Source organism: Pseudomonas sp. 05N36 (assembly GCF_056397385.1).
Genome location: NZ_JBFTNH010000029.1, coordinates 1 through 44,380 on the forward strand (window position 1 = coordinate 1; position 44,380 = coordinate 44,380).

Genomic DNA, 44,380 nt, shown 5'->3' on the forward strand with positions numbered 1-44,380 from the left:
CCTGAGCTTGGGTCGGATCAGTGAGAGATCACTGTCCAAGTGCTCGTGGAATCAGTGTCCAAGTGGCCGTGGAATGAGTGTCCAAGTGAGCGTGGAATCGCTGTCCAAGTGTTCGTGGACTGGGTGTCCAAGTGCGCATGGAATCCCCAATAAACCTGTAAAGCTTCAAATACCGAGCTGATCCTAGTGCCAATCTCCGCTGGCAATGTGTGATAGTGAAATCCAGGGCGAGGCTTTTCCGTCTGGTTCCATTGAGGAAACAGAGGTGCTTGCAATGGAGAGAGGGAGAATTTACTGTCACTTTCAAATCGTTTACGAACGCTGCTCGCGTAGCCTATGAGCAACTTCCCGATACTCGGGGTGATCAATCGTTCCTTGAATTGCTCCCGCCGCGCCTCGGCACTCGCTTGCTTAGCCCTAGGCACTCGAAGCACGTACTCGTGGCCCCCATCACCTTTTTTGATCTCTTTGACATCGCATACCTTCAGCATCGCGAACTGGATGTTCCTCTGCCCTAGGAGCAAGCAAAGCCAAGCCAAAAGATAGTCGTCCAAAGCAACCTTCCTGGCGGCAAAGGCATCGTTCAATGACGCTTGTATGGCCGAGCGCTCAATGTCCGTAAGTGGCCCTTTTAGCGGGTCCATCGTCAGGACCGCGGTGCCCTTGCGATTCCCTTTGAGACGAATGCTTGTCAGAAAGTGCACAGCAGCACTCGTCACGCATGGCACACCTAGACTATTCCACTTTTTGAGAAACGCGCTTAAGGCGCCCAGCTTCCACTCGGCATCTAACGCGAGGGAAGCTCGAAAGCTCGCGAGCAGCGGCGCATCAATAGCTCCAACAGGTTGGGCCTGTGCAATCGATACTGATTCCAGAAATCGCCTCAAATGGTCAAAAAGTGAGACAACAGTTGTTGCTTCAGCGTTTTCGGCATACCAAATCAAGGGAAACTTCGCTGCCGCGATTAACTCATCCGTGGCACATCTACTCAATCTTTCAAAATTCACACTGATTGTGTGAAGACCATCATGAAACGCCCAGCGCCTGGCACTTGGATCGAACACTGCTCCGCTGCGCGTCCTGACAGTAGGCGGCAGAGTCAGACCGCCCAACGATTGACAGGTCATCGCTCGTTTTTCAGTCATCAATCGACACACCTTCTACTTGCTTAGCTTGCATCTCCAAGGACACTTGCTGAGCTTTCAGTCGGACGTGCCGACGAGTGTAGTTTACGGAGGTCTTCGAGGTCGGTGACCATCCCATCAAGAACGAACGCATGCCCTCTTCTTCGGCTTCAGATACCTTCGCATTGTCCATTACGTCCGAGAAGCGGTCATTCCACGTGTGGCGAAGAACATGCGGAGTCACAGCATCGAACTCGCCACTAAAGGCATTCCGAAGTTTGGCGAAAACAGCATTCACGGCACTGAGTGACAGGGGCGCCCCTGTGCCCATGGCGATGAACAGGAATGGGTGAAGCCTTGCGCCTTCAGTGCTTCGGCGTGTACTCGTTATATATTCGTGCGTCAGCCTGCAAAGGCCTGGGGATAGGGGAATCTTTCGGTCACGCGTCTTGACCAATGGCTGGTCCTTTCGGGGGTCCTCAGGATCGTCTGCTCGTCTAACAACAATTAGTTCTTCCGACTGGAAGTTAATGTCGGGAATTTTTACGTTCAAAAGTTCGCCACGACGTAGACCAAGCTCGTAGAACCAGCGGACCAGGAGAGCATTTCGAATGGATGTGCCTTCCCCCTTCCAGGGGTTCTCAGGCGATGTCGGCGACGTAACGCTGAGGAGTCTCTCGGCCACTTCTGGCTGAAGCCCTTCCCGCTGCCCAATGGTATTCCGGCCCTTGTGGCGCGGCAGTCGCGCGTCCAGTGCATCCTTGCAAGACGCCCACTCACTCCAAAGTCGCTCGCCCTCAGCTGCACGCGAGTGATGCCGAGCCATGCGGTATCTCACGAGCCAATCAAGATAGTCTCTGATGACCCGAATACGGTTAGCTGCGGTATGACCCGCCACCTCAGTTGGTGCAAATTGCCGCTGAACAAGGCGCATACTTTCAGCGGCGCCTCTACGAACGGATTTATGGGGAGGAGTAATAGAATTGCACTTCAGTTGATCAGCGACAGGCCGCCTACAGTGCCGGACTAGCTCGTCAAGCTCGCTCAAACGAAAAACACTTCCCTCTCGAAACCGCTGCTCAATATCAATTTGGCTCGAGTCGAGGAATAGCTGCAATACCATGATTGACCTCAAGACTTGGTCAATCGTATTGCTCGCCCTGTTAGTAGCCCGAATCTCACTGACCACGTAAACAGACGGCTCGAATAAGGGGGCACCAGTGGCAAGTGCCATCAGCACAGGCAAGCGCTCCCCGGAGCTCAGGACAATCGTCTTTACCGCATACGGGTTCGGAGTCATTTGTTTACACCTTCGAGAGGTAAACGCTTAACAAATGTAGCTCTTACTCCGTAAAAATCTGTAACCAATAAAAAAGCGAAGCCAAATCAATGGCTTCGCTTTTAATGTTTACGGTTCTGAAAAAGTTGCGGTTCAGAACGGAATATCGTCATCAAAGCTGTCGAAATCCGGAGCTGGCTGCGGTGCGGCCTGCTGTGGCGCCGGAGCCGAACGCTGTTGCGGAGCCGACTGCTGCGGACGCGGAGCTTGCTGACGCGGAGCGGATTGCTGGTAGTTGTTACCGCCGCCCTGGCCTTGTTGGTCGCCCTGTGGACGGCCGCCCAGCAGCTGCATGGTGCCCTGCATGTCGACCACGATTTCAGTGGTATAACGCTTGATACCGTCTTTTTCCCACTCGCGGGTTTGCAGCTTGCCTTCGATGTAGACCTGCGAACCTTTACGCAGGTATTCGCCGGCGATTTCCGCAACCTTGCCGAACATCGATACACGGTGCCATTCGGTCTTTTCGACTTTCTGGCCGGTTTGCTTGTCGGTCCATTGTTCGCTGGTCGCCAGACTCAGGTTGGTCACGGCGTTACCGTTAGGCAAGTAGCGAACTTCGGGATCCTGGCCGCAAGTGCCGACCAATATGACTTTGTTAACCCCACGGGCCATAACGTTCTCCTAGGCTTCGCACGCGGTCGGGGCCGGGTTGTTGACCAGGCTCTCGAGGGTCGTGCGATCCAATAGTTCGGTGTCCAATTTGATGTAAATGGCCGCTTCATCAGCAACCACCACTGCATCTGTTACCCCAACGACGGCCAGCAGGCGCTCGACCAAACCAGCTTCGCGGATCGCTTCAGGCGATAACGGCAAGCGCAGGCTCGTCACATAGGGAGGTTCACGCATGGTAACAGCAAAGGCCAACCAGAGGGCAGCCAGTCCTGCGCATCCAAGGAACACAGCCGACAGACCGCCATGCTGGAACATCCAGCCACCCATGATCCCGCCCAGTGCCGAACCGAGGAACTGACTGGTGGAATAAACCCCCATGGCCGTACCCTTGCCGCCTGCCGGTGAAACCTTGCTGATCAGCGACGGCAACGAAGCTTCGAGCAGATTGAATGCGGTGAAGAACACCACCGTACCAATCACCAGAGCCCGCAAGCTGTCGCCGAACTGCCAGAAGAATAGCTCAGTGAGCATCAGCGTACTGACCGCACCGAGTAAAACTCGTTTCATTTTGCGTTTCTTCTCGCCGTAGATAATGAACGGGATCATGGCGAAGAACGAAATCAGCAGCGCGGTCAGGTACACCCACCAGTGCTGCTCCTTGGGCAATCCGGCTTTTTCGACCAGCGCCAATGGCAACGCGACGAAGCTCGACATCAACATCGCGTGCAACACAAAAATTCCCAGGTCCAGGCGCAGCAGGTCCGGATGCTTGAGCGTCGGGATCAGCGCCTGACGGGCAACGCCGGATTCGCGGTGATGCAACGGACTGGTGGCACGCGGCACCATGAACATCACGATCACGATGCCAAACAGCGCCATGCCGCCCGTCGCCAGAAACAGGCCGGACAAACCAAAGGCGCGGGTCAGCAGCGGCCCGACCACCATGGCCACGGCGAACGACAGCCCGATGGTCATGCCGATCATGGCCATGGCTTTGGTGCGGTGCTGTTCGCGGGTCAGGTCCGACAGCAAGGCCATGACCGCCGCGGAAATCGCCCCGGCGCCTTGCAGGATTCGTCCGGCAATCACGCCCCAGATCGAATCGGCACTGGCGGCCAAAACGCTACCGAGGGCGAAGACGATCAGCCCCAGGTAAATCACCGGGCGACGACCGATACGGTCGGAAATGATCCCGAACGGAATCTGAAAAATCGCCTGAGTCAGTCCGTAAGCACCAATCGCCAGACCAATGAGGGCCGGGGTCGCTCCTGCGAGATCCATTCCATAGGTCGCCAACACCGGCAACACCATAAACATGCCAAGCATACGGAAGGCGAACACCAGGGCCAGACCGCTTGCTGCGCGGGTCTCGCCACCACTCATGCGTTCGCTGTGGGGATCGTGCATGGAATAACCTCATGTGAACCGGCGGCGATTCTACCAGTCCCATCGGTTGACGGGGTATAGGGCGACGCTTTGTCGCGAGCCTGCCTCGTGCCGTTGTCAGGTGCCGTTCAGCAAGCCTCATTTGATAGTGTGCATCCATCCAGTATTTGCCCGTATACTCCTACGTTTTCGACGCCCGCCAAGCGAGGCCACCTTGGACAAGATCCTGATTCGTGGGGCTCGAACCCACAACCTGAAGAACATCGACCTGACCCTGCCACGGGACAAACTGATCGTCATCACCGGTTTGTCCGGGTCCGGCAAGTCTTCCCTGGCATTCGACACGCTATATGCCGAGGGTCAGCGACGCTATGTCGAGTCGCTGTCAGCCTATGCCCGGCAGTTCCTGTCGATGATGGAAAAGCCCGACGTCGACACCATCGAAGGTCTGTCGCCGGCCATTTCCATCGAACAGAAGTCGACCTCGCATAACCCGCGCTCGACGGTCGGCACCATCACCGAAATCTACGACTACCTGCGCCTGCTTTATGCTCGCGTAGGTATTCCGCGCTGCCCGGATCACGACATTCCGCTGGAAGCGCAGACCGTCAGCCAGATGGTCGACCTGGTCCTCGCCGAGCCCGAAGGCAGCAAGTTGATGCTGCTGGCACCAGTGATCCGCGAGCGCAAGGGCGAACACCTTTCGGTCTTCGAAGAACTGCGCGCCCAGGGCTTTGTCCGGGCCCGGGTCAACGGCAAGCTCTTCGAACTCGACGAATTGCCGAAGCTGGATAAACAGAAGAAGCACTCGATCGATGTCGTGGTCGACCGTTTCAAGGTCCGCGCCGATCTGCAACAACGGCTGGCCGAGTCGTTCGAGACGGCGCTGAAGCTGGCAGACGGGATTGCGCTCGTCGCGCCAATGGACGACGAGCCGGGCGAAGAAATGATCTTCTCCGCGCGCTTCGCCTGCCCGATCTGCGGCCACGCCATCAGCGAACTGGAACCCAAGCTGTTCTCCTTCAACAACCCGGCCGGCGCCTGCCCGACCTGCGACGGTTTGGGAGTTAAGCAGTTCTTCGACATCAAGCGCCTGGTCAATGGCGAGCTGACCCTGGCTGAAGGGGCGATTCGCGGCTGGGACAGGCGCAACGTCTACTACTTCCAGATGCTCGGCTCACTGGCCTCGCATTACGGCTTCAGCCTGGAAGTACCGTTCAACCAGCTCCCGGCCGATCAGCAGAAGATCATCCTGCATGGCAGCGGCACGCAGAACGTCGACTTCAAATATTTGAACGACCGCGGCGACATCGTCAAACGCTCGCACCCGTTCGAAGGCATCGTGCCGAACCTGGACCGTCGCTACCGCGAAACCGAGTCCGCGTCGGTGCGCGAAGAACTGGCCAAGTTCCTCAGCACCCAGCCTTGCCCTGATTGCCGCGGCACTCGCCTGCGCCGTGAAGCGCGGCATGTGTGGGTCGGCGAGAAGACACTGCCGGCGGTGACCAACCTGCCGATTGGCGACGCGTCCGATTACTTCGGCACGCTGAAACTGACCGGTCGACGCGGCGAAATTGCCGACAAGATCCTCAAGGAAATCCGCGAGCGCTTACAGTTCCTGGTCAACGTCGGTCTCGACTATCTGTCGCTGGACCGCAGTGCCGACACCCTGTCTGGCGGTGAAGCGCAACGTATTCGCCTGGCCAGCCAGATCGGCGCCGGCCTGGTGGGCGTGCTGTACATTCTCGACGAACCGTCGATTGGCTTGCACCAGCGCGACAACGATCGACTGCTGGGGACGCTCAAGCATCTGCGCGATATCGGCAACACAGTAATCGTGGTCGAGCACGACGAAGATGCGATTCGTCTGGCCGACTATGTGGTGGATATCGGCCCGGGGGCTGGCGTGCACGGCGGACATATCGTCGCTGAAGGCACACCGGCCGAAGTCATGGCGCACCCTGATTCGCTGACCGGCAAATACCTGTCCGGCCGCGTGAAGATCGAAGTCCCGGCCAAGCGCACGGCTCGCAACAAGAAGCTCTCGTTGTCGCTCAAGGGCGCCCGGGGCAACAACTTGCGCGACGTCGACCTGGAGATTCCAATTGGCTTGCTGACTTGCGTGACCGGCGTGTCCGGCTCAGGCAAGTCGACGCTGATCAACAACACCCTGTTCCCGCTCAGCGCGACTGCACTGAATGGTGCAACCACCCTGGAAGCCGCAGCCCACGACAGCATCAAGGGCCTTGAGCATCTGGACAAAGTCGTCGACATCGACCAAAGCCCGATCGGCCGTACGCCACGCTCCAACCCGGCGACCTACACCGGGCTGTTCACACCGATTCGTGAATTGTTTGCCGGCGTGCCGGAATCCCGCTCACGTGGCTATGGTCCGGGACGTTTCTCCTTCAACGTGAAGGGCGGGCGCTGCGAGGCCTGTCAGGGCGACGGCCTGATCAAGGTGGAAATGCACTTTCTGCCGGACATCTATGTCCCGTGCGACGTCTGCAAGAGCAAGCGCTACAACCGCGAAACCCTGGAGATCAAGTAYAAGGGCAAGAGCATCCACGAAACCCTGGAAATGACCATCGAAGAAGCCCGGGTGTTTTTCGATGCGGTTCCAGCGCTGGCGCGCAAGCTTCAGACGTTGATGGATGTGGGCCTGTCGTACATCAAGCTGGGGCAATCGGCGACCACCCTGTCGGGCGGTGAAGCCCAGCGGGTCAAGCTGTCCCGCGAGCTGTCCAAGCGTGATACCGGCAAAACCCTGTACATCCTCGATGAGCCGACCACTGGCCTGCACTTCGCGGATATCCAGCAGTTGCTTGATGTACTCCATCGCCTGCGCGATCACGGCAACACCGTGGTGGTGATCGAGCACAACCTGGATGTGATCAAGACCGCCGACTGGCTGGTGGACCTTGGGCCGGAAGGCGGTTCCAAGGGCGGGCAGATCATTGCAGTGGGTACGCCGGAGGAAGTCGCCGAGATGAAGCAGTCGCATACCGGTTACTACCTCAAGCCGTTGCTGGAACGCGATCGAGCTTAACGTCCGCGCATGAAAAAGCCCCGATCACTTCATCAGTGACCGGGGCTTTTTTGTAGCCGGCAGAATCAGAACTGCGATTGCAGGTAGTTTTCCAGGCCGACCAATTTGATCAGACCCAACTGCTTCTCCAGCCAGTACGTGTGATCTTCTTCAGTGTCAGCCAATTGAATCCGCAGGATCTCGCGACTGACGTAATCCTTGTGCAGCTCGCAGAGCTCGATGCCCTTGCAGAGCGCGGCACGGACTTTATATTCCAGGCGCAAGTCGGCAGCGAGCATCTCGGGCACCGTGGTGCCGACGTCCAGATCGTCCGGACGCATGCGTGGCGTGCCTTCAAGCATGAGGATTCGGCGCATCAGCGCATCGGCGTGCTGGGCCTCTTCTTCCATCTCATGATTGATGCGCTCGTAGAGCTCGGTAAAGCCCCAGTCCTCATACATCCGCGAATGGATGAAATATTGATCACGTGCTGCCAGTTCGCCTGTGAGCAACGTGTTGAGGTAATCGATTACGTCCGGGTGGCCTTGCATCGCCCTACATCTCCCTGCTTGAAAGGCTGTAGTTTGAACCAAGCGGATTGATAGGTCACTCCAATAGCGCGATAAAAGCGAAGATACTCCGAGAAAACTAGCTTAAATAACGCAAAAACCGCCAAAATGAGGGCGGTTCTGCTTATCGTTTAGACTTAGTTCAGCTGTACACCCAAGGCCTTTGCGATACCTTCTCCGTAAGCGGCATCCGCTTTGTAGAAGTGCTGCAGTTGACGCTGAACCACATCACTGGAAACGCCCGACATAGCACCGGCAATGTTGTTGATCAGCAGGGTTTTCTGCTCATCGCTCATCAAGCGGAACAACGCACCGGCGTGGCTGTAGTAATCCGTATCTTCACGGTGATCATAACGATCGGCCGCGCCGTTCAGGGCCAGTGCTGGCTCTGCGTATTGTGGAGCTTGCTTCGGTGCACCGGCGTAGCTGTTAGGCTCGTAGTTCGGTGYACTGCCACCGTTGCTGCCAAATGCCATGGAGCCGTCGCGCTGATAGCTGTTGACCGGGCTGCGCGGCGCATTCACCGGTAACTGCTGGTGATTGGTACCAACACGGTAGCGGTGAGCATCGGCATAGGCGAATACCCGACCTTGCAGCATACGGTCTGGCGATAAGCCCACACCCGGCACCATGTTGCTAGGACCAAACGCCGCCTGCTCGACTTCAGCGAAGTAATTTTGCGGATTGCGATTAAGCTCAAGCTCGCCGACTTCGATCAGCGGGAATTCCTTCTGCGACCAGGTTTTGGTCACGTCGAACGGGTTCTCGTAATGTGCCGTTGCCTGGGCCTCGGTCATGATCTGAATGCATACCCGCCATTTCGGGAAGTCACCGCGTTCGATTGCACCGAACAGGTCGCGTTGAGCGTAATCCGGATCAGTACCCGCCAGGCGTGCAGCTTCTGCCGGCGCCAGGTTCTTGATGCCCTGTTTGGTCTTGTAGTGCCATTTAACCCAATGACGCTCGCCTTTGTCGTTGATCAGGCTGTAGGTGTGACTGCCAAAGCCGTGCATGTGACGGTAGCCGTCAGGGATGCCGCGGTCCGAAAACAGGATGGTGACCTGGTGCAGCGCCTCAGGCGAATGCGACCAGAAGTCCCACATCATCTGTGCGCTTTTCAGATTGCTTTGCGGCAAACGTTTTTGGGTGTGGATAAAGTCCGGGAACTTCAACGGATCACGGATGAAGAACACTGGCGTGTTGTTGCCAACGATGTCCCAGTTGCCTTCCTCGGTGTAGAACTTCAGCGCAAAACCACGCGGGTCGCGTTCGGTATCTGCCGAGCCGCGCTCGCCGCCCACGGTGGAGAAACGCAGGAAGGTCGGGGTTTGCTTGCCAACCGACTCAAACAGCTTGGCACTGGTGAATTGGGTAATGTCGCGAGTAACAGTGAACGTACCGTAAGCACCCGAGCCTTTCGCGTGTACGCGGCGCTCCGGGATGTTTTCACGGTTGAAGTGGGCAAGCTTCTCGATCAGGTGAAAGTCGTCGAGCAGAAGCGGGCCACGAGGGCCAGCGGAACGGGAATTCTGGTTGTCGGCGACGGGCGCGCCACTGGCGGTGGTAAGCGTTTTATTCTGGCTCATGCGATCTCTTCCTGTGTCAGTCTTGGAACTGCCGGCTAATCGGCTCGGAGGGGAGTATTAATCATCAATATGACAGTCACAAATTCATTAATCTGCAGACATCGATAGAAAAATACTAACGAACACCCCACGCATATAGTGCAGACAGGAAAAGGTTTGAAGCTTGTATGTAGAGCGCATTTCTTACAGGCACAAAAAACCGGGCACTAGGCCCGGTTCTTCGTTTCAGACTGACGTCTTACTCAGCGGATACAGCTTCACCGCCGACAGCACGATCAACCAACTCGACGTACGCCATAGGCGCGTTGTCGCCAGCGCGGAAACCGCACTTGAGGATGCGCAGGTAGCCACCCTCACGGGTAGCGTAACGCTTGCCCAGGTCGTTGAAGAGCTTACCAACGATAGCTTTCGAACGAGTACGGTCGAAAGCCAGACGGCGGTTAGCCAGGCTGTCTGTCTTGGCCAAAGTGATCAGCGGCTCAGCAACGCGACGCAGTTCTTTAGCTTTTGGCAGTGTAGTTTTGATCAGCTCGTGCTCGAACAGCGACACCGCCATGTTTTGAAACATGGCCTTGCGGTGCGAGCTGGTGCGGCTCAGGTGACGACCACTTTTACGATGACGCATGGTTCATTCCTTACCAAACACAACGTTCGGTGATTACGACGATCAGGCAGTCGCCTTGTCGTCCTTCTTAAGACTTGCAGGCGGCCAGTTGTCGAGGCGCATGCCGAGGGACAGACCGCGGGAGGCCAGAACGTCCTTGATTTCAGTCAAGGATTTCTTGCCAAGGTTCGGAGTCTTCAACAGTTCTACTTCGGTACGCTGAATCAGGTCGCCGATGTAGTAAATGTTTTCCGCCTTAAGGCAGTTAGCCGAACGTACAGTCAGTTCCAGATCGTCAACCGGGCGAAGCAGGATCGGATCGATCTCGTCTTCTTGCTCGATTACCACTGGTTCGCTGTCACCTTTGAGGTCGACGAACGCAGCCAACTGCTGTTGCAGAATGGTTGCAGCGCGGCGGATAGCCTCTTCAGGATCCAGAGTACCGTTGGTTTCCAGATCAATAACCAGCTTGTCCAGGTTAGTACGCTGCTCGACACGGGCGTTTTCCACCACGTATGCGATACGGCGAACCGGGCTGAACGAAGAGTCAAGCTGCAAGCGACCGATGCTGCGGCTTTCGTCTTCATCGCTCTGACGCGAGTCGGCCGGTTCATAACCACGACCACGAGCTACTACTAGCTTCATGTTCAGGGCGCCGTTAGACGCCAGGTTAGCGATTACGTGATCGGGATTAACGATCTCGACATCATGATCCAGCTGAATATCGGCAGCGGTAACCACCCCCGAACCCTTCTTCGACAAGGTCAGCGTAACTTCGTCACGGCCGTGCAGCTTGATAGCCAGACCTTTAAGGTTCAACAGGATTTCAATTACGTCTTCCTGTACACCTTCGATGGCGCTGTACTCGTGGAGCACACCGTCAATCTCGGCCTCGACTACTGCACAGCCGGGCATTGAGGACAACAGGATGCGGCGCAGCGCGTTGCCCAGGGTGTGGCCAAAACCACGCTCGAGAGGCTCGAGAGTGATCTTGGCGCGGGTTGGACTGACAACCTGCACATCAATATGGCGGGGTGTCAGGAACTCATTTACCGAAATCTGCATGGATGCACCTATTTTCTAGCCCTTACTTGGAGTAGAGCTCGACAATCAGGCTTTCGTTGATGTCGGCGGACAGATCACTGCGAGCTGGAACGTTCTTGAAAACGCCCGACTTCTTCTCAGTGTCTACTTCTACCCATTCTAYGCGGCCACGTTGGGCACACAGATCGAGAGCTTGGACAATGCGAAGTTGGTTCTTTGCTTTCTCGCGAATCGCGACCACGTCACCAGCACGAACCTGGTAGGACGGAACGTTTACGGTCTGACCGTTAACGCTGACGGATTTGTGCGATACCAGCTGACGGGATTCGGCACGAGTCGAACCGAAGCCCATACGGTATACAACGTTGTCCAGACGGCATTCGAGCAGCTGCAACAGGTTTTCGCCAGTTGCGCCTTTCTTGCCAGCAGCTTCTTTGTAGTAGCCGCTGAATTGACGCTCGAGAACGCCGTAGATACGACGGACCTTCTGCTTTTCACGCAGTTGGGTGCCGTAATCGGACTGGCGACCGCGGCGTTGGCCGTGGATACCAGGTGCTGCTTCAATGTTGCACTTCGATTCGATCGCGCGCACGCCGCTCTTCAGGAAGAGATCGGTGCCTTCGCGACGAGCGAGTTTGCATTTTGGACCAATGTAACGAGCCATTCTTTACAATCTCCTGGATTACACGCGGCGCTTCTTCGGCGGACGGCACCCGTTGTGCGGGATTGGCGTCACGTCGGTGATGCTGGCGATCTTATAGCCACAGCCGTTCAAAGCACGGACAGCGGACTCACGACCTGGACCTGGACCTTTGACGTTAACGTCGAGGTTTTTCAGGCCATATTCCAGCGCAGCTTGACCAGCACGTTCAGCAGCTACTTGAGCAGCAAACGGGGTGGACTTGCGGGAACCGCGGAAACCCGAACCACCGGAGGTAGCCCAGGAAAGAGCGTTACCTTGACGGTCGGTGATGGTCACGATTGTGTTGTTAAAAGACGCGTGGATGTGGGCGATGCCATCAACCACTGTCTTTTTGACTTTTTTACGAGGACGAGCAGCAGGTTTTGCCATGATTAAATTCCTGTCGATTCGCTGGGGCGATTACTTGCGGATCGGCTTACGCGGACCTTTACGGGTACGCGCGTTGGTCTTGGTACGCTGACCGCGTACTGGCAGACCACGACGATGACGCAGACCGCGATAGCAACCGAGGTCCATCAAGCGCTTGATTTTCATGTTGATTTCGCGACGCAGGTCACCTTCAGTGGTGAACTTCGCCACTTCGCCACGCAGCTGTTCAATCTGCTCGTCGCTCAGATCCTTGATCTTTGCGGCTGGGTTTACCCCAGTCACTGCACAGATCTTCTGTGCAGTTGTGCGACCAACACCATAGATGTAGGTCAGCGAGATAACAGTATGCTTGTTATCTGGAATGTTGACGCCTGCAATACGGGCCATTCAGTGGGACTCCAATTGACAGCTACCTACGCCCCGGAAGCCAAGAAATAGGGCGCGAGATAATATCGCTGTAATAACAAATAATCAACCCAGCAGCGCACTAGCTGCTGGGCTTGAAGCACAATCACACTCAGCCTTGGCGCTGTTTGTGACGCGGTTCCGCGCTGCAAATTACTCGAACAACACCTTCGCGGCGAATAATCTTGCAGTTACGGCACAGCTTTTTCACCGATGCACGAACTTTCATCACCAACTCCTCGAACCTTATGGGTCAGCGCAGCATGCCGCTGCCGTAACCCTTCAGGTTGGCTTTCTTCATCAGGGATTCGTACTGGTGCGAAACGAGGTGCGATTGTACTTGGGACATGAAGTCCATCACAACCACGACCACGATCAGCAACGAGGTCCCGCCAAGGTAGAACGGAACGTTTGCTGCAACCACCAGGAACTGGGGCAACAGGCACACGGCCGTCATATAAAGAGCACCGAACATGGTCAAGCGAGTCAGAACGCCATCAATATAGCGCGCAGACTGCTCACCTGGACGGATACCCGGAATAAAGGCACCGGACTTCTTCAGGTTTTCCGCTACGTCTTTCGGATTGAACATCAACGCCGTATAGAAGAAGCAGAAGAAAATAATCCCTGCACTAAACAGCAGAATATTCAACGGCTGACCAGGAGCGATCGACTGCGAGATGTCCTGCAACCAGCCCATACCTTCAGACTGACCAAACCAGGCACCCAACGAAGCCGGGAACAGCAAAATGCTGCTCGCGAAAATAGCCGGAATAACACCGGCCATGTTCACTTTCAGCGGCAAGTGGCTAGTCTGCGCAGCAAAGACCTTACGGCCCTGCTGACGCTTGGCGTAGTGAACAGCAATACGACGCTGACCACGCTCAATGAACACCACGAAACCGATAATCGCTACTGCCAGCAAACCGATGGCAACCAAGGCGAAGATGTTGATATCACCCTGACGCGCAGACTCGAAAGACTGCCCGATTGCTCTCGGAAGACCGGCGACGATACCCGAAAAAATCAACATCGAGATACCGTTGCCAACACCACGCTCAGTAATCTGCTCACCCAGCCACATCATGAACATCGCACCAGCCACAAACGTGGATACCGCGACGAAATGGAAGCCAAAGTCACCAGTGAACGCAACGCCCTGCCCCGCCAGGCCAATGGACATGCCAATAGCCTGAACGAGAGCGAGGACGACAGTGCCGTAGCGGGTGTACTGGCTGATCTTGCGACGGCCAGCTTCACCTTCCTTCTTCAACTGTTCCAGCTGCGGGCTGACGGCTGTCATCAGCTGCATGATGATCGATGCCGAAATGTACGGCATGATCCCCAGTGCAAAGATGCTCATCCGCTCCAGCGCGCCGCCGGAAAACATGTTGAACAAGCTAAGAATGGTCCCCTCATTCTGTCGAAACAGGTCTGCGAGTCGGTCCGGGTTGATACCTGGAACCGGGATGTGTGCGCCTATTCGGTAGACGATAATCGCCAGGAACAGAAAACGCAGACGAGCCCAGAGTTCAGACATACCGCCTTTGCCGAGCGCAGAGAGAGCACCTTGCTTAGCCATTTATTCCTCGAACTTGCCGCCAGCTGCTTCGATAGCCGCACGCGCACCTTTGGTGGCGCCGATTCCCTTTCCGATGGTGACAGCGCGAGTAACTTCGCCGGACAGCATGATTTTCACACGCTGAACGTTGACGTTGATCACGTTGGCATCTTTCAGGGACTGCACGGTGACGATGTCGCCTTCCACTTTAGCCAGCTCGGACAGACGCACTTCTGCGCGGTCCATGGCCTTCAGGGAAACGAAACCGAACTTCGGCAGGCGACGATGCAGCGGCTGTTGACCGCCTTCAAAGCCTGGAGCAATGGTGCCACCGGAGCGGGAGGTTTGACCTTTGTGACCACGGCCACCAGTCTTACCCAAACCACTACCGATACCACGGCCCGGACGATGCTTTTCGCGACGGGAACCCGGCGCTGGACTCAGATCATTGAGTTTCATCGATTAACCCTCGACACGCAGCATGTAGTAAGCCTTGTTGATCATCCCGCGATTCTCGGGAGTATCCAGCACTTCTACAGTGTGACCGATGCGACGCAGACCCAGACCCTTAACGCACAGTTTGTGGTTAGGGATGCGGCCGGTCATGCTTTTGATCAGCGTTACTTTAACGGTAGCCATGATCAGAAGATCTCCTTGACGCTTTTGCCACGCTTGGCGGCAATGGATTCAGGAGACTGCATAGCTTTCAAACCTTTGAAAGTGGCGTGAACCACGTTTACCGGGTTAGTCGAGCCGTAGCACTTGGCCAGAACGTTCTGAACGCCAGCAACTTCGAGGACAGCACGCATAGCGCCGCCAGCGATGATACCGGTACCTTCAGAAGCAGGCTGCATGTACACCTTCGAAGCGCCGTGAGCGGACTTCATTGCGTACTGCAGAGTGGTGCCGTTCAGATCAACTTGGATCATGTTGCGGCGAGCAGCTTCCATTGCCTTCTGGATCGCAGCAGGCACTTCACGCGACTTGCCACGGCCGAAGCCAACACGCCCTTTACCATCACCAACCACGGTCAACGCGGTGAAAGTGAAGATACGGCCGCCTTTAACGGTTTTGGCTACGCGGTTAACTTGAACCAGCTTCTCGATGTAGCCTTCGTCGCGCTTTTGGTCGTTATTTGACATAACTTAGAACTCCAGCCCAGCTTCACGAGCAGCATCAGCCAGCGCCTTGACGCGGCCGTGGTACTTGAAGCCAGAGCGGTCGAAAGCCACCTGCGAGACGCCAGCGGCTTTAGCACGCGTAGCGACCAGCTGGCCAACCTTAGTGGCCGCGTCGATGTTGCCAGTGGCGCCATCACGCAGTTCTTTATCCAAAGTCGAGGCACTTGCCAGGACTTTGTTGCCGTCGGCCGAAATGACCTGGGCGTAGATGTGCTGCGACGAACGGAACACGCAGAGACGCACGACTTCAAGTTCGTGCATTTTCAGGCGTGCTTTGCGAGCGCGACGCAGTCGAGTAACTTTTTTGTCGGTCATTTGCTATGCCCTACTTCTTCTTGGCTTCTTTACGACGGACGACTTCGTCCGCGTAGCGCACACCTTTGCCTTTGTACGGCTCTGGTGGACGGAAGTCGCGGATCTCGGCGGCCACTTGACCTACCAGCTGCTTATCGATACCCCGGATCAGGATGTCGGTTTGGCTAGGAGTCTCAGCGGTGATGCCTTCCGGCAGTTCGTAATCCACTGGGTGCGAGAAGCCAAGAGCCAGGTTCAGCACTGTGCCTTTTGCTTGCGCTTTGTAACCAACACCGACCAGCTGGAGCTTGCGCTCGAAGCCTTGGCTTACGCCTTGGACCATGTTGTTTACCAACGCACGAGTGGTACCGGCCATTGCGCGAGTTTGTTGATCGCCATTGCGAGCAGCGAAACGCAGCTCACCAGCTTCTTCAACGATCTCAACGGACGAATGGATGTTCAGTTCGAGAGTGCCCTTGGCACCCTTCACCGAAAGCTGTTGGCCTGCGAATTTTACTTCGACACCGGCTGGCAGCTTAACGGGGTTCTTAGCGACGCGAGACATGCTTATCCCCCCTTAGAACACAGTGCAAAGAACTTCGCCGCCGACACCGGCAGCGCGCGCAGCACGATCCGTCATCACACCTTTGTTGGTGGAGACGATAGACACACCGAGACCGCCACGAACTTTTGGCAGATCATCGACGGACTTGTACTGACGCAGGCCTGGACGGCTAACGCGCTTCACTTCCTCGATGACCGGACGGCCTTCGAAGTACTTCAGCTCGATGGACAGCAGTGGCTTGATTTCGCTGCTGATCTGATAACCCGCGATGTAACCTTCGTCCTTCAGGACTTTAGCTACAGCCACCTTCAACGTGGAAGACGGCATGCTTACGACGGACTTTTCAGCCATCTGGGCATTACGGATTCGAGTTAGCATGTCCGCTAACGGGTCCTGCATACTCATGGGCTAGACGCTCCTAATACAAAAAAATAAGCCTTGCGGCTACTACCTTCGCCGAGAAACTCCGCACGAAAAAAGCACGGGCTCAGGCGAGCCGGGTATTCTAGACACACCCCACAAATGAATCAAGCCCCAATAGGGGCTTGATTCAAGTTCAAGGTCACCGGTGGTCAGGATCTTGCGACCCCGAGCACCGAGACTTTGATAGTGCTTACCAGCTGGCTTTAACCAGACCAGGTACGTCACCACGCATTGCCGCTTCACGCAGTTTGTTACGGCCGAGGCCGAACTTGCGGTAAACGCCGTGTGGACGACCGGTCAGGCGGCAGCGGTTACGCATGCGCGAAGCGCTTGCGTCACGTGGCTGCTTCTGCAGAGCTACTGTAGCTTCCCAACGTGCTTCTGGACTTGCGTTCAGATCAACGATGATAGCTTTCAGTGCTGCACGCTTCTTGGCGTACTTGGCAACCGTGAGCTGACGCTTCAGCTCGCGGTTTTTCATGCTCATCTTGGCCATTTTCCTACTCCAATCAGTTGCGGAACGGGAATTTGAAAGCACGCAGCAATGCGCGACCTTCGTCATCGTTCTTGGCAGTGGTGGTCAGGGTAATGTCCAGACCGCGGAGAGCATCGATCTTGTCGTAATCGATTTCCGGGAAAATGATCTGCTCTTTTACGCCCATGCTGTAGTTACCACGACCATCGAAGGACTTGGCATTCAGGCCGCGGAAGTCGCGAACCCGAGGCAGGGAGATCGACAGCAGACGATCCAGGAACTCGTACATACGCTCACGGCGCAGGGTCACTTTGACGCCGATCGGCCAACCTTCACGGACTTTAAAGCCAGCGATGGATTTCCGAGCGTAGGTCACAACGACTTTCTGGCCGGTGATCTTTTCCAGGTCAGCAACAGCGTGCTCGATGACTTTTTTGTCGCCGATCGCTTCGCCCAGACCCATGTTCAGGGTGATTTTGGTAACGCGCGGAACTTCCATCACGTTCGAAAGCTTAAGTTCTTCCTTAAGTTTCGGTGCGATTTCCTTCCGGTAAATCTCTTTTAGTCGTGCCATGGTCTTCTACCTAGCAGTGTTCAAGCATCAACCGCTTTTTGGGTCGACTTGAAGACACGAATTTTCTTGCCGTCTTCTACTTTGAAACCAACGCGGTCAGCCTTGTTGGTTTCGCCGTTGAAAATGGCGACGTTGGAAGCGTGCAGTGGCGCTTCTTTTTCGACGATACCGCCTTGTACGCCCGACATCGGGTTAGGCTTGGTATGACGCTTAACCAGGTTCAGACCACCAATGACCAGACGGTCGTCAGCGAGAACCTTAAGCACCTTACCGCGCTTACCTTTGTCTTTGCCGGCGATCACGATGATCTCGTCGTCACGACGAATCTTTTGCATGTCGGATCTCCTTACAGCACTTCTGGGGCGAGCGAGACGATCTTCATGAACTTCTCAGTACGAAGTTCACGGGTCACTGGCCCAAAGATACGGGTGCCGATCGGCTCTTGCTTGTTGTTCAGAAGAACAGCAGCGTTGCCATCAAAGCGGATAATGGAGCCGTCAGCACGACGAACGCCGTGACGAGTGCGGACTACAACAGCAGTCATCACTTGGCCTTTTTTCACTTTACCGCGAGGAATTGCTTCCTTGACGGTAACTTTGATGATGTCACCGATACCAGCGTAACGACGATGGGAGCCACCCAGCACCTTGATGCACATAACACGGCGAGCGCCGCTGTTATCGGCCACATCGAGCATGGATTGAGTCTGAATCATATAATTTCTCCGACCCCTAGTCCTTAGACTTCCACAGCGCGTTCGAGAACATCAACCAGTGCCCAAGACTTGGTCTTGGCCAAAGGACGAGTTTCACGAATAGTGACTTTGTCGCCGATGTGGCACTGATTGGTTTCGTCGTGCGCGTGCAGCTTAGTCGAACGCTTAACGTATTTACCGTAGATCGGGTGCTTTACGCGACGCTCGATCAGAACGGTGATGGTCTTGTCCATTTTGTCGCTGACAACACGGCCAGTCAGCGTACGGACGGTTTTTTCGGCTTCAGCCATGATTACTTACCTGCCTGCTGTTTGAGCACAGTCTTCACGCGAGCGATGTCACGCTTAACTTGCCGGAGCAGGTGAGACTGCCCCAACTGGCCAGTTGCTTTCTGCATACGCAGATTGAACTGGTCGCGCAACAGGCCGAGCAGTTGCTCGTTTAGCTGTGGCGCGTCTTTTTCACGAAGTTCATTCGCTTTCATCACATCACCGTCCGTTTAACAAAGGAGGTGGCGAGCGGCAGCTTTGCAGCAGCCAGGGCGAAAGCCTCACGCGCCAGCTCTTCAGAAACGCCCTCGATTTCATACAGGACTTTGCCTGGCTGAATCTGGGCAACCCAGTACTCCACGTTACCCTTACCTTTACCCATCCGAACTTCGAGTGGCTTTTTGGTGACAGGCTTGTCCGGGAATACACGGATCCAGATCTTGCCGCCACGTTTTACGTGACGGGTCAGAGCACGACGCGCTGACTCGATCTGACGAGCGGTGAGACGACCACGAGCAACAGACTTCAGCGCGAACTCGCCGAAGCTGACTTTGCTACCGCGCAATGCCAGACCACGGTTGTGGCCAGTCATCTGCTTGCGGAACTTCGTACGCTTTGGTTGCAACATTTGGCGTACCCCTTACTTAGCAGCTTTTTTACGAGGCGCTGGTGCTTGTGGTTTCAGCTCTTCTTGGCGACCACCAATTACTTCGCCTTTGAAGATCCAAACCTTTACACCGATCACACCGTAGGTGGTGTGAGCTTCGTAGTTGGCATAGTCGATGTCGGCACGCAGGGTGTGCAATGGCACACGACCTTCGCGATACCATTCAGTACGTGCGATTTCAGCACCGCCGAGACGACCGCTCACTTGGATTTTGATGCCTTTGGCACCAATGCGCATGGCGTTTTGTACAGCGCGCTTCATAGCGCGACGGAACATAACGCGACGCTCCAGCTGCTGAGCTACGCTCTGCGCAACCAGCATACCGTCGAGTTCCGGCTTGCGGATCTCTTCGATATTGATGTGCACAGGCACACCCATTTGCTTGGTCAGGTCCTGACGCAGTTTCTCAACATCTTCACCCTTCTTCCCGATAACGATACCTGGACGAGCGGTGTGGATGGTGATACGTGCAGTTTGGGCCGGACGATGGATATCGATACGGCTTACGGACGCGCTTTTTAGTTTGTCTTGGAGATACTCACGCACCTTCAGATCAGCGAACAAATAGTCCGCATAAGTCCGACCGTCTGCGTACCAGACGGAGGTGTGCTCCTTGACGATTCCCAGGCGAATGCCAATGGGATGTACTTTCTGACCCATCTCTTCGACTCCGTTACTTGTCAGCAACCTTGACAGTGATATGGCAAGACCGCTTGACGATGCGATCAGCACGGCCTTTGGCACGTGGCATGATGCGCTTCAGCGAACGCCCTTCGTTGACGAAAACGGTGCTGACTTTAAGGTCATCAACGTCTGCGCCTTCGTTATGCTCGGCGTTGGCTACGGCCGACTCCAGCACTTTCTTCATGATCTCGGCGGCTTTCTTACTGCTGAAAGCCAACAGGTTGAGCGCTTCGCCCACCTTCTTCCCGCGGATCTGGTCGGCGACCAAGCGGGCTTTCTGGGCGGAGATTCGAGCGCCCGACAACTTAGCGGCTACTTCCATTTCCTAACCCCTTAACGCTTGGCTTTCTTGTCTGCCACGTGCCCACGATATGTGCGGGTACCGGCGAACTCGCCCAGTTTGTGGCCGACCATGTCTTCGTTAACGAGAACTGGGACGTGTTGACGACCGTTGTGTACTGCGATGGTCAGACCGACCATTTGTGGCAGGATCATGGAACGGCGCGACCAGGTCTTAACTGGTTTGCGATCGTTCTTTTCCGCCGCCACTTCGATCTTCTTCAGTAGGTGAAGATCGATAAAAGGACCTTTTTTCAGAGAACGTGGCACTGTCGTATCCCTCTATTTACTTGCGACGACGGACGATCATTTTGTCGGTACGCTTATTACCACGAGTCTTCGCGCCCTTAGTCGGGAAGCCCCATGGCGATACCGGATGACGACCACCAGAGGTACGACCTTCACCACCACCATGTGGGTGGTCAACCGGGTTCATGGCAACACCACGAACGGTTGGGCGAACGCCACGCCAGCGTTTGGCACCAGCTTTACCCAGCGAACGCAGGCTGTGCTCGGAGTTCGAGACTTCACCCAGGGTCGCACGGCATTCAGCCAGCACTTTACGCATCTCACCAGAACGCAGACGCAGGGTCACGTAGACACCTTCACGAGCGATCAGCTGAGCCGAAGCACCAGCGGAACGAGCGATTTGCGCGCCTTTACCTGGCTTCAATTCGATGCCGTGTACGGTGCTACCAACTGGAATGTTACGCAGTTGCAGAGCGTTGCCCGGCTTGATCGGTGCCAGAGCACCTGCGATCAGCTGGTCGCCAGCGCTCACGCCTTTAGGGGCGATGATGTAGCGACGCTCGCCATCTGCGTACAGCAGCAGAGCGATGTGAGCAGTACGGTTTGGATCGTATTCGATACGCTCGACAGTGGCAGCGATGCCATCTTTGTCGTTACGACGGAAGTCGACCAGACGATAATGCTGCTTATGACCACCACCGATGTGACGAGTGGTAATACGGCCATTGTTGTTACGACCACCAGACTTCGATTTTTTCTCGAGCAGCGGTGCGTGAGGAGCGCCTTTATGCAGCTCCTGGTTGACCACCTTGACCACAAAACGGCGGCCAGGGGAAGTCGGTTTGCATTTAACGATTGCCATGATGCACCCCTTCCTTACTCAGCACTGCTGCTGAAATCGAGATCTTGGCCTGGCTGAAGGGAGATAACCGCCTTCTTCCAGTCATTACGCTTGCCCAGACCGCGAGCAGTGCGCTTGCTCTTACCCAGGACATTCAGGGTAGTAACACGCTCTACTTTCACGCTGAACAGGCTTTCGACGGCCTTCTTGATTTCCAGCTTGGTTGCGTCAGTAGCAACCTTGAAAACGAACTGGCCTTTCTTGTCTGCCAGAACCGTAGCCTTCTCGGAAACGTGCGGGCCAAGCAGAACTTTAAATACGCGTTCCTGGTTCATCCCAGCAGCTCCTCGAATTTCTTCACGGCCGACACGGTGATCAACACCTTGTCGTATGCGATCAGACTAACTGGATCGGAACCTTGCACGTCACGTACATCAACGTGTGGCAGGTTACGAGCAGCCAGGTACAGGTTCTGATCAACAGCATCGGACACGATCAGGACATCAGTCAGACCCATGCCATTCAGCTTGTTCAGCAGATCTTTGGTTTTCGGTGCTTCAACAGCGAAGTCCTGAACCACGACCAGACGATCAGTACGCACCAGCTCAGCAAGGATGGAACGCATTGCTGCGCGATACATCTTCTTGTTCAGCTTTTGGGAGTGATCCTGTGGACGAGCTGCGAAAGTGGTACCGCCGCCGCGCCAGATTGGGCTACGGATAGTACCAGCACGAGCACGGCCAGTACCTTTCTGACGCCATGGGCGCTTACCGCCACCAGAAACGTCGGAACGGGTCTTTTGCTGCTTGCTACCTTGACGGCCGCCAGCCATGTAGGCCACGACTGCTTGGTGAACCAGCGTCTCGTTGAACTCGCCGCCAAATGTCAGTTCGGAAACTTCGATCGCTTGAGCGTCATTTACATTTAATTGCATGTCAGCTTCCCCTTAACCGCGAGCCTTGGCTGCTGGACGTACAACCAGGTTGCCGCCAGTAGCGCCAGGAACAGCGCCCTTGACCAACAACAGATTGCGTTCAGCGTCCACGCGCACTACTTCCAGGGACTGCACGGTCACGCGCTCAGCGCCCATATGACCGGACATTTTTTTGCCCTTGAATACACGACCAGGAGTCTGGCACTGGCCGATAGAGCCTGGGACGCGGTGGGATACGGAGTTACCGTGGGTGTTATCTTGCCCGCGGAAATTCCAACGCTTGATCGTACCCTGGAAGCCTTTACCCTTGGACTGACCGGTTACATCAACCAGTTGGCCAGCGGCGAAGATTTCAGCGTTGATCAGATCGCCGGCCTGGTACTCGCCCTCTTCAAGGCGGAATTCCATTACGGTACGACCAGCGGCAACGTTCGCTTTAGCGAAGTGGCCAGCTTGAGCAGCTGTTACACGCGAAGCACGACGCTCGCCGACAGTGACTTGCACTGCACGATAGCCATCGGTCTCTTCAGTTTTGAACTGGGTGACGCGATTCGGCTCGATCTCAATGACCGTGACCGGAATGGAGACACCTTCTTCGGTGAAAATACGGGTCATACCGCATTTACGACCGACTACACCAATAGTCATGTTGTAAACCTCATGAGTGTACGGGGCTTTCACCCGCTATGGCCGCCCATTTCAGAGCGTTACACGACTAAGACCGAGTCTTAGCCGAGGCTGATCTGCACTTCCACACCGGCCGCAAGATCAAGCTTCATAAGTGCATCAACGGTTTTATCCGTTGGCTGGACGATGTCCAGAACGCGCTTATGAGTACGGATCTCGTACTGGTCACGCGCGTCTTTGTTGACGTGCGGGGAGACCAGAACGGTGAACCGCTCTTTACGGGTAGGCAGTGGAATTGGACCACGCACTTGAGCACCAGTACGTTTCGCGGTTTCCACGATTTCCTGGGTTGATTGGTCGATCAGGCGATGGTCAAAAGCCTTCAACCTGATACGGATTTGCTGATTTTGCATTGGATTTCAGACTCCGGCTGCTATTCCCAGCGGGCGCAATACGCCCGTTAAAAGGAGGCGCAATTCTATAGACGCCCCAGATAGGTGTCAACCCAATAAAAAAGCCCCCGCTGAGCGGGGGCTTTTTCAAAGCATCGAAGCTAACTCAACGAAGAGCTTACTCGATGATTTTGGCTACGACGCCAGCGCCGACGGTACGACCGCCTTCACGGATAGCGAAACGCAGGCCGTCTTCCATTGCGATGGTTTTGATCAGGGTAACAGTCATCTGAATGTTGTCACCTGGCATTACCATTTCAACGCCTTCTGGCAGCTCGCAGTTACCAGTCACGTCAGTAGTACGGAAGTAGAACTGTGGACGGTAGCCTTTGAAGAACGGAGTGTGACGACCGCCTTCTTCCTTGCTCAGAACATAAACTTCTGCAGTGAACTTGGTGTGCGGCTTAACCGAACCTGGCTTAACCAGAACCTGACCACGCTCAACGTCGTCACGCTTGGTGCCACGCAGCAGAACGCCGCAGTTCTCGCCAGCACGACCTTCGTCGAGCAGCTTGCGGAACATTTCAACACCGGTGCAGGTGGTGACGGTAGTGTCACGCAGACCAACGATTTCCAGTGGATCCTGAACGCGAACGATACCGCGCTCGATACGACCAGTCACAACAGTACCGCGACCCGAGATCGAGAACACGTCTTCGATTGGCATCAGGAACGGCTTGTCGATAGCACGCTCAGGCTCTGGGATGTAGCTGTCCAGAGTCTCAACCAGCTTCTTGACGGCAGTGGTGCCCATCTCGTTATCGTCCAGACCTTCCAGCGCCATACGGGCAGAGCCGATGATGATTGGAGTGTCGTCGCCCGGGAAGTCGTAAGTGCTCAGCAGATCGCGCACTTCCATCTCAACCAGTTCCAGCAGCTCAGCGTCGTCTACCAGGTCAGCCTTGTTCAGGAAAACCACGATGTACGGAACGCCTACCTGACGGGACAGCAGGATGTGCTCACGGGTTTGTGGCATCGGACCATCAGCGGCCGAGCAAACCAGGATAGCGCCGTCCATTTGAGCAGCACCGGTGATCATGTTCTTCACATAGTCAGCGTGACCTGGGCAGTCAACGTGAGCGTAGTGACGGATCTTCGAGTTGTACTCAACGTGCGCGGTGTTGATGGTGATACCGCGAGCTTTCTCTTCTGGTGCGCTGTCGATCTTGTCGAAGTCAACACGAGCCGAACCGAAAACTTCGGAGCAGACGCGAGTCAGAGCAGCAGTCAGAGTGGTTTTACCGTGGTCAACGTGACCGATGGTGCCAACGTTGACGTGCGGTAGGGAACGATCAAATTTTTCTTTAGCCACGACAATTAACTCCTAGCCTAAAGGGGCTGAATCAGCCTTGTTTTTTGGTAACAGTTTCGACGATGTGCGACGGAGCTGTATTGTATTTTTTGAATTCCATAGAGTAGCTTGCGCGACCCTGAGACATGGAACGGACGTCGGTCGCATAACCGAACATCTCACCCAGCGGAACTTCGGCACGAATTACTTTGCCGGAGACCGTGTCTTCCATACCCAAGATCATGCCGCGACGACGGTTAAGGTCGCCCATCACGTCACCCATATAGTCTTCAGGTGTAACAACCTCTACCGCCATGATCGGCTCAAGCAACTCACCACCGCCCTTCTGGGCCAGTTGCTTGGTCGCCATGGAAGCAGCCACCTTAAACGCCATCTCGTTGGAGTCGACGTCGTGGTAGGAACCATCAAACACGGTAGCCTTCAGGCCGATCAGCGGATAGCCGGCTACAACGCCGTTCTTCATCTGCTCTTCGATACCCTTCTGGATAGCCGGGATGTATTCCTTAGGAACCACACCACCCACAACTTCGTTCAGGAATTGCAGACCTTCCTGACCTTCGTCAGCAGGAGCAAAACGGATCCAGCAATGACCGAACTGGCCACGACCGCCGGACTGACGAACGAACTTGCCTTCGATTTCGCAGCTCTTCGTGATGCGCTCACGATAGGAAACCTGAGGCTTACCAATGTTGGCTTCAACGTTGAACTCACGGCGCATCCGGTCAACCAGGATGTCCAGGTGCAATTCGCCCATGCCGGAGATGATCGTTTGACCAGTCTCTTCATCGGTTTTAACGCGGAAAGACGGGTCTTCCTGAGCAAGCTTGCCCAGAGCGATACCCATTTTTTCCTGGTCATCCTTGGTCTTAGGCTCAACGGCAACCGAAATAACCGGCTCCGGGAAGTCCATGCGAACCAGAATGATTGGCTTGTCAGCGTTGCACAAGGTTTCACCAGTGGTGACGTCCTTCATGCCGATCAAGGCCGCGATGTCACCAGCGCGTACTTCCTTGATTTCTTCACGGGCGTTTGCGTGCATTTGCACCATACGACCCACGCGCTCTTTCTTGCCTTTAACCGAGTTGATCACACCGTCACCGGAGGCCAACACGCCCGAGTAAACACGGACGAAGGTTAAGGTACCCACGAATGGGTCGGTAGCGATCTTGAACGCCAGAGCCGAGAACGGCTCGTCGTCGCTCGCATGACGCTCCATTTGCTTTTCCTCGTCATCCGGGTCAGTACCCTTGATGGCAGGAATATCGGTAGGAGCAGGCAGGTAGTCGATAACGGCGTCGAGAACCAGGGGAACACCCTTGTTCTTGAAGGAAGAACCGCAAACAGCCAGAACGATCTCACCAGCGATAGTACGCTGACGCAGAGCGGCCTTGATTTCCTCGATGGAGAGCTCTTCCCCTTCGAGGTACTTGTTCATCAGCTCTTCACTGGCTTCAGCCGCAGCTTCAACCATGTTGCTACGCCACTCTTCAGCCAGCTCCTGCAGCTCAGCAGGGATAGCTTCGCGACGAGGCGTCATGCCCTTGTCAGCATCGTTCCAGTAAACCGCTTCCATGGTCATCAGATCGATCTGACCCTGGAAGTTGTCTTCGGAACCGATAGCCAACTGGATTGGCACTGGAGTGTGACCCAGACGCTGTTTGATCTGAGCGATCACGCGCAGGAAGTTCGCACCAGCACGGTCCATCTTGTTCACGTAAACGATACGTGGAACACCGTACTTGTTGGCTTGACGCCATACGGTTTCGGACTGAGGCTCAACACCCGAAGTACCACAGAACACAACGACCGCGCCGTCGAGTACACGCAGGGAACGCTCAACTTCAATGGTGAAGTCCACGTGGCCCGGGGTGTCAATGACGTTGAAACGGTATTGGTCCTTGTGCTGCTTCGCAGAACCCTGCCAGAAGGCGGTGATAGCAGCAGAAGTAATGGTAATACCACGCTCCTGCTCCTGCACCATCCAGTCCGTGGTCGCGGCGCCGTCATGCACCTCGCCCATCTTGTGACTTTTGCCGGTGTAAAAAAGGACGCGCTCGGTGGTAGTGGTTTTACCAGCATCCACGTGAGCAACGATACCGATGTTACGGTAGCGGCTAATCGGAGTAGTACGAGCCATAAAGCCCTCGCAAAATTAGTGAAGCTAAAATTAGAAGCGGTAGTGCGAGAAAGCTTTGTTAGCTTCAGCCATACGGTGCACGTCTTCACGCTTCTTAACAGCAGCACCTTTACCTTCAGCAGCGTCCAACAGTTCGCCAGCCAAACGCAGAGCCATAGACTTCTCGCCGCGCTTACGGGCGAAGTCTACCAACCAGCGCATTGCCAGAGCGTTACGACGGGACGGACGAACTTCGACCGGAACCTGGTAAGTAGCACCGCCTACACGGCGCGACTTCACTTCGACCAGCGGAGCGATGGCGTCGAGAGCTTTCTCGAAGATTTCCAGGGGATCGCTGTTCTTGCGTTCTTTAACCTTTTCCAGCGCGCCATAAACGATACGCTCGGCAACGGCTTTCTTGCCGCTTTCCATCACGTGGTTCATGAACTTGGCCAGGATTTGGCTTCCGTATTTTGGATCGTCAAGCACTTCGCGCTTGGCTGCTACGCGTCTTCTTGGCATGGATAAGCCCTCAAACGGTCTTCAGGTTCGCTCGGAATCGGTGCCCTTTCGGGACGCCTCCGACCTTACTCTTATCGACTCAGAAAATAGATAATTCAGTGTTTACAAAAAGCCGCTACTACTTAGGCTTCTTGGTACCGTACTTCGAACGACCCTGGTTACGACCTTTAACGCCGGAAGTATCCAAAGAACCGCGTACGGTGTGGTAACGAACACCTGGCAAGTCTTTTACACGACCGCCGCGGATCAGCACCACGCTGTGCTCTTGCAGGTTGTGGCCTTCACCGCCGATGTACGAGGAAACCTCGAAACCGTTGGTCAGACGCACACGGCATACTTTACGCAGTGCCGAGTTAGGTTTTTTCGGCGTGGTGGTATACACACGGGTGCATACGCCACGACGTTGCGGGCAGTTCTGCAGCGCAGGCACGTCGGATTTCTCGACGATACGCTTACGCGGCTGACGTACCAGCTGGTTGATAGTTGCCATCTACTAGCTCCACTGTTGTCTTGCGACGCTATTGTCTTGCAAGAAAAGCAAAATGGCAGGAACGAATTCCCGCCAAATTTAGGGGTACAAGAGTCTAAAGAGGATCTTGTCCCCAGTCAAGGCAAGGCCCCGACCTCCCCGCTCATCCGACCTCGACAAATTGTCTCGATTCGATGAACGGGGGCGCCAGGGCCCCACACTTATTTATCGCAGAACTCAGTTACCGCTCGAGTTCAGCGCTTCGGTCAGTGCAGCTTCCACTTCACTGGCGCTTACGCGCAACGGTTTGTCAGCATCACGGCGGCGTTTACGCTCGCTGTGATAAGCCAGACCGGTACCTGCCGGGATCAGACGACCCACGACCACGTTTTCTTTCAGGCCGCGCAGGTAATCGCGCTTGCCGGTTACCGCCGCTTCGGTCAGTACGCGAGTGGTCTCTTGGAAAGAGGCCGCCGAGATGAACGATTCGGTGGACAACGACGCCTTGGTGATACCCAGCAGAACGCGAGTGAACTTGGAGACGAACTTGTCGTCCGCAGCCAAACGCTCGTTCTCTACCAGTACGTGAGTCAATTCCATCTGGTCGCCCTTGATGAAAGTGGAATCGCCGGATTCAGCGATTTCAACTTTACGCAGCATCTGACGCAGGATGGTCTCGATGTGCTTATCGTTGATCTTCACGCCTTGCAGACGGTAAACGTCCTGGATCTCGTTAACAATGTACTTGGCCAGCGCACTCACACCCAGCAGACGCAGGATGTCGTGTGGATCGCTCGGGCCGTCGGAGATAACTTCGCCGCGGTTTACCTGTTCGCCTTCGAAGACGTTCAGGTGACGCCACTTCGGAATCAGCTCTTCATACGGATCGCTACCGTCGTTCGGGGTAATGACCAGACGGCGCTTGCCCTTGGTCTCTTTACCGAACGCGATGGTGCCGCTGACTTCAGCCAGAATCGAGGCTTCTTTCGGACGACGGGCTTCGAACAAGTCGGCAACACGCGGCAGACCACCGGTGATGTCACGGGTCTTCGAAGTCTCTTGCGGAATACGAGCGATAACATCACCGATCGCGATTTTCGCACCGTCCGCCACACCGACCAGGGCGTTGGCAGGCAGGAAGTACTGAGCGATTACGTCGGTACCCGGCAGCAAGAGATCCTTGCCATTGTCATCAACCATCTTAACGGCAGGACGGATGTCTTTACCGGCAGCTGGACGGTCTTTCGCATCGAGTACTTCAATGTTGGTCATACCGGTCAATTCGTCGGTCTGACGCTTGATCGTGATGCCTTCTTCCATGCCCACGTAGGTCACGGTACCTTTCATTTCGGTAACGATTGGGTGAGTGTGCGGATCCCACTTGGCCACGATTGCGCCAGCGTCGACCTTGTCACCTTCTTTAACCGAGATCACAGCACCGTACGGCAGCTTGTAACGCTCGCGCTCACGACCGTAGTCATCAGCGATTGCCAGCTCACCGGAACGGGACACAGCAACCAGGCAACCATCCACTCGCTCAACGTGCTTCAGGTTGTGCAGACGGACGGTACCGCCATTCTTCACCTGAACGCTATCGGCTGCAGAGGTCCGGCTTGCCGCACCACCGATGTGGAACGTACGCATTGTCAGCTGGGTACCCGGCTCACCGATCGACTGGGCAGCGATTACGCCGACAGCTTCACCGATGTTCACCTGGTGACCACGAGCCAGATCACGGCCGTAGCACTTGGCGCAAATGCCATAACGGGTTTCGCAGCTGATCGGCGAACGCACGATCACTTCGTCGATGCTGTTCAGCTCGATGAACTCAACCCACTTCTCGTCTACCAGAGTGCCGGCAGGAACGATAACTTCCTCGGTACCTGGCTTGAATACGTCACGAGCGATAACACGACCCAATACGCGCTCACCCAATGGCTCTACAACGTCACCGCCTTCAATGTGCGGAGTCATCAGCAGACCGTGTTCGGTGCCGCAATCGATCTCGGTTACAACCAGATCCTGCGCCACGTCTACCAGACGACGAGTCAGGTAACCGGAGTTCGCAGTTTTCAACGCGGTATCCGCCAGACCTTTACGAGCACCGTGAGTGGAGATGAAGTACTGAAGTACGCTCAAACCTTCACGGAAGTTCGCAGTAATCGGCGTTTCGATGATGGAACCGTCCGGCTTGGCCATCAGGCCACGCATACCGGCGAGCTGACGGATCTGCGCAGCAGAACCCCGTGCACCCGAGTCGGCCATCATGTACATCGAGTTGAAGGACTCTTGCTCGACTTCGACGCCATGACGGTCGATGACTTTCTCTTTCGAGAGGTTGGCCATCATCGCCTTGGAAACTTCGTCGTTCGCCTTGGACCAAAGGTCGATCACTTTGTTGTACTTCTCGCCCTGGGTTACCAGGCCGGAGGCGTACTGACTTTCGATTTCTTTCACTTCGTCGGTGGCAGCACCGATGATGCGGGCTTTTTCATCCGGGATAACGAAGTCGTTAACACCGATGGAAACGCCGGAAATGGTCGAATAGGCAAAACCGGTGTACATCAACTGGTCAGCGAAGATCACGGTCTCTTTCAAACCAACCACGCGGTAGCACTGGTTGATCAGCTTGGAGATCGCCTTTTTCTTCATCGGCAGGTTGACGACGTCGTACGACAGACCTTTTGGCACAACCTGGAACAACAGCGCACGGCCGACAGTCGTGTCGACGATACGGGTGTTGGTCACGCTGCCGCCGTCACGGTCGTTGACGGTTTCGTTGATCCGCACTTTAACCTTGGCGTGCAGTGCGGCTTCGCCGGCACGGAACACACGGTCAACTTCTTGCAGATCCGCGAACACACGACCTTCGCCTTTGGCGTTGATCGCTTCACGAGTCATGTAGTACAGACCCAATACAACGTCCTGCGACGGAACGATGATTGGCTCACCGTTGGCTGGCGACAGAATGTTGTTGGTCGACATCATCAACGCGCGCGCTTCCAACTGGGCTTCCAGTGTCAGCGGTACGTGCACGGCCATTTGGTCGCCGTCGAAGTCGGCGTTGTACGCGGCGCAGACCAGCGGGTGCAGCTGRATAGCCTTACCTTCGATCAGAACCGGTTCAAAYGCCTGGATACCCAGACGGTGAAGGGTCGGTGCACGGTTGAGAAGCACTGGGTGTTCGCGGATAACTTCAGCGAGAACGTCCCAAACTTCCGGCAGCTCGCGCTCGACCATCTTCTTGGCAGCTTTGATGGTGGTAGCGAGACCACGCATTTCCAGCTTGCCGAAAATGAACGGCTTGAACAGCTCGAGAGCCATTTTCTTCGGCAGACCGCACTGGTGCAGACGCAGGGTCGGACCTACGGTAATTACCGAACGACCGGAGTAGTCAACACGCTTACCGAGCAAGTTCTGACGGAAACGACCTTGTTTACCCTTGATCATGTCAGCCAGGGATTTCAGAGGACGCTTGTTGGAACCGGTGATAGCGCGGCCACGACGACCGTTATCGAGCAAGGCGTCGACAGCTTCCTGCAACATACGCTTTTCGTTGCGCACGATGATGTCCGGAGCGGACAGGTCAAGCAGGCGCTTCAAGCGGTTGTTACGGTTGATCACTCGACGATACAGATCGTTGAGGTCGGAAGTCGCGAAGCGACCGCCATCCAATGGGACCAGTGGACGCAGATCTGGCGGCAGAACCGGCAGAACGGTCAGCACCATCCACTCTGGCAAGTTGCCGGAACCCTGGAAGGCTTCCATCAACTTCAGACGCTTGGACAGCTTCTTGATTTTGGTTTCGGAGTTGGTTTGCGGAATTTCTTCACGCAGACGGCCAATCTCGTGTTCCAGGTCGATAGCGTGCAGCAGTTCACGGACAGCCTCGGCACCCATGCGGGCATCGAAATCGTCGCCGAACTCTTCCAGCGCTTCGAAGTACTGCTCGTCGTTGAGCAGCTGACCTTTTTCAAGGGTGGTCATGCCTGGATCGATAACGACATAGCTCTCGAAGTAGAGAACGCGCTCGATATCACGCAGGGTCATGTCCATCAGCAAGCCGATACGGGACGGCAGCGATTTCAGGAACCAGATGTGGGCAACTGGCGAGGCCAGTTCGATGTGCGCCATGCGCTCACGACGAACTTTTGCCAGCGCGACTTCAACGCCGCACTTCTCGCAGATCACACCGCGGTGCTTCAAGCGCTTGTACTTACCGCACAGGCACTCGTAATCCTTTACCGGGCCAAAGATCTTGGCGCAGAACAGGCCGTCACGCTCAGGTTTGAACGTACGGTAGTTGATGGTTTCCGGCTTTTTAACTTCACCGAACGACCACGAACGGATCATCTCAGGCGATGCCAATCCGATACGGATGGCGTCGAACTCTTCGACTTGACCCTGGTTTTTCAGCAAATTCAGTAGGTCTTTCAAGGCCTTTCCTCCTGGCGGAGCAGAGAGCGGGCAATCCTGCCCCGCTCTCATTCGCGTCACGTGTTATTCGGTTTCCAGATCGATATCGATGCCGAGGGAACGAATTTCCTTGATCAACACGTTGAAGGACTCGGGCATGCCCGGCTCCATACGGTGATCGCCGTCCACGATGTTTTTGTACATCTTGGTCCGGCCGTTCACATCGTCCGACTTCACTGTGAGCATTTCTTGCAGAGTGTATGCAGCACCGTATGCTTCCAGTGCCCAGACCTCCATCTCCCCGAAACGCTGACCACCGAACTGCGCCTTACCACCCAGCGGCTGCTGGGTAACCAGGCTGTACGAACCGGTAGAACGAGCGTGCATCTTGTCGTCTACCAAGTGGTTCAGCTTCAGCATGTACATGTAGCCAACGGTAACCGGGCGCTCGAACTTGTTGCCGGTACGACCGTCAGTCAGTTGCATCTGGCCGCTTTCTGGCAGGTCTGCCAGTTTCAGCATGGCCTTGATTTCGCTTTCCTTGGCACCGTCGAACACCGGAGTGGCCATCGGTACGCCGCCGCGCAGGTTCTTCGCCAGATCCAGGATTTCCTGGTCGGAGAAGGTGTCCAGCTCTTCGTTGCGACCGCCGATCTCGTTGTAGATCTCGTGCAGGAACTTGCGAAGGTCAGCAACCTTGCGCTGCTCTTCGATCATACGGTTGATCTTCTCGCCCAGACCTTTGGCCGCGAGGCCCAGGTGGGTTTCAAGGATCTGACCAACGTTCATACGCGAAGGTACGCCCAACGGGTTGAGGACAACGTCGACCGGGGTGCCATTGGCATCGTGCGGCATGTCTTCAACCGGCATGATCACGGAGACCACACCCTTGTTACCGTGACGACCGGCCATCTTGTCGCCCGGCTGGATGCGGCGACGGATTGCCAGGTAAACCTTGACGATTTTCAGCACGCCTGGAGCCAGGTCATCGCCCTGCTGCAGTTTGCGCTTCTTGTCTTCGAACTTGTCGTCCAGCAGACGGCGGCGATCAACGATGTAGGCCTGAGCCTTCTCGAGCTGCTCGTTCAGAGCATCTTCAGCCATGCGCAGTTTGAACCACTGGCCGTGCTCAAGACCGTCGAGCACTTCGTCGGTGATTTCCTGACCTTTCTTCAGACCGGCGCCGCCTTCGGCTTTGTGGCCGACCAGAGCGGAACGCAGACGTTCGAAAGTAGCGCCTTCAACGATACGGAACTCTTCGTTCAGGTCCTTGCGGATCTCGTCGAGTTGAGTCTTCTCGATCGACAGAGCACGAGCATCACGCTCAACGCCGTCACGGGTGAAGACCTGTACGTCGATAACAGTACCCTTGGTACCGGTAGGTACGCGCAGGGAAGTGTCTTTAACATCGCTGGCTTTTTCACCGAAGATCGCACGCAACAGCTTCTCTTCCGGAGTCAGTTGGGTCTCGCCTTTCGGAGTGACCTTACCAACCAGGATGTCGCCTGCGCCAACTTCAGCACCTACGTAAACGATACCGGCTTCGTCCAGCTTGTTCAGTGCAGCTTCACCCACGTTCGGGATGTCTGCAGTGATTTCCTCTGGCCCAAGCTTGGTGTCACGCGCCACACAGGTCAGTTCCTGGATGTGGATCGTGGTGAAGCGGTCTTCCTGAACCACACGCTCGGACAGGCAGATGGAGTCTTCGAAGTTGAAGCCGTTCCATGCCATGAACGCGATGCGCATGTTCTGACCCAGAGCCAGTTCACCCATGTCGGTGGACGGACCGTCGGCCATGATGTCGCTACGCTGAACCCGATCACCCTTGCTCACCAGCGGACGCTGGTTGATGCAGGTGTTCTGGTTGGAGCGGGTGTACTTGGTCAGGTTGTAGATGTCGACACCAGCTTCGCCGGTTTCAACTTCATCATCAGCAACACGAACCACGATACGGCTGGCATCAACGGAATCGATCACGCCGCCACGACGAGCCACGACGCAAACGCCGGAGTCGCGAGCCACGTTACGCTCCATGCCGGTACCCACCAGCGGCTTGTCAGCGCGCAGGGTTGGTACAGCTTGACGCTGCATGTTCGAACCCATCAACGCACGGTTGGCGTCGTCGTGCTCGAGGAACGGGATCAGCGACGCCGCAACCGAAACTACCTGCTTCGGCGATACGTCCATCAAGGTGACGTCTTCCGGCGCCTTGACGGTGAACTCGTTCAAGTGACGAACAGCTACCAGCTCGTCGATCAGGACTTTCTTGTCGTTCATCGTGGCCGAAGCCTGGGCGATCACGTGATCAGCTTCTTCGATGGCCGACAGGAACACGATCTCGTCGGTGACCAGAGCGTCTTTCACCACGCGGTACGGGCTCTCGAGGAAGCCGTACTGGTTGGTGCGCGCATAGGCGGCCAGGGAGTTGATCAGACCGATGTTCGGACCTTCCGGCGTTTCAATCGGGCATACACGACCGTAGTGAGTCGGGTGTACGTCACGAACTTCAAAGCCGGCACGCTCACGCGTCAGACCGCCTGGGCCGAGTGCAGAGACACGACGCTTGTGGGTGATCTCGGACAGCGGGTTGTTCTGGTCCATGAACTGGGACAGCTGGCTGGAACCGAAGAACTCTTTCACCGCCGCAGCCACTGGCTTGGCGTTGATCAGGTCTTGCGGCATCAGGCCTTCGCTTTCAGCCATCGACAGACGCTCTTTGACCGCACGCTCAACACGTACCAGGCCAACGCGGAACTGGTTCTCGGCCATTTCGCCCACGCAGCGAACTCGACGGTTACCCAGGTGGTCGATGTCATCGACGATGCCTTTACCGTTACGGATGTCGACCAGAGTCTTCAGCACCGCGACGATGTCTTCTTTGCACAACACGCCCGAACCTTCGATCTCGGTACGACCGATACGACGGTTGAACTTCATCCGGCCGACCGCAGACAGGTCATAGCGCTCAGGGCTGAAGAACAGGTTGTTGAACAGAGTCTCGGCAGCGTCTTTGGTTGGCGGCTCGCCAGGACGCATCATGCGATAGATCTCGACCAGCGCTTCCAATTGGTTGCTGGTGGAGTCGATCTTCAGTGTGTCGGAGACGAACGGACCGCAGTCGATATCGTTGGTGTACAGAGTCTCGATGCGAACGACCTGGGCCTTGGCGATTTTCGCCAGGATCTCGGTGTTCAGCTCGGTATTGCACTCTGCCAGGATTTCGCCGGTAGCCGGATGCACGATGACCTTGGCGGTAGTGCGACCCAGGACGTAGTCCAGTGGCACTTGCAGCTCTTTGATCCCGGCTTTTTCCAGCTGGTTGATGTGACGAGCGGTGATACGACGACCTTGCTCGACAATAACCTTGCCTTTGTCATCCTGAATATCGAGGACAGCGATTTCACCGCGCAGGCGCTGAGGCACCAGTTCCAGGCTGAGGTTTTCACCTTGCACGTGGAAAACGTTGGTGGTGTAGAACGCGTCCAGCACTTCTTCAGTGGTATAGCCGAGCGCGCGCAGCAGTACCGATGCAGGCAGCTTGCGACGACGGTCGATACGCACGAATACGCAGTCTTTCGGGTCGAACTCGAAGTCCAGCCACGAACCGCGGTAAGGAATGATCCGCGCGGAGTACAGCAGTTTGCCGGAGCTGTGCGTCTTGCCACGGTCGTGGTCGAAGAACACGCCCGGGGAACGGTGCAGCTGGGAAACGATTACACGCTCGGTACCGTTGATTACGAAGGTACCGTTCTCAGTCATCAGGGGGATTTCACCCATGTAGACTTCTTGCTCTTTGATGTCCTTGATCGCTTTGTTCGACGATTCTTTGTCGAAAATGATCAGGCGCACTTTTACCCGCAAAGGTACGGCGTAAGTCACACCGCGCAATACGCATTCTTTGACATCAAATGCCGGTTCGCCCAGGCGATAACCGACGTACTCCAGCGCAGCATTGCCGGAGTAGCTGATGATCGGGAAAACGGATTTGAAGGCCGCATGCAGGCCCACGTCGCGGAACTGATCTTTAGTCGCTCCCGCTTGCAAGAATTCACGATACGAATCCAGCTGGATGGCCAGGAGGTACGGCACATCCATGACGTCCGGCAACTTGCTAAAGTCCTTGCGGATACGTTTTTTCTCAGTATATGAGTAAGCCATCAGCGTTCCCCAGCTTGGTCACCTGCTTGTTTGGCCCCTCCCGACGGGAGCAGCCAGAAAATCGTGCAAACCCCATGGTTTGCGCCACCGCATCGGGTGGTTACAGCTCGTTATCGACACCGACCCAGTCGGCTGCCAATAACGGAAAAAGGCCGGTGGCAAGAGCCACCAGCCATCAGCCTTTCGCTTAACGCTCGGGCTGGAGACGCAAAGTCGAAGCTTACTTCAGCTCGACTTTAGCGCCTGCTTCTTCCAGAACTGCTTTGGCTTTGTCAGCTGCGTCTTTGGCAACAGCTTCCAGAACCATGGCAGGAGCGCCGTCAACTACAGCCTTGGCTTCTTTCAGGCCCAGACCGGTCAGTTCACGTACAGCCTTGATCACGTTAACTTTCTTCTCGCCAGCTTCGGTCAGCATGACGTTGAATTCGGTTTGCTCTTCAGCAACGGCAGCAGCAACAGCTGGACCAGCCGATGCAGCAGCAGCGGTAACGCCGAATTTTTCTTCGAAAGCTTTGATCAGTTCAACAACTTCCATTACGGACATGTTGCCAACGGCTTCAAGGATATCGTTTTGAGAGATAGACATGACTCTAATTCCTGAATTGGGGGACGGCCTACGCGACCATCGAAATAAACAAAAAACGCGAGAAGATGGCGAGCCTTAGGCTGCAGCAGCTTCTTTCTGGTCGCGAATTGCCGCCAGAGTACGAGCCAACTTGCTGGTAGCGCCTTGAATCACGCTCATCAGCTGAGAAATTGCTTCGTCACGGGTCGGCAGAGTTGCCAGTACGTCGATTTGGTTAGCTGCGAGGAACTTGCCCTCGAACGCAGCTGCCTTGATCTCGAACTTGTCCTGACCTTTTGCGAATTCCTTGAAGATACGAGCAGCAGCGCCCGGATGTTCTTTGGAGAATGCAATCAAGGTCGGGCCAGTGAACACGTCGTTGAGAACACTGTATTCAGTGTCAGCAACAGCGCGCTTGAGCAGGGTGTTACGTACGACACGTACGTAAACGCCAGCTTCACGAGCCTCTTTACGGAGTCCGGTCATAGCGCCTACTGTTACGCCACGGGCATCAGCCACGACAGCGGACAGAGCAGCTTTGGCAGCCTCGTTGACTTCAGCGACGATGGCCTTCTTGTCTTCGAGTTTAATTGCCACGGGTTTAACTCCTGCTTGTTACCGTTTCATCCAGCCGAGGCCGGATGTCGTTTTGGTGTCTGATTCGGTAAGGAACCGGGAGCACCATCTGCGTAGGCTTGAGGTTTAAGACTTGCGTCGCCTACGGTCTTGGATAGCCCCCGCCAGGCAGGGACCCCAATTTTTCAATTGGCGCAATTACTCGCGCCAATCTGTGTCTTAAGCGTCGAGCGAACCCTGGTCGATGACCAGACCTGGGCCCATAGTGGTGCTCAGGGTAACGCGCTTGACGTAAATACCTTTCGAGGAAGCTGGCTTGATACGCTTCAGATCAGCGATCAGGGCTTCAACGTTTTCCTTCAGCTTGACGGCATCGAAGCCGACTTTGCCAACGGAGGTGTGGATGATGCCGTTTTTGTCGGTGCGATAACGAACCTGACCAGCTTTTGCGTTTTTAACCGCGGTAGCTACGTCTGGAGTTACGGTGCCGACTTTAGGGTTAGGCATCAGGCCGCGTGGACCGAGGATCTGACCCAACTGACCTACAACGCGCATTGCATCCGGGGAAGCAATAACTACGTCATAGTTCAGGTCGCCGCCTTTCATTTCGGCAGCCAGGTCGTCCATGCCTACGCGATCAGCGCCGGCGGCCAGAGCAGCTTCAGCTGCCGGGCCCTGGGTGAACACAGCAACGCGAACGGTCTTGCCAGTGCCGTGTGGCAGCACAGTAGCGCTACGAACAACCTGGTCAGATTTACGCGGGTCAACACCCAGGTTCACAGCAACGTCGAACGACTCGCTGAACTTGACAGTCGACAGCTCAGCCAGCAGAGCAGCGGCGTCTACAAAGTTGTAGGCCTTGCCCGCTTCGATTTTGCCGGCGATAGCCTTTTGGCGCTTGGTCAGCTTAGCCATTACACACCCTCCACGTTAAGGCCCATGCTACGAGCAGAACCGGCGATAGTACGCACGGCTGCTTCCATATCAGCTGCAGTCAGATCCGCGTTTTTGGTTTTCGCGATTTCTTCCAGCTGAGCACGAGTTACAGTGCCAACCTTAACGGTGTTTGGACGAGCGGAACCGCTAGTCAAACCAGCAGCCTTCTTCAGCAGAACCGAAGCCGGGGTGCTTTTTGTTTCGAAAGTGAAGCTACGGTCGCTGTAGACAGTGATGATCACTGGAGTCGGCAGACCTGGCTCAAGACCCTGAGTACGGGCGTTGAAAGCCTTGCAGAACTCCATGATGTTCACGCCGTGCTGACCCAGAGCAGGACCAACAGGTGGGCTTGGGTTAGCCTGAGCGGCCTTCACTTGCAGCTTGATGTAAGCGGTAATCTTCTTGGCCATGAGGCACTCCAATTACGGGTTCGAACGCCTCGAGAGGCTCCCCGGTTACTTGCGCGTTTATCCCAGTGACGACAAAACCCCACAGCCTAGGGCTGCGGGGTTGGGATGCTTGTTCGGCTAGACCTTTTCGACCTGGCTGAACTCTAGCTCTACCGGAGTAGAGCGACCGAAAATGAGCACTGCGACTTGGATCCGGCTCTTTTCGTAGTTAACTTCTTCGACCGTGCCATTAAAATCAGCGAACGGACCGTCGGTAACACGAACCACTTCACCCGGCTCGAACAGAGTCTTAGGCTTCGGCTTGTCGCTACCATCAGCTACACGACGCAGAATTGCTTCCGCTTCTTTGTCAGTGATCGGCGCTGGTTTATCGGCCGTACCGCCGATAAAGCCCATCACCCGAGGAGTATCCTTGACCAAGTGCCAAGTACCCTCATTCATATCCATCTGAACCAGCACGTAACCAGGGAAGAACTTACGCTCGCTTTTGCGCTTCTGGCCATTACGCATTTCAACCACTTCTTCAGTGGGAACCAGAATTTCGCCGAAGCCATCTTCCATGCCAGCCAGCTTTACACGCTCGATCAACGAGCGCATGACATGCTTCTCGTAACCCGAGTAAGCATGCACAACGTACCAACGCTTAGCCACGGGACACCCTTAGCCAACAATCAAGGAAACAAGCCAGCCGAGCAGGGAATCAAGCCCCCACAACAGCAACGCCATAACCAGAACAACAGCCACCACAATCAGGGTGGTCTGCGTGGTTTCTTGGCGAGTTGGCCACACGACTTTACGAATCTCGGTGCGAGCTTCCTTAACCAGTACAAAGAAAGACTTGCCCTTGACCGTCTGCAGGCCTACAAAGGCAGCTACAGCAGCAATAACAAGCAAAGCGAGTACACGGTACAGGATCGGCGCAGCATGGTAATACTGATTGCCGACAACGCCAACAACCACCAAGGCGACTACTACAAGCCACTTGAGCAGATCGAAGCGAGAGCCTTGAGCTTCAGCTTTAGGAGTCATCTATGAAGATCCTGTGAAAAGAAAGCCAGACACACTGAGTGAATCTGGCAGGTCAGGAGGGAATCGAACCCCCAACCTACGGTTTTGGAGACCGTCGCTCTGCCAATTGAGCTACTGACCTAAAACAAAATTAGGCCGACCATTATGCCGGCCTAAAAAAGACATTACAACAATTTACTCGATAACTTTAGCTACGACACCAGCGCCGACGGTACGACCACCCTCACGGATAGCGAAGCGCAGGCCGTCTTCCATTGCGATGGTCTTGATCAGCGTAACAGTCATCTGAATGTTATCGCCTGGCATTACCATTTCAACGCCTTCCGGCAGTTCGCAGTTACCGGTCACGTCAGTGGTGCGGAAGTAGAACTGTGGACGGTAGCCTTTGAAGAACGGAGTGTGACGACCGCCTTCTTCCTTGCTCAGAACATAAACTTCTGCGGTGAACTTGGTGTGCGGCTTAACCGAACCCGGCTTAACCAGAACCTGACCACGCTCAACGTCGTCACGCTTGGTGCCACGCAGCAGCACGCCGCAGTTCTCGCCAGCACGACCTTCATCGAGCAGTTTGCGGAACATTTCAACACCGGTACAGGTGGTGGTGGTAGTGTCACGCAGACCAACGATCTCCAGCGCATCCTGAACGCGAACAATACCGCGCTCAATACGACCAGTCACAACAGTACCGCGACCCGAGATCGAGAACACATCTTCGATCGGCATCAGGAACGGCTTGTCGATAGCGCGCTCAGGCTCTGGGATGTAGCTATCCAGAGTCTCAACCAGCTTCTTGACAGCAGTGGTACCCATCTCGTTTTCATCATTACCTTCCAACGCCATACGCGCGGAGCCGATAATGATTGGAGTGTCGTCGCCCGGGAAATCGTAAGTGCTCAGCAGATCGCGCACTTCCATCTCAACCAGCTCCAGCAGCTCAGCGTCGTCTACGAGGTCAGCCTTGTTCAGGAAAACCACGATGTACGGAACGCCTACCTGACGGGACAGCAGGATGTGCTCACGAGTTTGCGGCATCGGACCATCAGCGGCCGAGCAAACCAGGATAGCACCATCCATCTGGGCAGCACCGGTAATCATATTTTTCACGTAGTCAGCGTGACCCGGGCAGTCAACATGCGCATAGTGACGCACAGCCGAGTCATACTCAACGTGAGCAGTGTTAATGGTGATGCCACGAGCTTTTTCTTCTGGGGCGCTATCGATCTTGTCGAAGTCAACCTTGGCCGAACCGAAAACTTCGGAACAGACGCGAGTCAGAGCGGCAGTCAGAGTAGTTTTACCGTGGTCGACGTGACCAATGGTGCCTACGTTGACGTGCGGCTTATTACGTTCGAACTTTTCCTTAGCCATCGAAATCACCCCTAGGAGAAGAATTAAGCAAGTCACACTGGCCATTAAAACAAAGGCAGATATTTTCATATCTGCCTTGTTATATGGAGCTCTTGAGCGGATTTGAACCGCTGACCTCACCCTTACCAAGGGTGTGCTCTACCAACTGAGCTACAAGAGCGAAACACTTTGCACAACCTGCAAACTTGGAGCGGGTAGCGGGAATCGAACCCGCATCATCAGCTTGGAAGGCTGAGGTTCTACCACTAAACTATACCCGCGTAAGCTTTCAGCTCACGCTAAAAATGGTGGAGGGGGAAGGATTCGAACCTTCGAAGTCGTAGACGTCAGATTTACAGTCTGATCCCTTTGGCCGCTCGGGAACCCCTCCTAAGCGAGCCGGCATTCTACATCATGCCAGCCTTCTGTCAAGCATTTTCTCATTAAAAACCTGAGGTTAGCTGCGTTGACCTCGCTTCGCACCGTTAACCGTTAAAGGTCTTCACTGCGAAGCGGGCGCCATTCTATGCAACCTATTCAGCAGTTGCAACCCCCTCGCACGGCATTATTTTATGTTTTAACTCATTGAATTCTTTAGCAAGGTTCTGCAGCACGGAATCATCGGCCATACGCCGGCTCTCTGGAGCCACACGCATCCAATACCCAACAGAATCAGGAAGAGAAACCGATAGCTGTTGAACCTTGATATCGAGAGCAGCCAATCGCTGCTCAAGCGACTTCGCCGTTTCCTGACGAGTAAAACCACCCAGATAAAGGCAACTGGTGTCTGCCTGCGCAGCTTTACCCTTATCACGCGCAGCCGCTGCATCAGGCGTTTCACTCAACAGACGAATGTCCTGCTGCGAACCTTTATACAAACTTAACGGAGTGACGTCCTTCGCCCGTAAGGGCGCCTCTTGCTGGTGCCAGATGTAATAGAACACATTGAGGACCAGCAACAGCAGAAACAACCAACGCATAAAAACCTCAGGACAATGGGCACGCCATGGCCAAACCCACGAATACGAGATCCGGCACCACTCGCGCCTCTGGCACAACTCCGGAAACGAGGCCAGCGTCACCACCGGTGAGGAACACCGAGAATTCCTGCCCCCAATAGCTGCGCGCCAACTCCAGCTGCGTCAAGACAAACCCTCTTAGCATCAATGAACATCCACGCTCGACGGCCTCCACTGTATTTCGCCCTGGCTCAAAGCTCTCGAGCGCCCTGGATGCGGCGAGATCGTCATAGCGAATTCGCCGGGTATGAGTGCGTAACTGGTTACGCATCAAAGGCATTCCTGGGCAAATGAAGCCCCCCAGGTGCTCGCCATCCGCCGCAATAAAGTCTGCGGTAAGCGCAGTACCAAAATCGAGAACCAGACAAGCTCCCGCGGCTAGATGAAATGCTCCAAGCATCGCAAGCCAACGGTCAAGGCCCAGCCGCTGATAGTCCTCGTAACCGTTGCGAACTCCAGACATTTCACGAGCCGGCGCCGCACATGACACCGTTACACCAAATGCATCAACCAGCAAGGAAACCAGCGCAGCAGTCTCCTCATTGGTTCTTACGCTTACCAGGCGACAGTACTTGAGATTCAGTCCATTACACCCGTGCAAACTCTCCAACAAGGCCAGATCCGAGTCGACTACACCCTCGGCAACCAAACGCGTCGCATCTGCGTGCAGCACACGCCATTTAATAAAACTGTTCCCGCAGTCGAGCTCAAGAATCATCGCGCAACCTCAGACTTAGCTCACCGCCACTAAACACCTTTTCTACGCCATCTACTTTCAAACGCAATGCGCCCTGACCATCAATCCCTATCACCTCGCCGTCAATCCGATTCACTCCAGCGATGAGTGAAACCGCGCACCCCTGCCATAGATGCCCTTGCTCCCACTCAGCCTGAAGCGCCGAAAACCCTGCCGACTGATGACGACTCAGATACTCCTGGAGAACAGCCCCCAAACGCGCCACTAGCAGATTACGATCAAACGCCCTACCCGCTTCGAGACGCATAGAGGTCCATTGCTGATCAACCTCATCAGCCATCTGCATATTTACATTGATTCCCACACCCAGAACGACATGACACACATCAGCCGGATCCCCAACCAACTCCAACAATATGCCGGCGATTTTCTTCTCACCAACCAGAACATCGTTAGGCCACTTCAAACCAGCCCCAGCGATACCCAGATCGCGCAGCGTTTGCATCACAGCAAGGCCGACGACCAGGCTAAGCCCTTCAAGCTGGCGCATGCCACCATCGATTCGCAGCACGAGGCTATAGTAGATATTTTCGGCAAACGGGCTCACCCACTTGCGGCCGCGTCGACCGCGACCAGCAGTTTGTCGCTCTGCAAGCACAAGAAACGGCGCAGCCATTCCGCGCTCTATAGAGCGCAAAGCTTCAGCATTGGTGGAGTCAATCGAATCAAAGACTATTACCGGCCAGCCGCAAGCAGGTGAATGCTCACTGATCTCCACGGCGTTGAGCAGAGTAAACGGCGCACTCAACTGGTAACCACGACCGCGCACCTTGTGAATAGAAAGACCCAACTCAGCCTCGAGGTGCTGGAGCTGTTTCCATACAGCGCTACGACTAATACCTAGAGCAGCGCCCAGCGCTTGGCCAGAATGAAAACGACCGTCCTTCAGGAGCTTTAACAACGTCAGCATGCAAGTATCGCCTCACAATGAGGTCCGCATGATAGCCATGCCCCGGGCCGTTGCATAGAAATYGTAAGAATCAACTTTCTCGCAGGCAAAACAAAACCCCAACTGCTTTCGCAATTGGGGTTTCGGAATTTAATCTTGACGATGACCTACTCTCACATGGGGAAACCCCACACTACCATCGGCGATGCATCGTTTCACTGCTGAGTTCGGGATGGG

At 55.4% G+C, this 44,380-nt stretch carries 51 protein-coding genes, 4 tRNA genes and 1 rRNA gene; 1 reads left to right on the top strand and 55 read right to left on the bottom strand.

Annotation, left to right across the window (positions count from 1 at the left end; all coding sequences use genetic code 11):
* Positions 1-17 precede the first annotated feature (17 nt).
* The 4 genes from AC1DIH_RS26160 to AC1DIH_RS26175 form a co-directional block, all read right to left on the bottom strand.
* Positions 18-1,145 (bottom strand): hypothetical protein, encoded by a 1,128-nt coding sequence (locus tag AC1DIH_RS26160; RefSeq protein WP_477773829.1) that lies wholly within the window; start codon positions 1,143-1,145, stop codon positions 18-20.
* Positions 1,138-2,424: a tyrosine-type recombinase/integrase gene (locus AC1DIH_RS26165; RefSeq protein WP_477773830.1), complete on the bottom strand. Its 1,287-nt coding sequence runs from the start codon at positions 2,422-2,424 to the stop codon at positions 1,138-1,140. The genes AC1DIH_RS26160 and AC1DIH_RS26165 overlap by 8 nt, the downstream gene beginning before the upstream one ends.
* A 132-nt stretch (positions 2,425-2,556) precedes the next feature.
* Positions 2,557-3,078, bottom strand: a complete 522-nt coding sequence (locus AC1DIH_RS26170) for a single-stranded DNA-binding protein (RefSeq protein WP_053162823.1) — start codon at positions 3,076-3,078, stop codon at positions 2,557-2,559.
* Between the two features lie 9 nt (positions 3,079-3,087).
* Complete coding sequence (locus tag AC1DIH_RS26175; protein WP_477773831.1) at positions 3,088-4,485, bottom strand: MFS transporter; 1,398 nt, start codon at positions 4,483-4,485, stop codon at positions 3,088-3,090.
* Positions 4,486-4,678: 193 nt separating this feature from the next.
* Here AC1DIH_RS26175 and uvrA point away from each other — a divergent pair, with 193 nt between their 5' ends.
* Positions 4,679-7,513, top strand: a complete 2,835-nt coding sequence (uvrA, locus tag AC1DIH_RS26180; RefSeq protein WP_477773832.1) for an excinuclease ABC subunit UvrA — start codon at positions 4,679-4,681, stop codon at positions 7,511-7,513.
* 65 nt (positions 7,514-7,578) lie between these two features.
* Here uvrA and bfr read toward each other — a convergent pair whose 3' ends face one another.
* From bfr to rrf, 51 genes are all read right to left on the bottom strand, one after another.
* Positions 7,579-8,043: a bacterioferritin gene (gene bfr / locus AC1DIH_RS26185; protein ID WP_019693877.1), complete on the bottom strand. Its 465-nt coding sequence runs from the start codon at positions 8,041-8,043 to the stop codon at positions 7,579-7,581.
* A gap of 155 nt (positions 8,044-8,198) precedes the next feature.
* Positions 8,199-9,647, bottom strand: a complete 1,449-nt coding sequence (locus tag AC1DIH_RS26190) for a catalase (protein WP_477773833.1) — start codon at positions 9,645-9,647, stop codon at positions 8,199-8,201.
* 238 nt (positions 9,648-9,885) lie between these two features.
* Positions 9,886-10,272, bottom strand: a complete 387-nt coding sequence (gene rplQ, locus AC1DIH_RS26195; RefSeq protein WP_007924175.1) for a 50S ribosomal protein L17 — start codon at positions 10,270-10,272, stop codon at positions 9,886-9,888.
* A gap of 42 nt (positions 10,273-10,314) precedes the next feature.
* Entirely contained in the window at positions 10,315-11,316 is a 1,002-nt protein-coding gene (locus AC1DIH_RS26200; protein WP_007924176.1) for a DNA-directed RNA polymerase subunit alpha, read from the bottom strand.
* 22 nt (positions 11,317-11,338) lie between these two features.
* Positions 11,339-11,959, bottom strand: coding sequence for a 30S ribosomal protein S4 (rpsD, locus tag AC1DIH_RS26205; RefSeq protein ID WP_477773834.1), 621 nt, complete (start codon positions 11,957-11,959; stop codon positions 11,339-11,341).
* An 18-nt stretch (positions 11,960-11,977) separates the two neighbouring features.
* Positions 11,978-12,367 carry a 30S ribosomal protein S11 gene (gene rpsK, locus AC1DIH_RS26210; protein ID WP_002555466.1) on the bottom strand — a complete coding sequence of 130 codons (390 nt, stop codon included), beginning with the start codon at positions 12,365-12,367 and terminating at the stop codon, positions 11,978-11,980.
* A gap of 30 nt (positions 12,368-12,397) precedes the next feature.
* Positions 12,398-12,754 (bottom strand): 30S ribosomal protein S13, encoded by a 357-nt coding sequence (gene rpsM, locus AC1DIH_RS26215; RefSeq protein ID WP_003186020.1) that lies wholly within the window; start codon positions 12,752-12,754, stop codon positions 12,398-12,400.
* A gap of 130 nt (positions 12,755-12,884) precedes the next feature.
* Entirely contained in the window at positions 12,885-13,001 is a 117-nt protein-coding gene (rpmJ, locus tag AC1DIH_RS26220) for a 50S ribosomal protein L36 (RefSeq protein ID WP_002555468.1), read from the bottom strand.
* 24 nt (positions 13,002-13,025) lie between these two features.
* Positions 13,026-14,354, bottom strand: a complete 1,329-nt coding sequence (gene secY / locus AC1DIH_RS26225; protein WP_003228718.1) for a preprotein translocase subunit SecY — start codon at positions 14,352-14,354, stop codon at positions 13,026-13,028.
* Entirely contained in the window at positions 14,355-14,792 is a 438-nt protein-coding gene (gene rplO, locus AC1DIH_RS26230; RefSeq protein WP_003228720.1) for a 50S ribosomal protein L15, read from the bottom strand.
* Positions 14,793-14,795: 3 nt separating this feature from the next.
* Entirely contained in the window at positions 14,796-14,972 is a 177-nt protein-coding gene (gene rpmD, locus AC1DIH_RS26235; protein ID WP_003186033.1) for a 50S ribosomal protein L30, read from the bottom strand.
* Positions 14,973-14,974: 2 nt separating this feature from the next.
* Entirely contained in the window at positions 14,975-15,475 is a 501-nt protein-coding gene (rpsE, locus tag AC1DIH_RS26240) for a 30S ribosomal protein S5 (RefSeq protein ID WP_003186035.1), read from the bottom strand.
* A 3-nt stretch (positions 15,476-15,478) separates the two neighbouring features.
* A complete protein-coding gene (rplR, locus tag AC1DIH_RS26245; RefSeq protein WP_003186037.1) occupies positions 15,479-15,829 on the bottom strand; it encodes a 50S ribosomal protein L18 in 351 nt (116 codons plus the stop codon).
* Between the two features lie 10 nt (positions 15,830-15,839).
* The gene (gene rplF / locus AC1DIH_RS26250) at positions 15,840-16,373 is read right to left on the bottom strand and encodes a 50S ribosomal protein L6 (protein WP_007896774.1); all 534 of its coding nucleotides are present in this window, start codon (positions 16,371-16,373) and stop codon (positions 15,840-15,842) included.
* A 12-nt stretch (positions 16,374-16,385) separates the two neighbouring features.
* The gene (rpsH, locus tag AC1DIH_RS26255; RefSeq protein ID WP_003186040.1) at positions 16,386-16,778 is read right to left on the bottom strand and encodes a 30S ribosomal protein S8; all 393 of its coding nucleotides are present in this window, start codon (positions 16,776-16,778) and stop codon (positions 16,386-16,388) included.
* Positions 16,779-16,986: 208 nt separating this feature from the next.
* Positions 16,987-17,292, bottom strand: coding sequence for a 30S ribosomal protein S14 (gene rpsN / locus AC1DIH_RS26260; protein ID WP_003176414.1), 306 nt, complete (start codon positions 17,290-17,292; stop codon positions 16,987-16,989).
* 13 nt (positions 17,293-17,305) lie between these two features.
* Positions 17,306-17,845 carry a 50S ribosomal protein L5 gene (gene rplE, locus AC1DIH_RS26265; protein ID WP_003210069.1) on the bottom strand — a complete coding sequence of 180 codons (540 nt, stop codon included), beginning with the start codon at positions 17,843-17,845 and terminating at the stop codon, positions 17,306-17,308.
* 20 nt (positions 17,846-17,865) lie between these two features.
* Positions 17,866-18,180 (bottom strand): 50S ribosomal protein L24, encoded by a 315-nt coding sequence (gene rplX, locus AC1DIH_RS26270; RefSeq protein WP_071553151.1) that lies wholly within the window; start codon positions 18,178-18,180, stop codon positions 17,866-17,868.
* A gap of 11 nt (positions 18,181-18,191) precedes the next feature.
* Positions 18,192-18,560 (bottom strand): 50S ribosomal protein L14, encoded by a 369-nt coding sequence (gene rplN, locus AC1DIH_RS26275; protein WP_002555479.1) that lies wholly within the window; start codon positions 18,558-18,560, stop codon positions 18,192-18,194.
* 23 nt (positions 18,561-18,583) lie between these two features.
* A complete protein-coding gene (gene rpsQ, locus AC1DIH_RS26280) occupies positions 18,584-18,850 on the bottom strand; it encodes a 30S ribosomal protein S17 (protein ID WP_003176419.1) in 267 nt (88 codons plus the stop codon).
* Between the two features lie 2 nt (positions 18,851-18,852).
* On the bottom strand, positions 18,853-19,044 hold the full coding sequence (gene rpmC / locus AC1DIH_RS26285) for a 50S ribosomal protein L29 (protein ID WP_008030901.1): 192 nt from the start codon (positions 19,042-19,044) through the stop codon (positions 18,853-18,855).
* Positions 19,044-19,457, bottom strand: coding sequence for a 50S ribosomal protein L16 (gene rplP, locus AC1DIH_RS26290; RefSeq protein ID WP_003186052.1), 414 nt, complete (start codon positions 19,455-19,457; stop codon positions 19,044-19,046). The genes rpmC and rplP overlap by 1 nt, the downstream gene beginning before the upstream one ends.
* Positions 19,458-19,469: 12 nt before the next feature.
* Positions 19,470-20,156, bottom strand: coding sequence for a 30S ribosomal protein S3 (gene rpsC / locus AC1DIH_RS26295; RefSeq protein ID WP_003176422.1), 687 nt, complete (start codon positions 20,154-20,156; stop codon positions 19,470-19,472).
* A 13-nt stretch (positions 20,157-20,169) separates the two neighbouring features.
* Complete coding sequence (gene rplV / locus AC1DIH_RS26300) at positions 20,170-20,502, bottom strand: 50S ribosomal protein L22 (RefSeq protein ID WP_003103908.1); 333 nt, start codon at positions 20,500-20,502, stop codon at positions 20,170-20,172.
* Between the two features lie 11 nt (positions 20,503-20,513).
* Entirely contained in the window at positions 20,514-20,789 is a 276-nt protein-coding gene (rpsS, locus tag AC1DIH_RS26305) for a 30S ribosomal protein S19 (protein ID WP_002555486.1), read from the bottom strand.
* A gap of 16 nt (positions 20,790-20,805) precedes the next feature.
* Entirely contained in the window at positions 20,806-21,630 is an 825-nt protein-coding gene (rplB, locus tag AC1DIH_RS26310) for a 50S ribosomal protein L2 (RefSeq protein ID WP_003186055.1), read from the bottom strand.
* 14 nt (positions 21,631-21,644) lie between these two features.
* Entirely contained in the window at positions 21,645-21,944 is a 300-nt protein-coding gene (rplW, locus tag AC1DIH_RS26315; RefSeq protein WP_002555488.1) for a 50S ribosomal protein L23, read from the bottom strand.
* On the bottom strand, positions 21,941-22,543 hold the full coding sequence (rplD, locus tag AC1DIH_RS26320) for a 50S ribosomal protein L4 (protein ID WP_003186057.1): 603 nt from the start codon (positions 22,541-22,543) through the stop codon (positions 21,941-21,943). Before rplD ends, rplW begins: the two co-directional genes overlap by 4 nt.
* 12 nt (positions 22,544-22,555) lie before the next feature.
* Complete coding sequence (rplC, locus tag AC1DIH_RS26325) at positions 22,556-23,191, bottom strand: 50S ribosomal protein L3 (protein WP_003186059.1); 636 nt, start codon at positions 23,189-23,191, stop codon at positions 22,556-22,558.
* A gap of 80 nt (positions 23,192-23,271) precedes the next feature.
* The gene (gene rpsJ / locus AC1DIH_RS26330; RefSeq protein WP_003186070.1) at positions 23,272-23,583 is read right to left on the bottom strand and encodes a 30S ribosomal protein S10; all 312 of its coding nucleotides are present in this window, start codon (positions 23,581-23,583) and stop codon (positions 23,272-23,274) included.
* A 157-nt stretch (positions 23,584-23,740) separates the two neighbouring features.
* Positions 23,741-24,934 carry an elongation factor Tu gene (tuf, locus tag AC1DIH_RS26335; RefSeq protein ID WP_054594277.1) on the bottom strand — a complete coding sequence of 398 codons (1,194 nt, stop codon included), beginning with the start codon at positions 24,932-24,934 and terminating at the stop codon, positions 23,741-23,743.
* A gap of 31 nt (positions 24,935-24,965) precedes the next feature.
* Entirely contained in the window at positions 24,966-27,071 is a 2,106-nt protein-coding gene (fusA, locus tag AC1DIH_RS26340) for an elongation factor G (RefSeq protein ID WP_019693879.1), read from the bottom strand.
* Between the two features lie 30 nt (positions 27,072-27,101).
* Positions 27,102-27,572 (bottom strand): 30S ribosomal protein S7, encoded by a 471-nt coding sequence (gene rpsG, locus AC1DIH_RS26345; RefSeq protein WP_002555493.1) that lies wholly within the window; start codon positions 27,570-27,572, stop codon positions 27,102-27,104.
* A gap of 118 nt (positions 27,573-27,690) precedes the next feature.
* Positions 27,691-28,062, bottom strand: coding sequence for a 30S ribosomal protein S12 (gene rpsL, locus AC1DIH_RS26350; protein ID WP_002555494.1), 372 nt, complete (start codon positions 28,060-28,062; stop codon positions 27,691-27,693).
* Between the two features lie 216 nt (positions 28,063-28,278).
* The gene (gene rpoC, locus AC1DIH_RS26355) at positions 28,279-32,478 is read right to left on the bottom strand and encodes a DNA-directed RNA polymerase subunit beta' (RefSeq protein ID WP_477773835.1); all 4,200 of its coding nucleotides are present in this window, start codon (positions 32,476-32,478) and stop codon (positions 28,279-28,281) included.
* Between the two features lie 63 nt (positions 32,479-32,541).
* The gene (gene rpoB / locus AC1DIH_RS26360; RefSeq protein ID WP_429539748.1) at positions 32,542-36,615 is read right to left on the bottom strand and encodes a DNA-directed RNA polymerase subunit beta; all 4,074 of its coding nucleotides are present in this window, start codon (positions 36,613-36,615) and stop codon (positions 32,542-32,544) included.
* 220 nt (positions 36,616-36,835) lie between these two features.
* A complete protein-coding gene (rplL, locus tag AC1DIH_RS26365) occupies positions 36,836-37,201 on the bottom strand; it encodes a 50S ribosomal protein L7/L12 (protein ID WP_003206098.1) in 366 nt (121 codons plus the stop codon).
* A gap of 75 nt (positions 37,202-37,276) precedes the next feature.
* The gene (rplJ, locus tag AC1DIH_RS26370; protein WP_019693882.1) at positions 37,277-37,777 is read right to left on the bottom strand and encodes a 50S ribosomal protein L10; all 501 of its coding nucleotides are present in this window, start codon (positions 37,775-37,777) and stop codon (positions 37,277-37,279) included.
* A 198-nt stretch (positions 37,778-37,975) separates the two neighbouring features.
* Positions 37,976-38,671 (bottom strand): 50S ribosomal protein L1, encoded by a 696-nt coding sequence (gene rplA, locus AC1DIH_RS26375; protein ID WP_019693883.1) that lies wholly within the window; start codon positions 38,669-38,671, stop codon positions 37,976-37,978.
* Positions 38,671-39,102: a 50S ribosomal protein L11 gene (gene rplK / locus AC1DIH_RS26380; RefSeq protein WP_007933726.1), complete on the bottom strand. Its 432-nt coding sequence runs from the start codon at positions 39,100-39,102 to the stop codon at positions 38,671-38,673. The genes rplA and rplK overlap by 1 nt, the downstream gene beginning before the upstream one ends.
* 117 nt (positions 39,103-39,219) lie before the next feature.
* A complete protein-coding gene (gene nusG, locus AC1DIH_RS26385) occupies positions 39,220-39,753 on the bottom strand; it encodes a transcription termination/antitermination protein NusG (RefSeq protein ID WP_010443972.1) in 534 nt (177 codons plus the stop codon).
* A 9-nt stretch (positions 39,754-39,762) separates the two neighbouring features.
* Positions 39,763-40,131 (bottom strand): preprotein translocase subunit SecE, encoded by a 369-nt coding sequence (secE, locus tag AC1DIH_RS26390; protein WP_019693884.1) that lies wholly within the window; start codon positions 40,129-40,131, stop codon positions 39,763-39,765.
* A gap of 45 nt (positions 40,132-40,176) precedes the next feature.
* Positions 40,177-40,252, bottom strand: a tRNA-Trp gene (locus AC1DIH_RS26395).
* Positions 40,253-40,305: 53 nt separating this feature from the next.
* Positions 40,306-41,499 (bottom strand): elongation factor Tu, encoded by a 1,194-nt coding sequence (gene tuf, locus AC1DIH_RS26400; protein ID WP_103318372.1) that lies wholly within the window; start codon positions 41,497-41,499, stop codon positions 40,306-40,308.
* Between the two features lie 84 nt (positions 41,500-41,583).
* Positions 41,584-41,659, bottom strand: a tRNA-Thr gene (locus AC1DIH_RS26405).
* Between the two features lie 26 nt (positions 41,660-41,685).
* Positions 41,686-41,759, bottom strand: a tRNA-Gly gene (locus tag AC1DIH_RS26410).
* A 25-nt stretch (positions 41,760-41,784) separates the two neighbouring features.
* A tRNA-Tyr gene (locus tag AC1DIH_RS26415) sits at positions 41,785-41,869 on the bottom strand.
* A gap of 142 nt (positions 41,870-42,011) precedes the next feature.
* Positions 42,012-42,458 (bottom strand): hypothetical protein, encoded by a 447-nt coding sequence (locus AC1DIH_RS26420; protein WP_477773836.1) that lies wholly within the window; start codon positions 42,456-42,458, stop codon positions 42,012-42,014.
* A gap of 7 nt (positions 42,459-42,465) precedes the next feature.
* Positions 42,466-43,215 carry a pantothenate kinase gene (locus AC1DIH_RS26425; RefSeq protein WP_477773837.1) on the bottom strand — a complete coding sequence of 250 codons (750 nt, stop codon included), beginning with the start codon at positions 43,213-43,215 and terminating at the stop codon, positions 42,466-42,468.
* Positions 43,205-44,164: a bifunctional biotin--[acetyl-CoA-carboxylase] ligase/biotin operon repressor BirA gene (birA, locus tag AC1DIH_RS26430; protein ID WP_477773838.1), complete on the bottom strand. Its 960-nt coding sequence runs from the start codon at positions 44,162-44,164 to the stop codon at positions 43,205-43,207. The genes AC1DIH_RS26425 and birA overlap by 11 nt, the downstream gene beginning before the upstream one ends.
* A gap of 133 nt (positions 44,165-44,297) precedes the next feature.
* A 5S ribosomal RNA gene (gene rrf / locus AC1DIH_RS26435) occupies positions 44,298-44,380 on the bottom strand; the annotation flags it as partial.

What these genes read in the sequence shown, in the direction of transcription:
- rplD (WP_003186057.1), bottom strand. Translation starts at nt 22,543, where the DNA reads ATGCAATTAAATGTAAATGACGCTCAAGCGATCGAAGTTTCCGAACTG.
- rplX (WP_071553151.1), bottom strand. Translation starts at nt 18,180, where the DNA reads ATGCAAAAGATTCGTCGTGACGACGAGATCATCGTGATCGCCGGCAAA.
- rplF (WP_007896774.1), bottom strand. Translation starts at nt 16,373, where the DNA reads ATGTCTCGCGTCGCTAAGAACCCCGTTAAGCTGCCAGCCGGTGTCGAA.
- rplE (WP_003210069.1), bottom strand. Translation starts at nt 17,845, where the DNA reads ATGGCACGACTAAAAGAGATTTACCGGAAGGAAATCGCACCGAAACTT.
- bfr (WP_019693877.1), bottom strand. Translation starts at nt 8,043, where the DNA reads ATGCAAGGCCACCCGGACGTAATCGATTACCTCAACACGTTGCTCACA.
- rpmC (WP_008030901.1), bottom strand. Translation starts at nt 19,044, where the DNA reads ATGAAAGCGAATGAACTTCGTGAAAAAGACGCGCCACAGCTAAACGAG.
- AC1DIH_RS26420 (WP_477773836.1), bottom strand. Translation starts at nt 42,458, where the DNA reads ATGCGTTGGTTGTTTCTGCTGTTGCTGGTCCTCAATGTGTTCTATTAC.
- fusA (WP_019693879.1), bottom strand. Translation starts at nt 27,071, where the DNA reads ATGGCTCGTACTACTCCGATTAGCCGCTACCGTAACATCGGTATCGTT.
- AC1DIH_RS26200 (WP_007924176.1), bottom strand. Translation starts at nt 11,316, where the DNA reads ATGCAGATTTCGGTAAATGAGTTCCTGACACCCCGCCATATTGATGTG.
- rpsK (WP_002555466.1), bottom strand. Translation starts at nt 12,367, where the DNA reads ATGGCAAAACCTGCTGCTCGTCCTCGTAAAAAAGTCAAAAAGACAGTG.
- rplO (WP_003228720.1), bottom strand. Translation starts at nt 14,792, where the DNA reads ATGAAACTCAATGATCTGAGTCCAGCGCCGGGTTCCCGTCGCGAAAAG.
- rplN (WP_002555479.1), bottom strand. Translation starts at nt 18,560, where the DNA reads ATGATTCAGACTCAATCCATGCTCGATGTGGCCGATAACAGCGGCGCT.
- AC1DIH_RS26165 (WP_477773830.1), bottom strand. Translation starts at nt 2,424, where the DNA reads ATGACTCCGAACCCGTATGCGGTAAAGACGATTGTCCTGAGCTCCGGG.
- rpsG (WP_002555493.1), bottom strand. Translation starts at nt 27,572, where the DNA reads ATGCCAAGAAGACGCGTAGCAGCCAAGCGCGAAGTGCTTGACGATCCA.
- tuf (WP_103318372.1), bottom strand. Translation starts at nt 41,499, where the DNA reads ATGGCTAAGGAAAAGTTCGAACGTAATAAGCCGCACGTCAACGTAGGC.
- rpsL (WP_002555494.1), bottom strand. Translation starts at nt 28,062, where the DNA reads ATGGCAACTATCAACCAGCTGGTACGTCAGCCGCGTAAGCGTATCGTC.
- rplC (WP_003186059.1), bottom strand. Translation starts at nt 23,191, where the DNA reads ATGACTATTGGTGTAGTCGGTCGTAAATGCGGTATGACCCGTATTTTC.
- rplP (WP_003186052.1), bottom strand. Translation starts at nt 19,457, where the DNA reads ATGTTGCAACCAAAGCGTACGAAGTTCCGCAAGCAGATGACTGGCCAC.
- rplQ (WP_007924175.1), bottom strand. Translation starts at nt 10,272, where the DNA reads ATGCGTCATCGTAAAAGTGGTCGTCACCTGAGCCGCACCAGCTCGCAC.
- rpoB (WP_429539748.1), bottom strand. Translation starts at nt 36,615, where the DNA reads ATGGCTTACTCATATACTGAGAAAAAACGTATCCGCAAGGACTTTAGC.
- rpmD (WP_003186033.1), bottom strand. Translation starts at nt 14,972, where the DNA reads ATGGCTACCGTTAAAGTAACGCTGATCAAAAGCATGACCGGCCGCATC.
- rpsQ (WP_003176419.1), bottom strand. Translation starts at nt 18,850, where the DNA reads ATGGCTGAAGCCGAAAAAACCGTCCGTACGCTGACTGGCCGTGTTGTC.
- rpsJ (WP_003186070.1), bottom strand. Translation starts at nt 23,583, where the DNA reads ATGCAAAATCAGCAAATCCGTATCAGGTTGAAGGCTTTTGACCATCGC.
- secY (WP_003228718.1), bottom strand. Translation starts at nt 14,354, where the DNA reads ATGGCTAAGCAAGGTGCTCTCTCTGCGCTCGGCAAAGGCGGTATGTCT.
- AC1DIH_RS26170 (WP_053162823.1), bottom strand. Translation starts at nt 3,078, where the DNA reads ATGGCCCGTGGGGTTAACAAAGTCATATTGGTCGGCACTTGCGGCCAG.
- AC1DIH_RS26175 (WP_477773831.1), bottom strand. Translation starts at nt 4,485, where the DNA reads ATGCACGATCCCCACAGCGAACGCATGAGTGGTGGCGAGACCCGCGCA.
- rpsM (WP_003186020.1), bottom strand. Translation starts at nt 12,754, where the DNA reads ATGGCCCGTATTGCAGGCGTCAACATTCCAGATAACAAGCATACTGTT.
- rpsN (WP_003176414.1), bottom strand. Translation starts at nt 17,292, where the DNA reads ATGGCCAAGATGAGCATGAAAAACCGCGAGCTGAAGCGTCAGCTCACG.
- rpmJ (WP_002555468.1), bottom strand. Translation starts at nt 13,001, where the DNA reads ATGAAAGTTCGTGCATCGGTGAAAAAGCTGTGCCGTAACTGCAAGATT.
- rplV (WP_003103908.1), bottom strand. Translation starts at nt 20,502, where the DNA reads ATGGAAGTAGCCGCTAAGTTGTCGGGCGCTCGAATCTCCGCCCAGAAA.
- rpsE (WP_003186035.1), bottom strand. Translation starts at nt 15,475, where the DNA reads ATGTCAAATAACGACCAAAAGCGCGACGAAGGCTACATCGAGAAGCTG.
- secE (WP_019693884.1), bottom strand. Translation starts at nt 40,131, where the DNA reads ATGACTCCTAAAGCTGAAGCTCAAGGCTCTCGCTTCGATCTGCTCAAG.
- rplB (WP_003186055.1), bottom strand. Translation starts at nt 21,630, where the DNA reads ATGGCAATCGTTAAATGCAAACCGACTTCCCCTGGCCGCCGTTTTGTG.
- birA (WP_477773838.1), bottom strand. Translation starts at nt 44,164, where the DNA reads ATGCTGACGTTGTTAAAGCTCCTGAAGGACGGTCGTTTTCATTCTGGC.
- rplA (WP_019693883.1), bottom strand. Translation starts at nt 38,671, where the DNA reads ATGGCTAAGCTGACCAAGCGCCAAAAGGCTATCGCCGGCAAAATCGAA.
- AC1DIH_RS26425 (WP_477773837.1), bottom strand. Translation starts at nt 43,215, where the DNA reads ATGATTCTTGAGCTCGACTGCGGGAACAGTTTTATTAAATGGCGTGTG.
- rplL (WP_003206098.1), bottom strand. Translation starts at nt 37,201, where the DNA reads ATGTCTATCTCTCAAAACGATATCCTTGAAGCCGTTGGCAACATGTCC.
- AC1DIH_RS26160 (WP_477773829.1), bottom strand. Translation starts at nt 1,145, where the DNA reads ATGACTGAAAAACGAGCGATGACCTGTCAATCGTTGGGCGGTCTGACT.
- rpsH (WP_003186040.1), bottom strand. Translation starts at nt 16,778, where the DNA reads ATGAGTATGCAGGACCCGTTAGCGGACATGCTAACTCGAATCCGTAAT.
- rpsC (WP_003176422.1), bottom strand. Translation starts at nt 20,156, where the DNA reads ATGGGTCAGAAAGTACATCCCATTGGCATTCGCCTGGGAATCGTCAAG.
- rplR (WP_003186037.1), bottom strand. Translation starts at nt 15,829, where the DNA reads ATGACCGACAAAAAAGTTACTCGACTGCGTCGCGCTCGCAAAGCACGC.
- rplW (WP_002555488.1), bottom strand. Translation starts at nt 21,944, where the DNA reads ATGAACCAGGAACGCGTATTTAAAGTTCTGCTTGGCCCGCACGTTTCC.
- rplK (WP_007933726.1), bottom strand. Translation starts at nt 39,102, where the DNA reads ATGGCCAAGAAGATTACCGCTTACATCAAGCTGCAAGTGAAGGCCGCT.